Source organism: Methylobacterium sp. J-043 (genome assembly GCF_022829505.1).
GTDB lineage: Bacteria > Pseudomonadota > Alphaproteobacteria > Rhizobiales > Beijerinckiaceae > Methylobacterium > Methylobacterium extorquens_A.
Map to the genome: position 1 here is coordinate 1 of NZ_JAKSYB010000081.1, position 41209 is coordinate 41209.

Sequence of the window (41209 nt, forward strand, 5' to 3'; positions counted from 1 at the left end):
TCGGCTATCAGTCGCCTGCGCCCGAGGTCGTCATCTGGCCAACCGAACCGAGCGGCTCAGGGCCGCTCGCTCACCCCGCCATCGTCACGCGACCGACGATGCACTAACTTCGAACCTGGGCCACCGAATGGGGGCAGGCCACCTTGCCTCGGGTGTCTGTCGGCAGGTGCGGAGCGATCTTTGCAAACTGCTCCTCCGTCAACCAAAGTTCGGCCATCGGCTCCTCTTTCATCTGGGGGGAATCTCAGGTACGCCCGCCAAGCCAAACTTATGGATCCCGAGTCCAGATATCGTCGCTGATCACCTCATCGCGGTGCGAGCGTTGACCGTGGAGTACGGGCGTGACGTCGATGCTGCGATCGATCCCGCCCTCCACGCGCTCGGTAAGGCACTCAGGCGGGAGAAGTCGGAAACAGGATCATTGGACATCAATCAGTGATCGGCGTGGCTTCCGATTCCTTACACCACATAGCATAGGCACGCTCGCGCACCTCGAACGCAGTACGCAGCAGCGTGTCCGGCTCGCCGCGAGCCTCCGGCAGCAGGACAAGCCCGGAGTCATTCGGCTTGCAATCAAGAACTTTACCAGCCTCACACCGCCACGTGGCGTCAGCAGCAACGAAGAGGAGCTCCGACCCGGACATATTCATTTGGCTCACCAAGGCCTTCCGTAGAAATCAGGCGATACATGACGTGCGCTCTACAATTGCGCGCAACCGTTCCAGGAGCGCCACATCGCGCACCCGGTCAGGCTTGTCGAGTGGCAAAGCTACGTAGCGCCCCCGCTCACGGCATTTTGAATTCAGTACTTAAAGTAGTATTTCTAAGAGCATATTGTATTAGGGTGGTGGTGCGTTTTTTGATATCAAAATTTAGCAAAAGCTTGCGCTTGATCGCGTCAATGCGCGTAACATCCAGTTGAGCGTCGCGAAGCAATACTTACTATGAATACCGTTTTTCTAATGAGATTTCGGTATGCAGAAAGTAGCCCCGATAAAACTACCCAGAAACAGCTAAAAACGAATTATGTAGACTGTTTATTGAAATAAATTTTATTTTCTAAATCTCAAATCTTCCTTAGAGGTTGAAACTTCGCTATTATATCATATTCGACATCTTAGTACAATTACAAAATGAGTCATGTGCGGACTATTGGAAGGACCTCTTATAGTGCGAGGAGGGGACAGGAGGCTGAACGGACAGAATTGCCCTGCCCCCATTCGGTGGCCCTGGTTTGAAGTTAGTGCATCGTCAGCCGTGTGAGGAAGGCCTCACGTACGATATCCCATCGCGGGCCACGCCGCAGCATGGATACGACATGGCAGTCGAAGTCCTCGAAGCTCTCGCCTCTGTAGGCCCAGCAGGCGCCGATGACACTGCCGCTCGATACGGTGGACAGGACCTTGACCTTGTCGAGGATGCCGCGATCATGAAGCGCCCTCATGCAGCCGAGATGGAAGACCATCCCCCCGTGCGCCGCCGCCGGACAGGGCCAATCCGATAAAGGGTTCGCGATCAGGACCCGGCATAATCAACTCGTTCGTAGAGGCCGGCCGAGATCAGGGGCTTGGCAGGAGTGCCACCGAGGATGAGCATTATGACGTTGCGCCCCATGTAGGCGCCACCCGTGCGCAGAAGCTCTCGCATGGCCCTTAGGTCCGTGGAGCTCGGGATCGGCAATCCTTTGGGATGGGTGTGCCACCTGCCGATGAACGCGACCGAGTTGGAGCGGACGTGTCGTGCGGTCGCGGCAGGGCCGCGAGCGTCGCCGCATACTTGTCCCGCTCGTACGGGCTCGTGGCGAAGCGCCAGGGATCGGCCTCGGTGGCATACATGCCCCTGAAGTATTCGGTATCGAGGCTCTTCGTTCGACGGCCTGTCGGAGCGTTGGCGGGTTTGTCGGAGTTTGCCTCCACCCCTGCGGCTCCTTCGATCCCGCACATGATGCTGGCGGCAGCGACACCTCCGGACTGGAGCAGAAGTCGGCGCGACATGGGCATGCGGTCACGCACGATAACCTCGGAGTGCAAGGAGCTGTAGGAGTGGGAAGCCAAGGCTGTTCGCAGCTGTACCGAGCCGCTGAGGCGACGGATAGGCGAACCTCAGGTCGCGATGGCGTGATGCTCGGTTGACTGTTCCCGCGCCGAATGGCCCGTCATTCCGATGCGAGCCAGCCCACCGCAGCCGTCATCGGATCGCTCGGGCCACCATCCGGGATCAGGACTCGTGTTTCGGTTCGCGCAAAACCTGCGCGTCGTAGATACAGATCGACAAGCTGCGCGTGACCCGTCGCATCGAGAGCCGTCCAAATCGCGACGGCCTTGGTCGGGAAACAGCGGTTCGAGAAGCTGACGATGACCGGCGATCCTGGGCGGAGCACGCGCGCAACCTCGGACAGCACCGTCACCGGCTGCTGGAGGTACTGCACCGACACGCAGATCAGCGCTGCGTCGACGCTCGCGCTCTCGATGGGGAGATGCGGGTCTGCATTCAGATCCTGCACGAAGCGCAGTGTCAGCCGTGGGTTGGCGTCGAGTTCACGCTGGTTCAAGCCATGGCCGATCACCGCAGCGAAGGCTTTCTCCGGGGGAAGGTGACTGACCCAACTCGACATCATGTCGAGGATGATGCCGCCCGAGGGGAGGAGTTCGGCGTACAGGCGCGTCACCTCGGCGATGGCCGGCTCATCGATATGCGTGACGAAGCGCGGATCCCTGTAGAAGCGGGAATCGGGCGAGGGGTCGTGCTTCGCGAACGCCTCGGCCGGCAGCTCGGGCAGTTCGAGCGAGGAAATCCGGGTTGCAGACACGCTCAGAACTTACCGTTGGAGCTGCCGATGATGGTGCACCAACAGATGCGTGGCCGACTTGGTTCGCGGTGGCACGCAGAGCCTGATGCCGCAGCTTCGATGCCGACCCGGTGAAGCCGCGAAGGCCGACCCGCACGTATACGGTCGACGCCATCAAGGGCGGGCAGCCGCCGGATCGCGGGCGCCATCGTGTCGCGTGTCGTCACCGCCCCGGAGTGCGTGGCAATCCCGTACGAGACGTGTTCGTTGTCCTTCGACACAGCAGGGAACGCCCCAGCGGCGCGCAGTGCGTTTGTTTCCATCAGCCACCGCCCGGCTTCGTAGCGCTGCCGCGGCACGGATCGGTCCGTTCCGGCACCTCCCGGCCCTGTTCCGCCTCGCCTGGGCGACGAGCCGCACCCTGACGCTCGCCAGTATCGGTTTGCGCCTTGCCCGCGCGGCCATTCCTGCCCTGATGCTCTATGTCGCCAAGCTCGTCGTTGACACGGTCGTGGCCGGGCAAGCCGGTGCCGCCGGGCCGGCGAGCGCCTCGGACTGGTTCGCCCATCCGCTCCTGCGGCACGTCGGCCTGCTGATCGGGGCCGAACTCGCGCTGGCACTCGCCTCCGACCTGCTCGGGCGCGCGACGAGCCTCATCGACGGGGTGCTGGCCGAGATGACCGGCAATGCCACCACGCTCCGGCTGATGGCACACGCCGCTACCCTCGATCTCGCCCAGTTCGAGGACCCCGCCGTGCAGGACGGGCTGGAGCGTGCCCGGCGTCAGGTCGCGTGGCGTGCCAACCCGATGGGCCAGCTCCTCGGCCAACTTCAGGATGGGCTTACAGCCCTCTCACTGGCTCTGGCCGTGGTCGCGTTCCTGCCCTGGCTCGTCGTCCTGCTCGTCCTCGCCCTGATCCCGGCCTTCCTCAACGAACTCCACTTCAACCGCCAGGGCTATCGCCTCGCCTACCAGCGCTCGCCGGATCGGCGCGAGGGCGACTACATGCGCCAGCTCGGGGCCGGTGCCGAGAGCGCCAAGGAGATCAAGCTGTTCGGCCTCAGTGGCTACCTGGCCGAGCGCTTCCGTCTGCTCGCCGACCGGGCGCTGCGCGAGAACACCCATCTCGCCCGGCGCCGGGCCATCGCAGGCGGGCTGTTCGCGAGCCTCGGCACGCTCGCCTACTACCTCGCCTACCTCGTGATCGCGCTGCGGACGGCCACCGGCACGCTCACCCTCGGCGACCTCACCTTCCTGTCCGGCGCTTTCCTACGCCTGCGCAGCCTCGTCGAGGGCTTACTTCTCGGCCTTTCCCAACTCTCGGGCCAAGCGCAGTACCTCGACGACCTGTTCGGGTTCCTCGCACTCGCGCCCCGGCTCAACGCGCCGGAGTATCCCGCCCCGTTCCCGACGCCGATCCGCGACGGCTTCGTGTTCGAGGCGGTGGGCTACCGTTATCCCGGCGCGGAGCGCTGGGCAGTGCGCGATCTCTCGCTCACGATTCGGGCCGGCGAGGTGTTGGCGCTGGTGGGCGAGAACGGCAGCGGCAAGACGACGATCGTCAAGCTGCTGGCGCGGCTCTACGACCCGACCGAGGGGCGCATCCTGCTCGATGGCCGCGACCTGCGCGACTACGACCCCGACGTCTTGCGCACGCGCATCGGCGTGATCTTCCAGGACTTCGTCCGCTTCGATCTTACGGCGGGCGAGAACATCGCGGTCGGGCGCATCGCGGCGCGGACGGATACGGCCCGCATCGAGGGCGCGGCGGGCCGCGCGCTGGCCGACACCATGGTGGGGCGGCTGCCCGCGGGCTACGACCAGCGGCTGGGGCGGCGCTTCGAGGACGGGGTCGATCTGTCCGGGGGCGAGTGGCAGAAGCTCGCAATCGCCCGCGCCTACATGCGCGAGTCCGAGGTGCTGGTCCTGGACGAGCCGACCGCGGCGCTCGACGCCCGCGCGGAGGCCGAGGTGTTCGCCCGCCTCCGCGCTCTCGCGCTCGGACGTACCGCGCTCCTGATCTCGCATCGCTTCTCGAGCGTGCGCCACGCCGACTGTATCGTCGTGCTTGGGAACGGCCGGGTTCAGGAGGCCGGTACGCACGAGGAGCTGGTCTGCAACGGCGGTCGCTACGCTGAACTGTTCGAGCTGCAGGCAGCAGCATACCGATAGGCGGCAGCCTGCTACAGCCACTTCGCTGTTGACAGAAAACCGCTCGCTGCCGGTCAGAGCACAGGAATTGGAGATTTGCCTCCGTACCCCGTTCGATTCTGCGACGACACCGGAAGATAACTTGCCTGCCAGTCATTGTCCGGCTCCAGGCGATGCGTTTAAGTCCGCTTACGGCGCATCTGAGACGTCTCGTTAGGCGCCGGTCGAAGTCTTCTTTAGGAGTACCGCCGCCGTAGTTGTATTCGGTACGAAGCTGACTGACCGTTTCGGCGCTGTGCCAAGAATGCAGTTCTTACCAGCACATCTCAACGTATGATTTTTGCATCATCGGACTGCGGCTGACGCTTCAGCTCGGGTTGCACCGTTTAGAGGTGAGCCCAGTTCCGGTTTGATGAGTGCTACGAAACGTTGCTGCGAAGGTTCGAACTGGAGCGAGCAAAAGTCTCTTATCGGCAACGGGCTAAGGCGCTCGGCGGCGAATCCCCCCTCTCCGTCATTCAAGTTTCTCTTACGATCAACGACTTAACGACCAGATTGAGCAACGCCTCGTAGCAGCGTTGCGGTAAGGGCGGCGGTCTCATAGTCCTGTATGCTCCTGTCTCAGGGCATGGGGAAATGCGTTCATGACCGAACACCACAAGGACGCCTCGTTGGGTGTCGCGAGGGCCGTCTTCGAGAGTCTGGATCCGGAACAGCGCGCGGCAGTCGAGAAAGAGGCGAACGAGAAGGGCGTCGAGCCGATCGAGATCGTCCGTCGGTCGCTCGACGTATTGATCTCGGAAACTGGGCAGGCGGATGGGAAGTCGGTGTTCGTTCGGCGCTCAGGAAGCTGATTCAACGGAGGAGGGCTCCGGCGGGATGTGCCGGAGCCTTTCTCCGTTCCGGTCTGGCGATGTGCGTCAGACGCGATCCAATTCCGCCAGCGTGTCGGCGAACTCCTGAAAATCCGCATCGTCGGTTGGGAAGAATTGGTTGTCCCTCTCCCGGATACGATTCACGAGCCGTCGCGCAGTCACCTTGAAGGGCACCTCCTTGTCCCAGGCGCCGTCGGTGCTGAAATCGTGTCCTTCGACATATCGTACCGGCCTCCGACCAGCTTCTCGTCGAGATGCGGGTGCAGCCCCAAGACATCGACGATGTGCGGTTCGGACAGAAGGCGGTGCTGCGCTTCCCGGCCTTCGACACGCGCACCACACCGGAGATCGACGGCGAGGTGACCTGGGTCTCGGCGGACGTGACCCATGCCCCCAAGACCGGGCAGAGCTACGACACCGCGCGCAACCGCATCCGCGAGGATCGGAAGGAGTGCCTGAAGGGCTTGCGTCTCGTTCTGGACATGCGGGGGGAATCCTTGACCCAGATCGGCGAGTGCTTCCGTTCTTTCCTATCTCACGCGCCCTCTGTCCGATCAGATCGCAAACTAAGCGGCTGGACGCCCCGAGCCTTCGCCAACCAGACTGTCATGGCCCGAACATTTGCATAGGCCGTGGACGACACACAGGGGGCGGATCGAGGCCAGCCGACCACTTCTCGTAATGAGAGGTGGGTAAAATGCAGTAAAACCACAGATTGGAAGTCCGGAAATCTTGCACATTCTCGTTCCAGGCCGGACATGTGGCACCTGTGCGGAGTGCTGCCGAGTTCTTGAGGTCAAGGCGCTCGCCAAGCCTGCCGGAACCACATGCGTGCATCAGACAGGTGGGGCATGTAGCATCTACCGGAAGCGTCCGGATGCCTGCGCCAAGTGGCATTGCCTATGGCGCAAGATCGGCGCTCTCCCGGATGAGTTGCAACCGGACCGTTCCGGGGTGATGTTCTCGCTGGAAACGGCTCCCACGGCTGACGACCCTTTCCTCCGTGCCCGCATTGTCTGCCGGGCCGTGCAGGGGCCTGACGCCTTTGAGCGGTGGGAGGCTGTCGAGGCGATCGACATGTTCGTTCGAGAGGGCTCGCTGCCGGTCTGGACGGCCTTCGACTCCGTGGTGTCTCTGGTCTATCCAGAGCCTGCCGATGCGGATCGGCTGAGGCACGCCATCCGGCATCCGCACCCCGAGATGAACCCAGATTGCGCGGAAGAGGCTGCAACCTGGAGGTTGAGGCTCGGGTACGGTGATGGGCATCAAGAAGCCGACGGTTTGGAACAAAAGCCGCTCGGCGCGTTAAAGCCTCTGTTCGCCACAGGAGGAGCACACATGGCAACCGGTACGGTAAAGTGGTTCAACGAGACGAAGGGCTATGGATTCATCCAGCCCGACAACGGCGGCAAAGACGTGTTCGTGCACATCTCGGCGGTCGAGCGCGCTGGCCTGCGCGATCTCGCTGAAGGGCAGAAGGTGTCCTACGAGGTTGAGATCGACCGGAAGAGTGGCAAAGAATCGGCCGGACAGCTTCAGGTTGCCTGATCGTCGGGCGGCCCTGCGTCGCCAGTAAGAAAGCGGTGGGCTGGCTTCGCGTCAGCCTACCGCCTGGTGGCCGTTCGCCCTGTTCGGTTCCCCGATCCGATGAGCTCGTGAAACGTCCGGCCCTGCGACCAACTCCCCAGCTTGGGATCATCCGCCGATGAAACGCGGTTGCCACCTCGCGTTCACATGGGCCGGAGCTTTTGCTTGTCCAATCCCTTCCTGACTTCCCTTCTGCTCGCGTACGAGGCGCAGCGGGTTATCGAACTCCGCTTGGTACGGCTCGCCTGGGGCGGTCAGGAAGGGTGGGCCGAGTTGAACGCGATGGTGTTCGAGAAGATCGCGGCGACCACCGAGGCGACTACGACGTTGCTGACCGGCGGTTCACATGAGGATGTGGTTGCCCGCTATCGGGAACATGTGGCTGCGAACGCGGAGCGTCTGAGGGCGTAGCGTCTGCCCCGACAAATCGGGAGATACGCTGTCTTGGCCAGACTGGACGTACAGCACTCCCCTGCGTGACGGTGCTGTACCCGACGCCGCAGTGAACTCGTCTGCCGTTTATGGCAGGATCTTCAGGGTACGATCTCGGCTGGTGAAGCCCGTTTCTTATCGCGGCGGTCGAGACATGGGCCTATGCCCGCGAAAGCCGTTCTCGCCCGCTGGTGCGACCGGCGCATTCCCCCTTTCGCCTATCGGCCTTCGAGGCGGCAAGAGAGGGCTGTCTCGACGGGGCAGGAGGCGGGTGGCTCTCGATAGATCCGCACTCGAGGCGGGTCATCGCCGTTTTCCAGCGCAATGCGACGCTCCTCCTCGGCGTAGTCCCAACTCCACTCGTCGGAGTGCTCCCCATCGAGGACGACGCCGGCCCGGCAGCCCCAGCCATGCCGGCGTGCGACTTGAGCCTGCTCGTAGGTGACGGTGAAATAGCCGTATTCGTGAAGCTCTCGATCGCGGCAGAGGATCTGACCGTCAGCCGTCACGATATCGCCCGGCTTCGCACCATCCGGCATTGTCGATGTCATGATTGGTTCCTACGCGACGCGCTTCAGCACGATTATACCGATCGATAGGGTACGTGGAACAGGTGGCAGAGCGTATTCCTGCAAAATAGTGGCGATCGGCATCGCCGCCGATGCGCTGCTCCCTGCTCGAGCCTTGGGCCGTAGTTACTGCGCCAGCCACCGAGAGAATGCCTCGGCGCGCTCGAGCTCTCATCCTGCCATCGAACGCGTGGTTCGAATCGATGAGCGTAAAAAGCCATCGCGCGGAGCCAACACAAAGAGAAAACGAGGCGCATCCCAGCATTCCTCTCGACGTCCTTCCCTTGACATGCTTGCTGAGAATACCGGCCAGCACGAGCCGGACAGGGAGCAAACATGCGCAGCGGTTGGGTTGTGTTCGGCGCACTTGGCTGCGCCCTCGGCGCCGCGCCGGCTCAGTCGGGCATCACCGGCATCGACATCGCCAGCGTCGAGCCTTTCGCGGACGGCGCCGAGTTCGGCGCAGCGGGCCCCTACGAGCGAGTCGTCGGCACGGCCCGCGGTGAACTCGACCCCGCCGATCCCGCGAATGCCGGCATCGTCGATATCGCTCTGGCGCCCCGCAACGCCCGCGGCATGGTCGAGTACAAGACCGACCTGTACATCCTGAGGCCCAAGGATCCGGCCCGCGGCAGCGGCACGCTCCTGTTCGAGGTGCTCAACCGGGGCCGCAAGTTCCACTTCAACTGGGTCCTCGATGCACCGGCTCAGGCCGTGCAGGCCGTCAACGATCCGAAGACCGCCACCGATGCCGGGACCGGGCTCGTCCTGCGCCGGGGCTACACCCTCGTCTGGTCGGGCTGGGAAGCGGATGCACTGCGCCAGCAGGGCGGTATGGCGATCGACGTGCCGGTGGCCACGCGCGGCGGCACGCCGATCGTCGAGGTAGTTCGCGACGAACTCGTCAGCGCGACCCGCGGTCCGCCTGAGGCGCCTTTCTACCTGACCTTCAAGACGGCCAGCCAGGACAAGGCCGACGCGCGCCTCACCGTTCGGCGCCGGGAGGCCGACCCGCCGCGGCCGGTGCCGCCGGATGCCTGGCACTACGCCACCCCGCGTCAGATCGAGCTTCTGCCGAAGGGCACCAAGCCGCTACCCGGCTCGCTCTACGAATTCACGTACCAAGCCACCGAGCCGAAGGTGCTCGGGATCGGTTTTGCCGCCACGCGGGACGTGGTGGCCTATCTCCGCAGCGAAGGCGGCGCGGCCAATCCGGCGGGTGGCGCCATCCGGCACACTCTCGCACTCGGCATCTCGCAGAGCGGGCGCTATTTGCGTGACTTCATCCAACAGGGCTTCAACCGGGACGAAACCGGCAAGCGGGTGTTCGACGGCGTCCTGTCTCACATCGCGGGCGTGGGCGGGGTGTTCCTCAACGCCCGCTTCGCTCAGCCCTCGCGAACCAACACGCAGCACGAAGACCATCTCTACCCGGAGAACACCTTCCCGTTCTCGGCCGCCACCCAGCACGATCCCGTCACCGGTCGGACGGGCAAGCTGCTGCGGGATGATGGATTCGACCCTCTGTTGATCGAGGCTAATACCGGCACCGAGTATTGGCAGAAGGGCGCCTCTCTCCTCACGACCGATCCGGCGGGCCGCACCGATGTGCCGCTGCCCGACACCGCGCGCGCCTATTTGGTCTCGAGCGGCTTCCACTATGGGCGTGCCGGCTTGGCCTCGACCAAGGGACCCTGCTCCAACCCACGCAGCAGCCTGAACCCGGCCCCGGCCGTCCGGGCGCTGCTGGTCGCGCTTGAGGAGTGGGTGAAGGACGGCAAGGCACCACCGGAGAGCCGTGTGCCGCGCCTATCCGATCACACCCTCGTCGAAGCGGCCGATATCGGTTTCCCATTCATGGTCGGCGTCCCCGTTCCGACGGCGCCGAATGCGATCGCGCGCTTCAGCACCTACGTCGATCCACGCCCGGAAAGCGGGACGCAATATCGCCCCCTGGTCCCGCGCGTCGATGCCGACGGCAACGAGGTGGCCGGCATTCGCCTGCCGGCGGTTGCAGCCCCGCGTGCGACCTTCACCGGTTGGAACCTGTATGCCGATCCGTTCCCCGCCGGTGCGCTGTGCGATCGCGAGGGCAGCCAGATCCCGTTCGCGCGCACCCGTGCCGAACGGGACACGGCCGGCGACCCCCGTCTATCCCTCGAGGAGCGATATCAGGATGCGGGTGCCTACGTCGCGGCCGTGACGAAATCCGTCGATGCGCTCGTGTCCGGTCGCCTGCTGCTGCAGGAGGACGGAGATCGCATGATCGCAGCTGCGCGACAGGAGATGCCGTAGCGGGTGGCAATTTAGCTGATGGAAAGCCCATAGCACCAAAGCAAAATCTCGAATCGAATTATAGAAAATGTCGGAGGGGATGGCCCGTTATACTGTCTGACACGCCAGAATAGGGCTCGCGATAATGGAAATTACAAAAAATGCTGATCGGCGAGTAAGCAGTATTCCAATTCCGCATATGGTGCAGGGTTGGCCTCCTCCCGACGGAAAGCTTGGCCGACGGAGCTGGTCGGGGAAGCTCGACCAGCCAAGCGAACGAGGCCGGCACGAGCACCTCCGGCGCCGGCGCTCGATCGCTGAGCAAGGCATGCGGGTAAACCCGCGGCCGCCATCGTCACACGTTACGAGAAGGCCGCCGGCAGCTTTTCAGACGTCCCGTGCCTCGCCGCGATCGCTGTTTGGAGCAGGTGACCCGTGGAACGCCCGAAGAAGCGAGAGCGAAACCGGATCAGTTCCGCAGAACCTTACCCGGATTGAGCAGGCCGTCTGGGTCGAGCGCCCGCTTCAGACGGTGCGCCAAAGCCATCTCTTCGGGCCGGCGCCGCCGGGCCAACTCGTCGACGCGGTATTGGCCGATGCCGTGCTCGGCGGAAATGCTGCCCGCGAACCGATCGACCACGTCGTGCACGAGACGGTTGATCGCGGTGCTATCGTGCTCGGGCCCAATCAGCACGTTGTAGTGCAGGTTGCCGTCGCCCATGTGGCCGAACACGTTCGGGACGGTGCCGGGCGCGCCCTCCGCTAAGGCTCGGTCGGCGGCCTCCAGGAAGGCCGGGATCGCCGGGATCGGCACCGAGACGTCGTGCTTGACCGATTTTCCCTGGTGCGCCTCGCACTCCGTGATGCGTTCGCGCAGGCCCCAGAGGCCGGCGGCCTGCGCCTTCGACTCGGCGAGCACGCCGTCCAGGGCGTCGCCCCGCTCCAGAACCTCGCCCAGCGTGCCTTCGACCGCGTCCCGGAGACCCGAGAGGCTCGATCCCGCCTCGAGCAGGATGCACCAGGGGGAGGCGGGCAGCGGGCTCGGCAGGCCAGCATAGCGCTCCAACAGATCGAACGAGCAGCGCGAGATCAGCTCGAAGGCTTGGATCGTGTCGCCAAGGCCATCCTGCGCGGCGGCCAGCACCCGGAGCGCCGCTTCCGGGTCGGGCACCGCCAGCAGGGCGGTCTCGGTGTGGCGCGGCCGGGGCACGAGGCGCAGGACCGCCGCGGTGACGATGCCGAGCGTCCCCTCGCTACCGATGAAAAGCTGCTTCCAGTCGTAGCCGGCGTTGTCCTTGCGCAGCGAGCGCAGGCCATCGACGACGCTGCCGTCGGCGAGGACGACTTCGAGACCGAGCACGAGGCTGCGCGTCATGCCGTAGCGCAGCACGTTGATGCCGCCGGAATTGGTGGCGATCATGCCGCCGACCATGGCCGAGCCCTCCGCGGCGTAGCTCACCGGGAACAGCCGCCCGGCGGCCTCCGCCGCCTCTTGCGCTGCCTGGACGACGCAGCCCGCTTCGACCTCCATCGTGAGGCCCACCGGATCGACCGCGCGGACCGCGTTCATCCGTGCCAGCGAGAGCACGATCTGGCGTCCTGAAGCGTCGGGAGTGGCTCCGCCCGCGAGCCCGGTATGGCCGCCCTGGGGCACCAGCGCGATGCCGGCCTCGCGGCACAGGCCGACGACCGACGCGACTTGCGCCGTGCTCGACGGCCGGGCGATTGCGGCGGGCCGGCCCGGGAACAGGCGGCGCCAGTCGATGGCGAAGGGCGCGCAATCGGCTTCATCCGTCAGCAGGCCGCCCGGTCCCAGCAGGCCGTCGAGGCGGGCGAGGAGATCGGGGGGGAGACCGGTCGCGCTCATGGCTCGCAAAGGATTCCTCAGGCGATCCGGGCCTGGATCAGGCGGGTTCGCACCGTGCCGTCGATGGCGTCAAGCTCGGCCAGGATGCCGGCGCGATCGACGGGCGCGGCGTCGGCCTCCACCACGACGTAGCCCAACTCGCCCTCGGTCTGAAGGTACTGGGACGTGATGTTGACGCCGCGGCGGGCGAAGGCTTGGTTGACGTGGCCGAGCACGCCGGGGACGTTCCGGTGCACGTGCAGGAAGCGCACGCCGCCGATGCGCGGCGGGATCTGCACCTGCGGGAAGTTGACGGCACCCAGCGTCGAGCCGGTCTCGACGTAGTCGACGAGCTTGCGCGCGACCTCCGATCCGATGCGGTCCTGCGCCTCCTCGGTCGAGCCGCCGATATGGGGCGTGAGGATCACGTTCGGGATGCCCTGGAGCGGCGAGACGAAGCGCTCGTCGTTGGAGCGCGGCTCGACGGGGAAGACGTCGACCGCCGCGCCCCGCAGGCGGCCTTCCTTGAGTGCGGCGGCGAGCGCGTCGAGATCGACCACGGTGCCGCGGCTGTTGTTGATGAGGTAGGCGCCGGGCTTCATCCGGCCGATGCGCTCGGCGCTCATGAGCCCGTGGGTGAGCGGCGTCTCCGGCACGTGCAGGCTGACCACGTCGCTGGCGGCGAGCAGGGCGTCGAGGCTGTCGGCCGGCTCGGTGTTGCCGTGGCGCAGCCGGTCGGTGAGATCGAAGAAAATCACCCGCATGCCCATCGCCTCGGCGAGGTTCGAGAGCTGCGCGCCGATGTTGCCGTAGCCGACGATGCCGAGCGTCTTGCCACGGACCTCGTAGGAATTCTCAGCCGACTTGTCCCAGCCGCCTTCATGCGCCGAAGCGGAGCGGGGCGTGATGCGGCGCAGCAGCATCACGATCTCGCCGATCGTCAGTTCGGCCACGCTGCGGGTGTTGGAGAAGGGCGCATTGAAGACCGGGATGCCGCGGGCTCGGGCGGCATCGAGATCGACTTGGTTGGTGCCGACGCTGAAGCAGCCGATTGCGACGAGGGCCGGAGCCGCATTGAGCAGGCCGGTCGTGACCTGCGTGCGCGAGCGGATGCCGAGGACGTGCGCTCCGGCGAGCACCTCGGCATCCGCCGAGCCGATCGCACGCGGCAGGCGCCGCACGTGGCGTAGGCTCGCCCGCGCGAGGACCTCGACCGCCGACGGCGCGATGTTCTCGGCCAGGACGATGTCGACCTGGTCCTGATGGGTGAAGCTGTCCGTGCCCGGCATGGTCTTGCCTGCGCCTCTCGTCATTGAGCGCCCGCCATACATCAATGTTGCGGTGCGGCAATCGCCGGCGGCTCACTGTGAGCGACGACCGGGACGATTCGTGACGCGTTTCTCCCGGAAAGCCGGCCGGACCATGGCGTCCCGCCTTTTCCTCGTTCTCGGCCGAGCCGGATGGGGCGCGAAGAACCGTCGTGTCATATCAAATCCGGTTGATCCCTTCGGGATGGCGGATTTGGGCTTCGCTCAGTCGCCGTGCGGGCTTGCTGAGACGGTCCCCCGTGCCGGGACGGGCCACCCGCCGCAGAGCCTGCGCCCATCGACGGAGGCGACGAGGCGGCAGGATGACGCCCGCGCCGCGCCGAAGAGACACGGCGTGCGCCGCCGGTCGTTCAGCCGGCAGGCCGTGGCGAAGAATCCTGGTTTGCATAGGCCGCGAGTTCCTCACCCAGATACGGTGCCGTGCGGCTTGCCCGGGCCCCGGCCACCGCCTCGGGACGGCCAGCCGCGACGATAGTGCCGCCCAGGTTTCCGGCGCCGGGCCCCACGTCGATGACGTGATCGGCCCCGGCGACGACGCGCATGTCGTGCTCGACCATGACGACGGCGTTGCCTGCCTCGACCAAGCCGTTGAGCTGGAGCATGAGGCGGTCCACGTCGGTCGGGTGCAACCCCGTCGTCGGCTCGTCGAGGACGTAGAGCGTGCCGCCGCGCTGGCCCCTCTGAAGCTCCGTGGCGAGCTTGATGCGCTGGGCCTCCCCGCCGGAGAGTTCGGTCGCCGGCTGGCCCAGGCGGAGGTAGCCGAGGCCGAGATCCCGCAGCACCGCCAGCGGCCGCAGCACGGACGGCTCGTCTGCGAAGGCTTCGCAGGCGCGCTCGACGGTGAGCCCGAGCACGTCCGCGATGGTCAGGCCGTTCCAGGTGACTTCCAGCGTGTCGGGCGCGTAGCGGGTGCCGTGGCAGGTCGGGCAGGGGGCGTAGACGCTCGGCATGAACAGGAGTTCGACGCTTACGAAGCCCTCGCCCTCGCAGGCCGGGCAGCGGCCCTTCGCGACGTTGAAGGAGAAGCAGCCGGCGTCGTAGCGGCGCTTGCGGGCCTCGGGGGTGGCCGCGAACAGCTTGCGGACGGCGTCGAACAGACCGGTATAGGTCGCGAGGTTCGAGCGGGGCGTGCGCCCGATCGGCTTCTGATCGACCTTCACCAGACGCCGGATTCCTTCCATGCCGCCGACGATGCGCCCCTCCGTCGGACCCGGCGCGTCGTCGAGCGGATCCTCCGGCTCGTCGTCGATCTCGACGGACTGTCCGAGGCGGTCGCCGACGAGTTCCAAAAGGGCTTGGCTCACGAGACTCGACTTGCCGGAGCCGGAGATGCCCGTCACGGCGGTGAGACAGCCCAGCGGGAAGGCGGCCGAGACCCCGCGCAGATTGTTCCGGACGATCCCCTCCAGGCGCAGCCACCCCGACGGTTCCCGCCGCGGGCGCTGCGGCGGCTCGGCCATGCCGAACAAATGGATGCGCGTGCGCGACGCTTCCACGTCGCGCAGGCCCTCCGGCGGGCCGCTGTACAGCACGGTGCCGCCGTGCTCGCCTGCGGCCGGACCGACATCGACGAGCCAATCGGCGCGGCGCATCGTGCCGATGTCGTGCTCGACGACGAACAGCGAATTGCCCGAGGCGAGCAGCCCGGCCAGCGCGTCGTGCATGGCATCGCCGTCGGCGGGGTGCAGCCCGGCCGTGGGCTCGTCGAGGACGTAGGCCACGCCGAAGAGCTGGGAGCGGAGCTGGGTGGCGAGGCGCAGGCGCTGCAACTCGCCCGACGACAGGGTCGTGGTCACCCGGTCCAGCGACAGGTAGCCGAGACCCAGCTCCGTCAGTGTTCCGATCCGGTCGATGAGGTCGGCGGCGAGGCGCTGGGCGGCCAGCCGTTTCTCGACCGAGAGGTTCGGCGTCGCGCGCACGTCCGGTGCGCTCGCATGGGCCGAGGCTCCGGACGCGACACGCCGGTCGCGATCCCGCCGGCCCGTGTCGCGGTCGAGGGTGTCCGATACCGTGCCGTCAGCCTCGTCGTCGGGCAGCCGGTCCTCGGCGGCCGGCTGCATCGCCGCGGCCAAGTCGGTGAGCGGCATGCGCGACAGGTCGCCGATATCCAGCCCCGCAAAGGTCACCGTGAGCGCCTCGGGCTTGAGTCGTTTGCCCTGGCAGATCGGGCAATCCTCGCTCACGAGGTAGCGCGCCGCCCGCCGACGCATGAGGGCGCTCTGCGAGTTGGTGAAGGTGCCGAGCACGTAACGGCGGGCGCTCGTGAACGTGCCCATATAGCTCGGCTCAAAGCGGCGCTGCCGGGCGAGCCGTGTCTGCTCCGGAGAGAGCCCGGCATAGACCGGCTCCTGCGGCTGGTCGTCCGTGAACAGGATCCAATCCCGCAGCGCCCGCGGCAGGTCCTGCCACGGCGTGTCGACATCGACGCCCCGGCTCACCAGGATATCCCGCAGGTTCTGCCCGCCCCAGGCTAGCGGCCAGGCCGCGACGGTGCGCTCGCGGATCGTCAGCGAGGGATCGGGCACCATCGACGCTTCGGTCGCCTGATAAACTCGTCCGAGCCCGCCGCAGGACGGGCAGGCGCCCTGGGGCGTGTTGGGGGAGAAGTCCTCCGCGTAGAGCATTGGCTGGCCCGGCGGGTAGGTGCCGGCGCGCGAGTACATCATCCGCACGAGGCTCGACAGGGTCGTGACGCTGCCGACCGAGGAGCGGGCGCTGGGCGTGCCGCGCTGCTGCTGGAGGGCGACGGCCGGGGGAAGGCCCTCGATGGAATCGACATCGGGTACCCCGACCTGATCGATCATCCGGCGCGCGTAGGGCGCGACCGACTCGAAGTAGCGCCGCTGCGCCTCCGCGTAGAGCGTGCCGAAGGCGAGCGAGGACTTGCCGGAGCCCGAGACGCCCGTGAACACCACGAGGGCGTCGCGCGGCACCTCGACGTCGACGTCGCGCAGGTTGTGCTCCCGGGCCCCCTTCACTGTGACATAGCCCGGCCGTCCCGCGCCCGCCCGGGCGATCCTGACTCGTTCCTTGGGCTTCGCTTGGTCCACCGGCATCCCTCTCGGCGCCTCCCTCTCGCGGGGCGCCGGACGCCCCTGCGCCGACTAGAGGTTCGGGCGCGCTGACGCTACCCGTGTGGGGTCACGGTGATCAGCAACGCGGCGTGGATAAACGCTGGTATCACCCTCACGCGTGAACCGCATGTGCAAGAAACCGGAGGCCCGCCATCTATCAGGACTTGGCGATCTCACGAAGCAACATCGGCACGCGCGCCCACGGTTCCGTTGCATGCTGGTTGTGCAGCCGGCTGAGCGCGTCGTTCTGTCCGCCGACAATCAGGATATCCGGCCACCGCGCGCAGAAGGCTTCGACGCAGTCGGGATCGAAATGCCGTCCGCTCTCGGCCCGAATGCAGTCCAGGGCATCTTCGAACGGCATGGCGCCCTTGTAGGGACGCTGCGTCGTGAGGGCGTCGAACACGTCCGCCACGGCCACGATGCGGGCTGAGAGCGGGATGTCGGTCCCCGCGAGCCCGCGCGGATAGCCGCTGCCGTCCCACTTCTCGTGGTGCGACTCCGCGATTTCGGCAGCGAGGCTGATCAGTTCGGATGAACTGTCCCCGAGAATACGCTTACCGATCGCGGCATGGGTCCTGATGAGGGCGAATTCCTCCGGATCGAGCCGACCCGGTTTCAGAAGCACGCCGTCTGGAATCGCGACCTTGCCGACGTCGTGCAGGGGTGCCGCGAGATACAGGTTCCGGCAGAAATCCGGTGCAAGATCGAGGGCCTCGGCCACGATCTGGCTGTAGCGTGCCACGCGCCATGTGTGATCACCGGTGTCGTTGTCGCGATACTCGACGGCAAGCGACAGGCGGAAGATGATTTCCTCCTCACGCTCGCGCAGATGACGTAGCGCCATCTCCACCTCGCCGTCGAGCCAAGTGGCTTGTTCAGCCAGTTTCCGGACGGCTTGAGCCAAGCGGATGAGGTTACGCAGCCGGACGGTGAGTTCGATGCCGCGCATTGACTTGTCGATGAAGTCGGTTGCGCCGGCATCGAGCGCGGCAAGGCGCACCGAGTCGGAGACATCACTGGTCACCATGACGATCGGGACCAGGTTGTAATGAGGGACCCTCCGCAGGCTTTGGATGAATTCAATCCCATCCATGGCCGGCATGTGATAATCGACCACGACGAGATCGAAGGCGCGCATGCTCGCTTCGAGCAGCCCTGCCGCCGGGTCGGCATGGTCCGTCACCGTCACATCCGGCTCAGCCTCCAGAAGGCCGCGGAGGCGCAGGCGCATGGTCGCGCTGTCATCGACCAGAAGTGCGTCCATCCTCGGGTCTCCTTATTGGGATGCGCGATGACAGACCGTGGGTGCCGAGCATCACGCACTGTTTTCAAATCGGCAGGCACGCATGGGCCAACGCATAGCCATCAAATGGTAAAAAATTTCAACGATTCCACCTAGAGGCCGTTCTGCGGCAACGTGTGCTCCCTGTAGTTGTTGCCAAAGTTTTTGAAGTTGTCACTCGCTCGCCTTCCAGCGCTGATACTGAATTTTAACGGAACTCAACGATCATAAAATGTAAAAATATTATTTTACTCGGGTAAATCAGTGTGATGCCGTAAATTTTGCCCGGAAGCGCCGCGTCCGGCTCTATACGAACGTTGCGCCGGCAGGATGCGGACTCCCTGGATTCTCGCCCCCTTCGCACTCCGTGCCGTGGACTGCCCGACTTCGTGGTGACGAGACCCGGCTGGCTCCGAGATGAACCGCGGGCGATCCTGAGATGCCCGGCAGCCGTGTCCGGAATAACGATCTCGCTCTGCGGCGGCGTGAAGCGCCGGGCACGGATCAACGCCCGGCCGAACCCGGGCCTGACGGCCAAGGCCGCGATCGGCATCGAGTTCGCGGCGCATCGAGGCGTGGCCGGACGTCGTTCCGCCGGTTGTGAGGCCGCGTCGCATAACGCCGTTTCGGGGTGAGCGGCGAAGCTGGCCGATGTCGAGTGGGTCTAACCCAGCTTGATGAACTTGGCTTTGCCTTGGAACGACCAGGGCCCTTTCACGCCGAACTCGGCGCAGAGGGTGTCCACGGCACGCGTAACACCCGGAAAGCTGCCTCCGAGACGGTCGTAATCGTCGGCGATGAAAAGGCCGCCGGGTCGCAACACCGGCCACCACGCGCGGAGGTCGGCGGCGACCGATGCTTCTTCGTGGCCGGCGTCGAGATGGATCACGTCGGCGGTCACACCGCGAAGGCGCATCAGCTCGGCGGCATTTACCGAGTCGAGCGGCAGCGGCACCACCCGGTCGGCGAGCCCTTCGTGCAGAACATTGGCCAGGAAGGTGCGGTAGAGGCTGGGAAAGCCGTGCTCGGTGGCGAGTTCGAGGAAAAGGCTCTCATCCATCCAGTGATCGACGGCACCGAGCCAGGTATCGACCGCGACGACGGTGCCGTCGATCCCGTGCTCGGCCATCGTATGCGCGAGGTAGAGCGCGCTCGCTCCCTTCCACGTGCCGATCTCGACGACCACGCCGGGGCGGTGCTGGATCACCGCCTCCTCCAGATACGGGTGAACGCTGCGCCAGCCCTGAAGGTCGAGGGGCCTCAGGGTGTCCGGCGGATCAACGAAGGGATCGCGGCCATGCCAGAGGGCGGCGATGATGTCCTGTCGGGTCATGTCTTCGGCTCGTAGAGGAGGCGGGGATCAACAGGACGCGGCGTCAGCCGGCACGGGCCGCTGCGTAGAGGGCCTCGCAGCGGTCGAGCCAACGATCGCGGGTGAACAGGCGGTGGACGCGCGCATGCGGCACGGTGCGTGGGATCGTCAACGCCGTGCCGAGCGCCCGTGACAGGGCAGCGTCGTCCCCGGGCGAAACGAGACAGCCGGCCTCGCCGACGACCTCCTCTGCGGCGCCTGTCGCGAAACCGGCCACCGGCAGGCCGCAGGCCATCGCCTCGACCGCCACCAGACCAAACGGTTCGTCCCAGCACGGCGTGAACAGGAAGACGGAGGCGCGGCCGATCTCCCGTGCCAGTTCCGGGCTGCCGAGATGGCCACCGTAACGGATCGTGCCTCCGATCAACGGAGCGACCTGCGTCTCCCAGTATTGCGGCTCCTCGATCGGGCCGAACAGGGTGAGGGGTAGACCGGCCTGCCGCGCGGCGCGAACCGCGAGATGAGTGCCCTTGATCGGCGCGATGCGCCCGCACCAGACGGCACTGCCGTCGCCGTGCGCCTGAAAGGGCCACAACGCCGGATCGATCCCGTTATGCAGCACCGAGACCTCGGGCGGCGCCCCGTCCGGCCACCAAGCCTGGGCCTGCGCCCGCGAAGTGACGGTGATCCGGTGACCGGGGGTGACGCTGTCGTGCACGCACCAGCGCAGGGCGTCGTAAGGCGGCACGTGCAGCGAGGTCACCGTCGGCAAGGCGGCCGTGCGGCGGCGCTCGAGGGGCAGGCGGCTCAGGCTGTTGTTGTGCAGCACATCGAAGCCGCCGGCCGCGATCCGGTCGCAGGCGGCGGCGTAGCCCGCGTCGACATGAGCCTTCAGCCCCGGATCGCCCCGATGCTCCAGCCCTGGAAAGCTCCGCTCGTGATGGACCGGGATCACCGGGTCGATCGAAAAGCGCGGGTCGCTGTCGCCGGCGGCGAACAGCACGACCTCGTGGCCGCGCGACAGCAGCCCCTCGGCGAGATGCCAGGTATAGGCTTCCAGCCCGCCAGCGAAGGGCGGGGCGATCGGGTGGCGCAGATGGGCGAGGAGCGCGATCCTCACGCCGTCACCGGCACGGAGGCCGGTTGCATGTCCCGTTCGCGGGCGCGCGCCTCCAAGTGCCGGATGACGGAAGCCGAGTTGGTGTAGGGCTGGTGGCTCTGCTGCCCGGTGAGCGCGAGATCCTCGGCGTCGGGCCGGCGCAGGATGCGGATCGGCTGCTCGGGCGTATCGTCGATCAGGCCCATCACCTTGAAGGCGTAGAGCCAGTGACCCATGGTGCGGTAGCCCCACTTGGCCTCGAACAGCTCCGCGTTGCGCACCACGCTGTCGAGGTGATGGATCGGCGGCATGTGGTGCGGGTGGTACTGGTGATAGGCCAGCGCGCCCTTCATCCAGGCGATGGGCAGGCCGCACTGGTCCAGGATCTTGCCGAAATCGGTGTCCTCGCCGCCATAGCCGGTGTAGCGCTCGTCGAAGCCGCCGACAGCCTCGAACGTCGCCCGCCGGATCGCGAAGTTGAGCGACCAGAAGCAGCGGTAATCGTTACAGATCTCGATGCCTGCGGCCGGTGGACCGCGGCGGTCGGAATGCTTTTCCGCCACCATGGCGAGGTCGTCGTAGCGCCAGTCACCCGCGGTGGCGTGCTCGGGCAGGTGCAGCACCTCGCCCATCAGCAGACCGTCAAGTTCAGACAACGCCCGGGCGTAGTCGGCCACGAGGCCGGGCGCCGGGATGCAATCGACGTCGAGAAAGACGATGTTCTCCCCGCTCGCCGCCGCCACGCCCCGGTTGCGCGCGGCCGCCAGCGGCAGTTCCGAGCCCGATACCAGGATCTGGCGGACCGGGAACGCGACCTCGGGCAGGTCGTAGGGCGCGTCCTGCATGACGGCGATGATGAATTCGGCCGGCGGCCGCGTCTGGCGTTCCAGCCCGAGGAGGACGTTGCGCAGATGGGCGGGCCGTCCTTTGGCCAGGGTGACGACGGAAACGGTGGACATGCGGGGGGACAGGCTCCGGCAATCGGGAAAGTGGATCGAGGCGGCTCGCTCAGCCGGCGGCGGCGACGGCGCGTAGCGGGACGGCGTCCGGTTCGTGGCCGGACGATCCGTCCTGCCAGAGCGCGTCGGTCAGCCCTTCGAGCCATCCGGCCGCCCGCGTGGCCGCGTCCGGTGCGTAGAGGCTGCGCAGGATGGTCCCGTCGAGGCTGCGGGCGCGGTCGAGAAGATCGCGCCATCCGTGGAAGTCGCCGGGCCAGTGGGGTGCTTGCACGGCGGCGCCAAGTTGGACCAGCGCCTCGGCCTTGCGGGTCTGCTCGCCGAAGTAACGCCATTCCGGCATCACGATGAGGCGCCCCGCAACGCGCGCGACTTCGTGCACCGTGTTGTCACCCGCCGAGGCGACCACGATGTCGGCCGCGGCGAGATAGTCGGTGACCGACGGCACCCAGCCGAGTTCGCGCAGGTTGGCGAAGTCGGTCTCGTGGCCCTCGCGATGGGTTGGCCCCAGCGTCAGCCAGAGTGCATCGGGCGCGGCGCGGGCGGCGACCGTCAGCGGCGCATAGGGCGTGCCGCTTCCCCCGCCGCCGGTGACCGCGACGACGATCTCGCGCCGTGGGTCGAGGCCGAGCCGAGCCCGCGCCTCGGCGCGATCCGGCACGCGATCGATGCTGGTGCAGAGGCCGCCGCTGTAGAAGGTTTTGTCGCGCAGATGCGCCGGGTAGTCGTCCTGCTCCAGCCGCTCGTCGAAGGGGGCGAGCATCCCGACGCAGGCCTCGTAGGCGCCGATATGGGCGATGTCGTTGCGGTCGCCGTGCATGCGGATCTGGACGGCGGGGACGCTGGCGATGCGCGCGAGCATCGCGATCTCCGCCGACACATCGACCACGAACAGACCGACCGCGCGCTCGTCGAGATGGTCGAGGATCTGGCGCATGGTCCGGCGCATCTCGGCGAGGCCCAGCGGCACGCAGTGCATCACCGGCGGCGTCGGCTCCGCGTAGAGGCGCGGGGTGGGAACGGCCGCGCCGATCATGTCGGGGAGCGCCACGATCTCGATGTCGCGGGAAAATCCGTCGAACAGGTGCGGGCCGGCGGTCAGCACCGAGACCGGACGGTCGTGGGCGAACTCGGCGGCCACCGCCATGGTGCGATTGGCATGGCCCCGGCCCTGATGATGAACAAAGAACGCGATGGGTTTCTTCATGAGGCGGGGTTTCGAGACTCGGATCGGAAGGAGATCGGGAAGGCGTCGGGACTAGGAGAAGAGGGCCTGCGGCCGCAGGGCGGCGGCGATCTCGGGCGCACTCGGCCGGCGCAGGACGCGGATCGCCGGCGCATCGGCATCCCACGCGATCAATCCGGCCGCGCAGAACTGTTCGAGCCAGTAGGTCATGCACCAGCGTCCGTGCCGCGCGTGAAAGCGTGTCGCGTTGGCGAGGATCGGCGCGAAATGCTGGAGGGGTGGCACGTGAACGGGGTGGTGCTGGTGGTAGGCCCGCGCACCCGCGACCCAGAAGGTCGGCAGCCCCGACTCCGCGAGGCGGGCGGCGAGATCCGTCTCCTCGCCGCCATAGCCGACGTAACGCTCGTCCATGCCGCCGACTGCGCGCCACGCCTCGGCAGGCAGGGCGAAGGACAGGCCCCAGAGCTGCCCGGCATCGGGCTCTCGCCGCAGTCCGGACTCGGGCAGGAGAGGCCGGGCCGGGTGGGCACGGCCAAGCCGGTCGAGCACGGCGGAATCGGGAGCCGTGCCGCCCGTGATCGCGTCCGGCGGCAGGTAGAGCACCTCGCCGAGGAACAGGCCCCGCTCGGTGGCGGCGGCGTCCGTATAGGCGGACACCAGGGTCGGACCCGGGATGCAATCCACGTCGAGGAAGACGAGGAGGTCTCCCGAGGCCGCCGCGGCCGCCCGGTTGCGTGCGGCGGCGAGCGGCATCGGCTCGCCCGGCACATGGAGGTGGCGCACCGGGCAGCCCGGATCGGGCAGGTCGGGCTCCGGTTCCGGTTGCATCCAGGCGATCACCAGTTCGCGCGGACGCACGGTCTGGCGGGCGAGCCCACGCATCAGGTTGCGCAGACGGTCGGCCCGGCCGCGGACCAGGGTCAGCACGCTCGGCGGAGGAGGGGGGCCCGCGTTGCCAGTCACGTGGATGCGCCGAGGCGGAGCTTACGACGCATAGGCCAGGGCCCGGCGGAAATGCAGGACGCCCTCGATGATGCCGCGGGCATGCGAGCTACGAGCGACGTAGGAGTGCTTGAGCGCGGCGTTGGTGGCGAGCCCGTCGGAGTAGTTGGCGACGATGATCGCCTGCGTCCGGGCACGCAGCATCTCGACGTCGTTGCCGGAATCACCGGCTACGAACACGGCTTGCTCGGGCAGGCCGTAAAGCGCGCGGACGTGATCGACCGCCGTCCCCTTCGAAGCCGATGCAGGCAGGACATCGAGGTAGCGGCCGTGGCTGTGGATCACGTTGGCCGGGAGGCCCGCCTGCACAAGGCCATCGCGCACGCGGTGCGCCGTCGCCTCGTCGCCGAAGAAGCTCAGCTTGTGCGCGCGCTGCTCGAGGGGGCCCTGCGGCACCAGCCCGTCGAGACGGCTCAGCGCCGCGCCGACCGCTCCCCGGTCCCAGGCGTCCGATACGACCTCGCGCCACGTCGCGTCGGCCGTGTAGGTCACGCCGTTGGCATCGAGATGATAGATCTCCGAGCCGACCGAGGTGATCATCACCTGCGGTCGCGGGCTCTCCTGCTGCTCCAGCACCGCCATCGCGCTGTGGAAGGAGCGACCGGTGGCGACGCCAAAGGCCAGTCCGGTCTGGCGGCTTCGCCAGCGCCGGAACGTCGCCAGCGCGGATTCGCATCCGACAAGCGTGTTGTCGATATCGCAGATCAGGAGCTGGCGCGGGGTCCGTAGAGGCGGGTTGCGCGCGATCAGCGCGCCGAGGAGGTCGTGATAGCGTGCGGCGTGCCGATCCCAGTCATAGGCCGCCGCCGCGCGGGCGCCGCCCGCGACGCAGCGGGCGCGGAAGGGGGCATCCGTGAGGATGTGAAGGCAGGCGGCGGCGATCGCCGCAGGTGCCCGCGGATCGACGAGCAGCCCGTTGCCGCAGGTCTCGACGATGTCGTTGGGTCCGCCGCTGTCGGTGGCCACCAGCGGCAAGCCGGCGGCGGACGCTTCCAGAAGGGTCAAGCCGAACGGCTCGTTGAGGGCCGGATTAACGAAGACGCCGCCGCGCTCCCGCGCATAGGCGTAGATCGCCGGCACGTCCTCCGGGCGGTGCGTCTTGGGATAGGCGACGCGGCCGTAGAGATCGTAGCGGTCGATGAGCACGAGCAGGTCGCGCATGGTCGCGGCCATGTCGCCGTCGAGCCGGTCGATGTCGTCGCGGGTGCCGGCGACGATCACGAGGTTGGCCCGTGCCTGGAGGTCCGGGCTCTCGCCGTAGGCCGCCACCAGGGCCGCCAGATTCTTGCGCGCCACCGGCCGAGCCAGCGCCAGCACCGCCGGCTTGCCCGGATCGTGCAGGAACCGGCCGATCGCCGCATCGATCCGGGCATGCGGACGGCTCTGCGCGAAGCGGGCGAGATCGCTGCCCGGAGGCAGGACGCGGGCGCGGCCGGGGTCGTAGGCGGTGTAGCCCGCATACTGAACCTCGGCCTCGTCGCGCGAGGAGGCGATGACGAGGCTCGCGCGCGCCAGGGCCGCCTCCTCGGTGGCGATCCGGCGCAAGAGTTCGGGGGAGCCGTCGGCATCGCCGCCGACCATCGCCGCCTTCACCCGCCCGAGCGAATGGGCCGTGAACACGAAGGGGATGCCGAGCCGGTCCTCGACGATTCCCGCGACCGCGGCGGCATCCGCGTAATGCGCGTGGACGATGTCGGGCGCGCGGGGCTGCCGGCCGATCCAGGCGATGAGATTCTCGGCGTAACTCTCGACCTCGCCGTGCATCGCCTCCTTCGAGCGGTAGCCCGGCGACGCGCTCGCGAGCCGCACGAGCTCGACCTTGTCGGAGACCCGCTCTTCGGGCAGGGCGTAGTCGGGGCCGGGCGGGCCCTCGAACCGACGCGTCGCCATGACAATCCGCGCGATCCGGGCGTCCTGCGCCGAGGCACCGACGAGATCGAGCAGGTATCGGATATGCCCGCCGGTGTCGGAAGTGAGGCCGTAGACGACATCACGGCCGCGAAGGCAACCCTGTAGAGCAATGTGCAGAACGAACATCAAGCGTTCGTCGTGCCGAGACGACCCACGCCGATTGTATTGAGTAAGGTGCAACACGTGATCCGCGTCGCCCAAGTCGCCCCGAACATTTTCCCCGTTCCCCCCGAACACCATGGCGGCACCGAGAGGATCGTGAACGATCTGTCCGTGGCGCTGCGAAGCTTAGGCATAGACGTAACGCTGTTCGCCTCATCGGACAGTGCGACAGACTTGCCGCGCGTCGGCGATCACCCGAGCCTTGCGGCTTTGGAACGTCGGAACCGGCAGGTGCCCCCCGGGGTTCCGGCGGTTCTCGATGCGTTGCAACTGGAAGCGCTACGTCTGCGGCTCGACAGGTTCGACATCGTGCATTGCCACGGCGAGTTCGCCCACGCGGCGCTGTTGGGCCCGCGTCGGCGCCGGAGCCTGACGACGGTGCATTGGCGCGTAGACGAACTCGACCGGGCGCTGTTCTTCGCCGGCTTCCCCGATCTGCCGGTGGCGGCGATCTCGGCGGCACAGGAGGCCGGCATTCCAGCCTCGAATCGGGCGGGCGTCGTGCATCACGGGATCGCCCGGGACCGCTACACGTTCCGGCCCGAGCCCGGCGCGCACGTCGCCTTCGTCGGCCGGATGACCGACCAGAAGCGCCCGGACACCGCGATCCGCGTCGCCCGCGCCGCCGGCCTGCCGATCCGGCTTGGTGGTACGATCGACGTCGGCAACCCGGACTATTTCGACCAAAGCGTGCGCCCCTTGCTCGGGCCGGATGCCACCTATCTCGGGCCCATCGACGACCGGGCGAAAGGCGAACTGCTCGGTGGCGCGCGGGCGCTGCTGTTCCCGATCGATTGGCCCGAGCCCTTCGGCCTCGTGATGATCGAGGCCATGGCCTGCGGCACGCCGGTGATCGCCTGGAATCGCGGCTCGGTGCCCGAGATCGTCGAGGACGGGGTGACGGGTTTCGTCGTCGCCTCGGAGGCCGAAGCGGTCGCGGCGCTGGCCCGGATCGGAGGGCTCGACCGCGTGGTGGTGCGCCGCCGCTTCGAGGAGCGGTTCACCGCCGAGCGCATGGCACGCGACTACATCGCGCTCTACCGCCGTCTGCTCGCCGCCTGATGCGCACCGCGCTTCTGGCCTGGGACTACCCGCCGGCACCGAGTGGCCTCTCGACGGCGGCGCGCGAGATCGCCGAAAGCCTCGCCGCGGCCGGCGCCGAGGTCACCGTCTTCACCCTCGACCGCACCGGCCGCGAGCAGGTCGGCGGCGTCACGGTCGAAGGGCTCGCCCTGCCGTCCGGCGGTCGCCTTGCGCGGCTGCGCCTTTGGGGCTCGGCCGGGCACTTGGCCGCTCCGCTCGCGTTCCGGCGGGCGGTTCTGGCCGCCCATGCCAGGGCGCCCTTCGACGTGATCGAGGCGACGAACTGGTACGCGCCCGCCGTGCTGCTCGCCCGCCGTGGCGACCTGCCCCTGGTGACGCGCAGTTCGACCCCGGCCGCGTTCACGCGCGGGGCCGGCGCCGGGCTGCGCGACCGTCTCGACGGATGCACGGCCGATGCGCTGGAGCGTGCCCAGGCACGGGGCAGCGCCGGCGTCATCGCCAACACGGCCGAGCACGGGGCGGTGATCGCGCGGGCCTATCGCCTTTCGGGACACCAACCCTCCGCCGTGATCGGCCTCAGCCTGCCGCCGGACATCCTGAGAAGCGCCCGCACCGCCGCCTATCCGGAGACGGATGCCCCGCTGCGCCTGCTCTTCGTCGGGCGGGCGGAGGCGCGCAAAGGGTTCGACGCGCTCCTCGGCGCGATCGTGATCCTCGCAGCCGAGCAGGCAGCGGGCACCCTGCCGCCGTTCCGGCTCGACCTCGTCGGGGTGCCGCCGGACGACATGCCGGCGGATCTGCCTGACGCGGCGCGGCCCTATGTCCGCGCCCGCGGCCGGATCGATGCGGCGGCGCTGGCCCAGGCCTATGCGGATGCCCATGCGGTGCTTGCGCCGTCCCGCTACGAGAGCTTCGGCCTCGTCTATCAGGAGGCCATGGCCTATGGCCGTCCGGTGGTGGCCTGCGCGGAGGATGCGAGCGCCCGCGCCTTCGTCGGCGCGTCCGGGGCAGGCCCTCTCGCGCGGGCCGCCACCGGGCCGGCGCTCGCGGATGCCCTGCGCCCGCTTCTCCTCGATCCCGACCTGCGCCGCGCCTACCGCATACGGGCTCTCGCCGCGACTGGACGCTTCGACAGGGCGAGTCTCGGGCGCGAGACTCTGGCGCTCTACGAGGCTGCGATCAGAGCGGCGCGGCAGAAGTGATCGGCTTTGCCGAACCTCCAGGGCTTTGCCCTGGACCCACCAAAGGTCTCGACCTCCGGAATCCAAACTCAGTCGCGGTAGGGGCGAAGCAGGGCTTCCGCTTCCTCCAGGCGGCCACGGCCGGGATCCAGGGCTTCGTAGCGGCGCGAGCGGGCCGCGACATGGGCGCGGTTCAGGCGATGCTCGATCCCGCCGTGGAGGGTGATGAAGCTCTCGGGCCAGCCGCCGGCGAGTTGCGGCCGCTCGTGCACCCGGCCGGCGTAGCGGAGATCGGTGCGGTTCAACCGGTACTGCACGTCCGGGTAGACATCCGAGAGAATGCCATCGACGCGATTGAAGCGCGTCAGCCCGATCGAGCGGACGGCGCCGGCCTCGGCCAGGGCGACGATCGCGGGCAGGAGGCGGCCGGTTGCCGGATCGAGCGTCTCGTCGGCGTCGAGTTGCAGCATCCAGGCATGGCGAGCCAGAGCCTGGAGCGCATTGCGCTGCGCGGCGAAGTCGCCGGCCAGCGGCCGGGCGGCCACGCGCACCGCCCCCGCCGAAAATCCGGCGACCGCCACAGCGCCGGGCGGCGTGATGTCTGTATCGAGCAGGATCGTGACGTCGTCGGTCCAGTCCGCTTTCGCCGGCAGGCTCGCGAGCACCGCATCGATCTCGGACGGACGGCAGAGCAGGCCGAGCGAGACAGGGCATGTGTCGGAGGCATCAAGGGCGTAGAGGGCGGCACGAGCGGCGCGCTCGTCATGGGGATGGAGCAAGGCAGCCCAGCCCTCGGCGTCGAGCGGGCGGGTGCCGCGTCCGAACCGGGTGGCGGCGGTGCGGAGCGTGTAAAGGTCGAGACCGTAGGGCGCGTCCGGATCGGAGACGAAAGCGGATTTCGTGACAGCATCGGCCAGATGCGCGCGGCAGCCGGATGCGTCCGCCTCGCGTTCGAGCAGGACCCCGCAGGAGGCGCAGGCGAGCGGAAACAGCCGCCGACGCCCATCCGGGTAGATCAGGTGCCGCTCGCTCGGCACGAGCATGTCGGCCGTGCAGACGAAGCATCGGCGCATGGTCGTCACTCCGGCATCCTCGATTTCCGGCAAAGGTCTGGTTGCGCCGAACCGGCGCCTTACCTCCGTTGCTCCGCAACCTTCAAACCCCGAGTCCCTGCCGCAAGTGCCCGCCGACGTCGATCTTCCCGAGTCAAACCGCTTCGCTTTGCCCCCCGCCGCGTCCCTGGCGGTCGTCGGCAATGCGCCGGAAATCGACGGCGTGGCGCGGGCGATCGATGCAGGGGATTGCGTGGTGCGCTTCAACAACGCGGCAGGCTTCGGTGGCCGCACCGGCTCGCGGGTCACCCATCTCGCCCTAGTGAATCGCGGCGGGCAGATGCGGGAATGGCTGGCAGACCCTCAATTTCTCGAGCGCCCGGTGGTGCGGGCGGCTCAGGCCTTTATCCTGCCCTTTCCGATGCTGCCGGCGGAGAAGAATGGCCCTGAGCCGATCTGCTGGACCCGCGAGGCCTTGGCGCTGCTGCGCCCCACGGGCCGGCCGATCCACATCTTGACTGAAGATCTCCACGAGCGCGCACGTCGCTTGCTGGCGCCCCGGACGGACGGGCGCCCGAACCCGAGCACCGGCTTCCTCGTGACGCTTGCGCTCCTGAACGATCGCCCCCGCGATGCCGCTCCGGCGCAGGCCTATGGCTTCGGGTTCGCGGGCTGGCCTGGACATCCCTGGGCCGCCGAGCGCGCGTGGTTCGCTGAAGCCCAGGCGGCCGGGCGCCTGTGCCTGCACCCTCTCGCAAAGTGATCCGCTCATCATGTCCACGCTGATCACGGTGCTGAAGAGCGGCGGCCGCTACGACGCGATCTGGGTCGAGCGGCTGGCCCGCGGTGTGCGCCGCCACGCGCCGGCCTTCACGCGGATCCTCTGCCTCACCGATCTGCCGCTCGACGTCGAGGGCGTCGAGCGTGTGCCCTTGCGCCATGACTGGCCGGCCTGGTGGGCGAAGATGGAGGCGTTCCGCCCCGGTCTCACTCAGGGCACGACGCTGCTCTGCGACCTCGACACCGTCTTCACCGGCGCCGCCGATGCGCTGGCCGAGCCCGGCCTCGCGGCAATGGAGGACTACTTTCACAAGGGCCGCCTTTCCAGCGCTCTGCTGCGCTGGTCCGGAGACGAACTTGCCGGGCTCTACGAGCGCTTCGCGGCTGCGCCCGACCGCTGGATGAAAGCGGGGTCCTGCGGCCCGGTCCCCAACGCCGTGCACGGCGATCAGGTCGTCATCGACCATCTGTTGCGCGAGCAGGGCGTACGTCCGCCCTTCTTCCAAGACATCGCACCGGACCTGCTCGACTTCTACGATCCCCGACGCGCCGCCCACGGCCCGGTCGTGATCTTCATCGGGGAATCCAAGCCCGACACCGTTCGCGGACCGGTCCACGAGGCCTGGGCCGACGCTTGAGGCGCAGGGAAGCGCGACACGTCCCGCCCGAGGGGAAGGACGTGATGTCATGGCCTGAAACTCATCCAGATCCAGTGAAAGGGCAGGGGAGGCCTACGATACTTGCCGAACGGCGGCGGCGTTGCAGAGCACCTCGATCCGCCGGCCGCGGGGCGGCGACGGGGGCGTAAATCTGCCTTTCGGTGTTCGTCATCTGCGGCCTCGTGCACGCACCCTGATTTTCGGATGATCCCTTCCGCCGCGCGGGCGTTGATCGGTTCGTGTGATGCGGCGGGAGGAAACCAGCCATGACGAAGCTTTTCATCGCGCGGGTGCGCGGCGCTGGCGGTGAGCGCTCCCTCGTGACCGTCCGGGCCGCAGCCGAGGGCGAGGCGCGTCTGTTCGTCGAGGCGGCCTACCCCGAGGACGAGATCGTCGAGATCGCCGAACCCGGCGAATGGGTGAGCGACGGCGACACGGGGACGAAGAACGGCGACGTGCGTGAACATCCGGGTACCGCGTGGCAGGCGCCGACGAGCCGAGCGTAGCCCGCGGTCATGTCCTGCCTGCCGGAGGATGTGCGCGCCCTTGCGCTGATGCTGCCGGAGGCGGTCGAGGGCGCGCATCAGGGCCATCCCGATTACCGGGTCGGCGGGCGGATCTTCGCCACGCTCTGGACCGATGAGGCGCGGGTGGTCATCCGGCTGACGCCCGAGGCGCAAGCGCAGTTGATGGAGGACGAGCCGGACGCGTTCGAGCCCGTGCCGGGCGCCTGGGGCGCACGCGGCTGGACGAGCCTCGAACTCGACCTTGTCGAAGAGGAGACCTTGCGCGGCGCGCTGCTGACCGCTTGGCGGATCGTCGCGCCGGCCGGTCTCGTTGCCCGCTATGAGGGTCTCGCCCTCGACCCTTGAGTGCGGGTCAGCTTCTCAGCCCCGGCGCTTCCTGACCGGTGCTCGCCACGTATTCCGAGTAGCCCCCGCCATACTGGCGGATGCCTTCCCCGGTGACTTCGAGCACCCGGTTCGACAGGGCGGCCAGGAAGTGCCGGTCGTGGCTGACGAACAGCATCGTACCCTCGAAGCCCGCCAGCGCGTTGATCAGCATCTCCTTGGTGGCGATGTCGAGGTGGTTGGTCGGCTCGTCGAGGACGAGGAAATTCGGCGGGTCGTAGAGCATCTTGGCCATCACCAGCCGCGCCTTCTCGCCGCCGGACAGCACCCGGCAGGGCTTCTCGACGTCGTCGCCGGAGAAGCCGAAGCAGCCGGCGAGCGCCCGCAGCGAGCCCTGTCCGGCCTGCGGAAAGGTGCTCTCCAGATCCTCGAACACGGTCAGGTCGCCGTCGAGCAGATCCATGGCGTGCTGGGCGAAGTAGCCGAGCTTGACGCTGCCGCCGACGGCCACCGTGCCGGCATCGGGCTGCGCCGTGCCGGTGATGAGCTTCAGCAGCGTCGATTTCCCGGCGCCGTTGATGCCCATCACGCACCAGCGCTCCCTGCGCCGGATCGAGAAGTCGAGTCCCTCGTAGATGATGCGGCTGCCGTAGCTTTTGTGCACGCCCTTGAGCATCGCGACATCGTCGCCGGAGCGCGGCGCCGGCTGGAACTCGAAGGCGACGGTCTGGCGACGGCGCGGCGGCTCCACCCGCTCGATCTTGTCGAGCTTCTTCACCCGGCTCTGGACCTGCGCGGCGTGGCTGGCGCGGGCCTTGAAGCGCTCGATGAACTTGATTTCCTTGGCCAGCATCGCCTGCTGGCGCTCGAACTGCGCCTGCTGATGCTGCTCGTTCAGCGCCCGCTGCTGCTCGTAGAAGCCGTAATCACCGGAATAGGTGGTGAGCGTGCCGCCATCGATCTCGATGACCTTGGAGACGATGCGGTTCATGAACTCGCGGTCGTGCGAGGTCATCAGCAGCGCGCCTTCATAGCCCTTGAGGAAGGCTTCGAGCCAGATCAGGCTTTCGAGGTCGAGGTGGTTGCTCGGCTCGTCGAGCAGCATCACGTCGGGGCGCATCAGCAGGATGCGGGCGAGCGCGACGCGCATCTTCCAGCCGCCCGAAAGCCGGCCGACATCGCCGTCCATCATCTCCTGCGAGAAGCCGAGCCCGGCCAGAACCTCGTAGGCGCGGCCTTCGAGCGCGTAACCGTCGAGCTCCTCGAAGCGGGCCTGAACCTCGCCGTAGCGCTCGATCAGCGTCTCCATCTCGTCGGCCCGGTCGGGATCGGCGAGACCGGCTTCCAGTTCCTTCAACTCGGCCGCCACAACGCTGACCGGGCCGGCGCCGTCCATCACCTCGGCGACGACGGTGCGACCGGTCATCTCGCCGACATCCTGGCTGAAATAGCCGATGGTGATGCCGCGCTCCGAGGAGACCTGCCCCTCATCGGGCTGCTCCTGGCCGGTCATCATCCGGAAGAGCGTGGTCTTGCCGGCACCGTTCGGGCCGACGAGGCCGGCCTTCTCGCCCTTCTGGAGGGCGGCGGACGCCTCGATGAAGACGATCTGACGACCGTTCTGCTTGCCGATCTTGTCGAGGCGAATCATGCGTCCGCGAGGCCTGGTTGATGGTCTGGGGGCGGTGTGCCGGGAGGGAGCGCCTGCGCCTTACGCCAAGGTCGCCGCGAGCGGAAGCGGAGCGGCTTCAGGGCAGGCCCGCATCGGACGTGCGAAGCGTACTCGGTCGTCTGCGCCCGCCAGAACGGGGCAGGCAAAAACGCGAGCGAACTTCTTCGCCGTCAAGCAAATTCTGTTCGGTCGGTGGCTATCGAAACGTCAAAGTCATGATAACATATGTTGTCGCTGATATTCATTCAAAATCCATCTCCCAAGTTGCTTCTTATTAACTGTGGCCCCCTCACCATATTGTGATCCGCGGCGACAGGGGACGCGTGCGGATGCCTTTTACGGTCCCTGTGACGCGGACAGATGCGCTGGTTCACGAATCTCAGGCTTATCGGAAAACTCGCTATTCCGGTGGCGTTGGTTGCGCTGGTCGCGGCCGGCATCGTCGGTCTGGCGCGTGACGCGCTCGGGCAGTTGCAGCGTGGTACGCAAGAGGTTGTCGACGTGCGCGCGGCGCGGGTGATCACCGCGTTGCAGACCGCCCTCGCCATCGACGAGGCGGTGATCAGCGAAAAGAACATCATCCTTGAGACCGACGCGTCGATCCTATCGGCGCAGCGCGAGCGATTCGAGGAAGCGCGGACGCGGGCGTTTGCCGAAGCAGACCACCTGATCGCCCTGGCAGATACGGACGCGCGCCGGACAATGCTGATCGCGGTCAGAGCGACGATCTCCGATTTCTTTACGACGGTCGAGCGCTCGATCGCCTTCGGCCTGAAGAATCAGAAGGAGGTGGCAGCCAAGGTCTCTTCGGAAGAAGTGCGCCCGGTCCGGACAAAGGCGATCGAGGCGATCCGGAAGCGCATCGCGGCCAACATCAGCGATCTCGAAGATGCCAAGCGGAAAGCCGCCGACGTCGGCACATCCGCGGCCCTGGCGCTGACGGTCATCGCGGTCGCCGGGCTGCTGCTGGCCTTCGGGCTGCTCGGGGTGATCATGATCGTCGGAGTCGTGCGCCCCATCGGCCGCCTCGTGCGCGTACTTCAGCGGATGGCCGGAGGCGAGATCGAGACCGAGATCGCCGAGGCACGCCGTGGCGACGAGATCGGCGCCGTCGCCCGTGCCGTCGAAGCCATCAAGGCGCTCGTCGCGCGCAAGGCGGCCGAGCAGGCGGAACTGAAGCGCGTGGCGGATGAAGCCGCCGCGATCGAGCGCCGCCGCACCATGATCGAGTTGGCAGACGGTTTCGAGCGCGCCGTCGGCGGTGTCGTCGGAATGGTGTCGTCCTCCGCCACCGAGTTGCAGGCGACCGCTCAGCAGATGACCGCGACCGCGACCGAGACCGCCAGCCAATCGACCACCGTCGCGGCTGCGGCGGAGGAAGCGGCCTCCAATGTCGGAACCGTGGCCGCCGCCGCGGAGGAACTCGGTGCGTCCGTCCACGAGATCGGCCGGCAGGTCGGCACATCGGCGGAGATGGCGAATCGCGCCGTCGGTGAGGCGGACCATAGCGCCGTCCTCATCCACGACTTGAGCCAAGCCGCCGCGCGGATCGGCGATGTGGTGAACCTCATTGCCAGCATCGCCAGCCAGACCAACCTGCTCGCGCTCAACGCCACCATCGAGGCGGCGCGGGCGGGGGAGGCCGGACGCGGCTTTGCCGTCGTCGCAAGCGAGGTGAAGGAACTCGCCGCGCAGACCTCGCGGGCGACGGAGGAGATTTCCGGGCAGATCGCGCAGATCCAGGGCGCCACCGGTCAGGCGGTGACGGCGATCGGCGGCATCACCGGGCGCATCCGCGAGATCAACGCGGTGGCGGCGACCATCGCTGCGGCCGTGGAAGAGCAGGGGGCCGCGACCCAGGAGATCGTGCGCAACGTCTCCCAGGCGGCCGTGGGCGCGGGGGAAGTGACGAGCAACATCGCGGGCGTGGCGCAGGCGTCGGAGGAAACCGGAGCCGCCGCCACGCAGGTTCTGGCCTCGGCCTCGGAGCTGTCGCGGCAATCCGAGCACCTGCGGGCGGAGGTCGCGCACTTCCTCGCGACGGTGCGCGCAGCCTGAACCGGGCCTCGTGCGAATTAAAAAGGGGACGCCTCCACGGCGTCCCCTTTTTTTGGTCGAGCGGGTTTCGAATGCGGGCGCCAAAGGCCGGCAACCGCGATCGGGAGTGCGCCTCAGCCCGGTACCTTCTTATGGGACACGGCGGCGGCGACGTCGTCGGGCCGGACCTCGTCGCCGGTCACAGCACCGGAAAGCGCCGCGGCGTGAAGGGCCAGTACGGGCACGAAGACCAGCGCCATCATCAGCGCCACCACGAGCACCACGCTGCCGCTACCGCCGGATTTCGCCGCACGAAAGCGCGCACGGCGGGAAATGACATTGGAGTCAATCATGGCTCACCTCTTGTCGGACCAGCCGCCAGGGCCGGTCGCGGGTGAGCCGGATCAGACGATCAGGCGCGGAACACGCGGGTGGCCGAAGGCGGCGTGGTCGATCGACTACTGTCGTCGGGCATTGGGGTCGGAAGTTCCTGTGGAGCCGCGCATCGCGCACACGGCGACGATAAGCAGACAACGCGCGCTTGCAGGATCAGTTCGATCCCGTCAAGTCCGAACGTCGTTGCGCGCTGTGAAGGGCCGCCGTCGTCGCGTTTCGACATCATCAGCGATCGGCGGCGGACCCGCGCGAACGCGTGCGGTGCCGCTCGCAATGGGACACCATGTCGAACGATACGATCATCTGGACACAGGGCGGGATCGCCGAGGTGCCCCTCCAGCGCTTCACCGGCCGCGTCGGCGCGATCGAGGTCGCCACCGTCGAGTATGACGGGTCGAACCGCCTCTGGACGTGGTGGAGCCCGCTTGCCGAGGACATCTGGGGCCATGCGCAGGAGCCGGACGGAGCCAAACAGGCCGCCGAACTCTGGCTGCGCGACTGGCTCGAGAATTTCCGGCCCTTCTTCGAGGCGGGCCGCTGACCGCATCAGGCGGCGACCGGCGCCGCGTCCCGGCTGCGCCACATGTAGCGGGCGAGGATCGAGCGATACGGCGCGAACTGCGCGGCCACAGCGACCGTATCGTCATCCCCCGCAAGCCGCCGCAGGACGCCGACCGCGGCCACGTCGCCGACGGGCCAGATATCCGGGTCGAGAAAATGGAAGATGCCGGCCATGTCGGCGGTCCACGGCCCGACCCCGCGGATGCGGCACAAAACCGCCGAGCGCGCGGCATGCGGTAGGGTTGTGAGTTCCGGGCCGAGCCGGCCGGCCTCCTCGGCCTCGCGGATGGCGTGGAGCGCCCGCACCTTGTTCGCCGAGACGCCGCAGCCGCGCAGCAAGGCCTCGGTGCCCGGAACGAACAGATCGCGCGGCGTGCCATCCTGTACCGTGGCAGCCGCCTCGATCCGCGTCCAGATCGAGAGGGCGGCCTTGGTCGAGAGCTGCTGGTTGACGACCTCGACGAACAGACGCTCGGCCAGGCTGGCATGCGCGGGCGGCGCGATCTCGATCGGACCGATTGCCGCGATCGCGGCCCGCAACGGCGCCGCGACCGTGGCGGCCGTTCCAAGCATTCTTTCGTAGATATCCGCGTCGAGCATCTTCTTCCCGGGGCGACGATGACCACCGCCGGAAAACGCCCGGCACCGTCCGCCGCTCCGCTTTGTCGAATCCGCGTTTGATCCGCAGCGGCCGCGCAGTTCCTTGTTCAGAAGCGCGTGGTGAGCGCCGTCAGCCAATCCGGTGAGGCATCGACCAGCGTGGTTTCGAGAGCCCGATCATAGCCCGCCAAAATCAGGGCGCCGGTGACGATCAGGATCACGCCCAGCGTGAGCTTGAGCCCCTTGCCGACGTCCATCATCCGCGCGCGCCAGCGAATCAGCACCTCGCGCGACAGCATCCCGAGGGCGACAAGGGGGAGGGCGGCCCCGAGGCCGAACACCAGCATGGTGACTGCGACGCCGCCGAGGTTGCGCCCCTGGGCGGCCAGCAGGGAGGCCGCGCCGAGGGTCGGGCCGACGCAGGGACTCCACACGGCGCCGAGAAGGAGGCCGACGGCGAACTGGCCTGCCAGCCCGGCGGTCGAAACCCCACCGAACTTCCCCTCGGCCCAATTGCTCAACGGCCCGGCCGCAACGGCGAACCGATTCTGCGCCGCCGGTACGATCAGGACGAGGCCGAGCAGCACCAGCAATACCGCCCCGATGGCGCGAAACCGGTCGCCGTCGAGGCCGATCGCGAAGCCGATCGTCGCGATGAACAGACCGATCGCGACGAACGAAAGTGCCAGACCGGCGGCGAGCGCCACGGCCCCGAGCCGGTGCTCCGCGACCGCCGCGCCCAGCACCAGCGGAAGCAGCGGCAACACGCAGGGCGACAGCACCGAGAGGAGGCCGGCAAGGAAGGCGAAGCCGAGATGACTGGCCATGGTGCGGCTCGAAACCCTTCGCCGAGACGTCCCCAGTCACACGCTGACCGGATCGCCTCGGCAGGGTGCCCTCGTCTCCCGGCTTTCTCTACAGCCGAACGCCGTGCCCCGCATCGGCGTGCCGCGTTCCCTTGGTGCCGCATCTCAGGCGGCCCTCTGTCTTCGCCGCCGTGCCCAGCTCACCCGTGCCCGTGCGTCGGCATGGACGCGTTCCCCCGGATCAGCTCTCGGCCCGCATAGATGCCGCCGACGACCTGGAGGTCGAGGCGCTCCGCGTCGCGCCGACGGACCTCGGCCATGATCTCACCGGCCGCGTCCGGGTCGGCCCCGATCGTCACCAAGGCCTGCTCACCCAGCGCGAAGGCCGATTCGAGCGTCTCGCGCATCTGGTAGGCGACGCCCGCCTCGATCAGCTCCACCGCGTGCTCCCGGTCACGGGCGCGCGCCAGGACCGGAACCAGCGGAAACTCCGCCTTCGCCAGTTCCGCGATGCGCTTGGCCATGGCGCGGTCGTCGATGCAGATCAGGATCGCGCGCGCCGTCGCGGCGCCGGCCGCGCGCAGGATGTCGAGCCGGGCGCCATCGCCGTAATAGACCTTGAAACCGAACCCCTCGGCGAGGCGGATATTGTCGGCGTTGGTGTCGATGATCGAGACCGAGCAGCCGCGGGAGATCAGCGGCTGGCTGACGATCTGCCCGAACCGGCCGAACCCGACGATCAGGGCGCTGCCGACGAGATCCTCCGGCGCATCGACGCCGTCCGTGGATGCGGCGGCCTTCGGTCCGAGGCGATCGAAAGCGATGACGGTCAGCGGCGTGATCGCCATCGACAGGATGACGGTGGCCGTGAGGATCGCGTTGGTCGTGCCGTCGATGATCCCGGCACTCGCTGCCGCCGCGTAGAGCACGAAGGCGAACTCGCCGCCCTGCGCCATCAGGGCCGTCCGCTCCAGCGCCTCGGCGTGTTGGGTCCGCAGGGCGCGGGCGACTCCGTAGATGACGATGCTTTTGACCGCCATGTAGGCGGCCACGCTCATGAGGATCAGGCCCCAGTTCGCGGCGATCACCGCCAGATCGAGGGACATCCCGACGCCGAGGAAGAACAGGCCGAGCAGGATGCCGCGGAACGGCTCGACATCGGCCTCTAACTGGTGGCGGAAGCTCGATTTTGAGAGCAGCACGCCGGCGAGGAAAGCCCCCATCGCCATGGAGAGGCCGCCGAGCTGCATCGCCAGCGCCGAACCGAGCACGACGAGCAGCGCCGCTGCGGTCATGACCTCCCGCGCCTTGGCCGCCGCCAGCAGGCGGAACAGCGGGTTGAGCAGCCAGCGGCCCGCGGCCACGAGTGCGGCGACGGAAGCCAGGGCGATGGCGACGGCGATGGCGCGCTCGGTCCCGCTCGTCTCGGCGCCGCCGGGCGCGAGCAGCGCGACGGCGGCCAGCAACGGCACGATGGCGAGATCCTCGAGCAGCAGAATGGCGACGATCCGCTGGCCCTTCGGCGTCGAGAGCGAGCCGCGCTCTTCGAGGAGCTGCATGACGATGGCGGTCGAGGTGAGCACGAAGCCGGTGCCGGCCACGAAGGCCACGACGACCGGAAACCCCATGGTGACGCCGACGAGCGTGAGGGCGGCGATGCAGGCGTCGACCTGCGCGAGGCCGAGACCGAAGATCTCGCGGCGCATGCCCCAGAGCCGCGAGGGCTCCATCTCCAATCCGATGATGAAGAGGAACATCACGACGCCGAGTTCGGCCACGTGAAGGATCGCGTGGGCGTCGTTGAACAAGCCGACGCCGAACGGCCCGATGGCCAGCCCCGCCACGAGGTAGCCGAGGACGGAGCCGAGTCCGAGCCGCTTGAACAGGGGAACGGCGACGACGCCCGCGGCGAGGAGCGAGACGACCTGAACGAGTTCGCTCGCGGCCCCGGATGCTTCGATAGCCATGGCGTGATCGAACCTCTGGACGGGTTGTAAGGCGCTGGTCGGGCGCAGGCAGGACAAAGCGTGGGGACCGGGCGCGCGGCCCTCGGTGGGACCGGCGCGCTGTCGCTCACGGATAGCGGACGGGTGGGGGATCCTCGGGCAGGGGGATGAACTCGGCGTCGTTGGGCACCGTGTCGAAGCGGCCCTGGCGCCAATCCTCCTTGGCTTGGGCGATCCGCTCCGGCCGCGAGGAGACGAAGTTCCACCAGAGGTGCCGCGGCCCGTCCATCGGCTCGCCGCCCAGAACCATGAACCGCGCGGCCTCCGTCGCGCGCACGCTGATGCGGTCGCCGGGCCGGAACACCAGGAGTTGGCCGGGGCCGAAACCGACGCCGGCAATCTCGATCGCGCCCGCAACCGTGTAGATCGCCCGCTCGTCGTAGGTCGGGTCGAGCGGAAGGACGGCGCCTGCTTCCAGCATCACGTCGGCATAAACCATCGGGCTTGAGGTGCGCACCGGCGAACGCGCGCCGAAGGCTTCGCCCGCGATCAGCCGCACGGTCTTGCCCTCGCCGGTGAGGACCGGAAGCGCGGCGGCCTCGTAATGCTCGAAGGCCGGGGCGTTCTCCTCGTCGCGGGCCGACAGGGCGACCCAGCTCTGGATGCCGAACAGGCGAGAGCCGGTCTGGCGCAGAGTCCGAGCGGTGCGCTCCGAATGGGTGATGCCGCGCCCGGCCGTCATCCAATTCAGTTCGCCCGGCCGGATCGGCAGCTCGGTGCCCAGGCTGTCGCGATGCATGATCTCGCCGTCGAACAGGTACGTGACGGTCGAGAGGCCGATATGCGGGTGCGGACGGACGTCCATACCCTGGCCGAGCAGGAACTCGGACGGCCCCATCTGGTCGAAGAAGATGAACGGGCCGACCATCCGGCACTCGGTCGAGGGGAGGGCACGGCGCACGGCAAAAGAGCCGAGATCGCGCGAGCGCGGCACGATCAGGGTCCGGATCGCGTCGCAACTGAAATGATCGCCCGGGATCGGATCATCCGCACTGTGCCAGCTCACCGCTCTTCTCCCTCGTTGGCCCAGACCGACAGCCGCGCACGCGTCGGGAAGCGTGTCCGCCGTCGCGTCGCCCCACATCCTGTGACGGCGTGCCGCCAAAAGCATTATGGAATGAGTGAGAGGGAACGAAAATGGAAACCGGGGAAACGTATCGTTTCCAAAAGCACCGTTTGCGCTTGCGCAGCGGTATCGCGGAAGTGATCGGCCCCCACGGGGTGGCCCAAGTTCAAAATTGGTGCAGGGTCGGCCTCTGATCCACGGTTAGCTTGGCCGGCGGAGCCGGTCGGGTGAGGCGGGCACGAACACCTCCGAGGCTGGCGGCCGGTAGCCGAGTGAAGCGTGCGGACGCACGCCGTTGTCGTGTCGTCGCCAACTCTCGATCACGATCTGCGCCTCCTTGAGCGTGTAGAAGATCTCGCCGTTCAACAACTCGTCTCGTAGCCGTGCGTTAAAGCTTTCGACGTAACCGTTCTCCCATGGCGATCCGGGTGCGATGCAGGCGGTCTTCGCGCCGACGCCGGTGATCCAGGACTGTACCGACGTGTCCATGAACTCCGGACCGTTGTCCGAGCAGCTGTTGCCCGGCACACCGCGTAGGATGAGCAGGTCGGACAGCACGTCGATGACGTCCGCCGCCTTGAGTTTGCGCGCCACCCGGATCGCCAGGCACTCACGCGTGAACGCATCGACCACGTTGAGCATCCGGAACTTGCGCCCGTC

Annotated in this window: 36 protein-coding genes and 3 pseudogenes; 14 read left to right on the top strand and 25 right to left on the bottom strand. The window is 67.6% G+C overall.

Translation table 11 applies throughout. The features are described 5' to 3' along the window. Window positions 1–142 precede the first annotated feature (142 nt). From MKK50_RS24770 to MKK50_RS24790, 5 genes and pseudogenes are all read right to left on the bottom strand, one after another. Window positions 143–217 (bottom strand): annotated as a pseudogene (locus MKK50_RS24770) (IS5/IS1182 family transposase); the annotation flags it as partial. Between the two features lie 211 nt (window positions 218–428). Next, window positions 429–650, bottom strand: coding sequence for a hypothetical protein (locus MKK50_RS24775; protein ID WP_499025882.1), 222 nt, complete (start codon window positions 648–650; stop codon window positions 429–431). Window positions 651–1240: 590 nt separating this feature from the next. Further along, the gene (locus MKK50_RS24780; protein ID WP_499025849.1) at window positions 1241–1465 is read right to left on the bottom strand and encodes a hypothetical protein; all 225 of its coding nucleotides are present in this window, start codon (window positions 1463–1465) and stop codon (window positions 1241–1243) included. 50 nt (window positions 1466–1515) lie between these two features. Further along, window positions 1516–1941 (bottom strand): Mov34/MPN/PAD-1 family protein, encoded by a 426-nt coding sequence (locus tag MKK50_RS24785; RefSeq protein ID WP_499025850.1) that lies wholly within the window; start codon window positions 1939–1941, stop codon window positions 1516–1518. A 214-nt stretch (window positions 1942–2155) separates the two neighbouring features. Continuing rightward, window positions 2156–2809 carry a methyltransferase domain-containing protein gene (locus MKK50_RS24790; protein WP_499025851.1) on the bottom strand — a complete coding sequence of 218 codons (654 nt, stop codon included), beginning with the start codon at window positions 2807–2809 and terminating at the stop codon, window positions 2156–2158. Between the two features lie 286 nt (window positions 2810–3095). On the opposite strand from MKK50_RS24790, the gene MKK50_RS24795 reads away from it, so the two are divergent. Together MKK50_RS24795 and MKK50_RS24800 are read left to right on the top strand one after the other, a co-directional pair. After that, window positions 3096–4961 (top strand): ABC transporter ATP-binding protein, encoded by a 1866-nt coding sequence (locus MKK50_RS24795; RefSeq protein ID WP_499025852.1) that lies wholly within the window; start codon window positions 3096–3098, stop codon window positions 4959–4961. Between the two features lie 623 nt (window positions 4962–5584). Then, a complete protein-coding gene (locus MKK50_RS24800; RefSeq protein WP_499025853.1) occupies window positions 5585–5794 on the top strand; it encodes a hypothetical protein in 210 nt (69 codons plus the stop codon). Window positions 5795–5860: 66 nt separating this feature from the next. On the opposite strand, the gene MKK50_RS24805 is transcribed toward MKK50_RS24800, so the two are convergent. Next, on the bottom strand, window positions 5861–5989 hold the full coding sequence (locus MKK50_RS24805) for a hypothetical protein (RefSeq protein WP_499025855.1): 129 nt from the start codon (window positions 5987–5989) through the stop codon (window positions 5861–5863). A gap of 47 nt (window positions 5990–6036) precedes the next feature. On the opposite strand from MKK50_RS24805, the pseudogene MKK50_RS24810 reads away from it, so the two are divergent. The 3 genes and pseudogenes from MKK50_RS24810 to MKK50_RS24820 form a co-directional block, all read left to right on the top strand. Then, window positions 6037–6385: pseudogene (locus MKK50_RS24810) on the top strand (beta-barrel domain-containing protein); the annotation flags it as partial. A 768-nt stretch (window positions 6386–7153) separates the two neighbouring features. Next, entirely contained in the window at window positions 7154–7363 is a 210-nt protein-coding gene (locus MKK50_RS24815) for a cold-shock protein (RefSeq protein WP_253373950.1), read from the top strand. 204 nt (window positions 7364–7567) lie between these two features. Then, the gene (locus MKK50_RS24820; protein WP_253368049.1) at window positions 7568–7813 is read left to right on the top strand and encodes a hypothetical protein; all 246 of its coding nucleotides are present in this window, start codon (window positions 7568–7570) and stop codon (window positions 7811–7813) included. A gap of 239 nt (window positions 7814–8052) precedes the next feature. Here the strand turns inward: MKK50_RS24820 and MKK50_RS24825 are convergent, their stop codons facing one another. Beyond that, window positions 8053–8385 carry a hypothetical protein gene (locus MKK50_RS24825; protein WP_499025857.1) on the bottom strand — a complete coding sequence of 111 codons (333 nt, stop codon included), beginning with the start codon at window positions 8383–8385 and terminating at the stop codon, window positions 8053–8055. Between the two features lie 354 nt (window positions 8386–8739). On the opposite strand from MKK50_RS24825, the gene MKK50_RS24830 reads away from it, so the two are divergent. Next, on the top strand, window positions 8740–10698 hold the full coding sequence (locus MKK50_RS24830; RefSeq protein WP_499025858.1) for an alpha/beta hydrolase domain-containing protein: 1959 nt from the start codon (window positions 8740–8742) through the stop codon (window positions 10696–10698). A 448-nt stretch (window positions 10699–11146) separates the two neighbouring features. Here MKK50_RS24830 and MKK50_RS24835 read toward each other — a convergent pair whose 3' ends face one another. From MKK50_RS24835 to MKK50_RS24880, 10 genes are all read right to left on the bottom strand, one after another. Beyond that, entirely contained in the window at window positions 11147–12544 is a 1398-nt protein-coding gene (locus tag MKK50_RS24835; protein ID WP_253368055.1) for an FAD-binding oxidoreductase, read from the bottom strand. A gap of 17 nt (window positions 12545–12561) precedes the next feature. Continuing rightward, window positions 12562–13812: a phosphoglycerate dehydrogenase gene (serA, locus tag MKK50_RS24840; RefSeq protein WP_499025883.1), complete on the bottom strand. Its 1251-nt coding sequence runs from the start codon at window positions 13810–13812 to the stop codon at window positions 12562–12564. A gap of 389 nt (window positions 13813–14201) precedes the next feature. Continuing rightward, window positions 14202–16901: an excinuclease ABC subunit UvrA gene (locus MKK50_RS24845; protein WP_499025884.1), complete on the bottom strand. Its 2700-nt coding sequence runs from the start codon at window positions 16899–16901 to the stop codon at window positions 14202–14204. A 181-nt stretch (window positions 16902–17082) separates the two neighbouring features. Then, window positions 17083–18192, bottom strand: a complete 1110-nt coding sequence (locus tag MKK50_RS24850) for an HD domain-containing phosphohydrolase (protein WP_499025860.1) — start codon at window positions 18190–18192, stop codon at window positions 17083–17085. Window positions 18193–18874: 682 nt separating this feature from the next. Further along, the gene (locus tag MKK50_RS24855) at window positions 18875–19543 is read right to left on the bottom strand and encodes a class I SAM-dependent methyltransferase (RefSeq protein ID WP_499025862.1); all 669 of its coding nucleotides are present in this window, start codon (window positions 19541–19543) and stop codon (window positions 18875–18877) included. A 43-nt stretch (window positions 19544–19586) separates the two neighbouring features. Beyond that, window positions 19587–20642, bottom strand: a complete 1056-nt coding sequence (locus MKK50_RS24860) for a glycosyltransferase family 4 protein (protein ID WP_499025863.1) — start codon at window positions 20640–20642, stop codon at window positions 19587–19589. Next, window positions 20639–21580, bottom strand: a complete 942-nt coding sequence (locus tag MKK50_RS24865; protein ID WP_253368060.1) for a glycosyltransferase family 2 protein — start codon at window positions 21578–21580, stop codon at window positions 20639–20641. The genes MKK50_RS24860 and MKK50_RS24865 overlap by 4 nt, the downstream gene beginning before the upstream one ends. A 49-nt stretch (window positions 21581–21629) precedes the next feature. Continuing rightward, window positions 21630–22784, bottom strand: coding sequence for a glycosyltransferase (locus tag MKK50_RS24870; RefSeq protein WP_499025864.1), 1155 nt, complete (start codon window positions 22782–22784; stop codon window positions 21630–21632). Between the two features lie 51 nt (window positions 22785–22835). Then, on the bottom strand, window positions 22836–23726 hold the full coding sequence (locus MKK50_RS24875) for a glycosyltransferase family 2 protein (protein ID WP_499025865.1): 891 nt from the start codon (window positions 23724–23726) through the stop codon (window positions 22836–22838). Window positions 23727–23747: 21 nt separating this feature from the next. Continuing rightward, a complete protein-coding gene (locus MKK50_RS24880) occupies window positions 23748–25802 on the bottom strand; it encodes an HAD-IIB family hydrolase (protein WP_499025867.1) in 2055 nt (684 codons plus the stop codon). Window positions 25803–25859: 57 nt separating this feature from the next. Here MKK50_RS24880 and MKK50_RS24885 point away from each other — a divergent pair, with 57 nt between their 5' ends. Both MKK50_RS24885 and MKK50_RS24890 read left to right on the top strand, forming a co-directional pair. Continuing rightward, window positions 25860–26900, top strand: coding sequence for a glycosyltransferase family 4 protein (locus MKK50_RS24885; protein ID WP_499025868.1), 1041 nt, complete (start codon window positions 25860–25862; stop codon window positions 26898–26900). Next, complete coding sequence (locus MKK50_RS24890) at window positions 26900–28084, top strand: glycosyltransferase family 4 protein (RefSeq protein WP_499025869.1); 1185 nt, start codon at window positions 26900–26902, stop codon at window positions 28082–28084. The genes MKK50_RS24885 and MKK50_RS24890 overlap by 1 nt, the downstream gene beginning before the upstream one ends. A gap of 68 nt (window positions 28085–28152) precedes the next feature. On the opposite strand, the gene MKK50_RS24895 is transcribed toward MKK50_RS24890, so the two are convergent. Then, complete coding sequence (locus tag MKK50_RS24895) at window positions 28153–29136, bottom strand: glycosyltransferase family protein (protein ID WP_499025870.1); 984 nt, start codon at window positions 29134–29136, stop codon at window positions 28153–28155. Window positions 29137–29242: 106 nt separating this feature from the next. Here MKK50_RS24895 and MKK50_RS24900 point away from each other — a divergent pair, with 106 nt between their 5' ends. The 4 genes from MKK50_RS24900 (at window position 29243) to MKK50_RS24915 (ending at window position 31426) form a co-directional block, all read left to right on the top strand. Then, on the top strand, window positions 29243–29878 hold the full coding sequence (locus MKK50_RS24900) for a glycosyltransferase family 29 protein (RefSeq protein ID WP_499025885.1): 636 nt from the start codon (window positions 29243–29245) through the stop codon (window positions 29876–29878). A 10-nt stretch (window positions 29879–29888) separates the two neighbouring features. Further along, complete coding sequence (locus tag MKK50_RS24905; RefSeq protein ID WP_499025871.1) at window positions 29889–30533, top strand: hypothetical protein; 645 nt, start codon at window positions 29889–29891, stop codon at window positions 30531–30533. A 287-nt stretch (window positions 30534–30820) separates the two neighbouring features. Continuing rightward, window positions 30821–31060 carry a hypothetical protein gene (locus tag MKK50_RS24910; RefSeq protein ID WP_499025872.1) on the top strand — a complete coding sequence of 80 codons (240 nt, stop codon included), beginning with the start codon at window positions 30821–30823 and terminating at the stop codon, window positions 31058–31060. 9 nt (window positions 31061–31069) lie between these two features. Then, window positions 31070–31426, top strand: a complete 357-nt coding sequence (locus MKK50_RS24915) for an MmcQ/YjbR family DNA-binding protein (RefSeq protein WP_499025874.1) — start codon at window positions 31070–31072, stop codon at window positions 31424–31426. Window positions 31427–31433: 7 nt separating this feature from the next. Here the strand turns inward: MKK50_RS24915 and MKK50_RS24920 are convergent, their stop codons facing one another. After that, window positions 31434–33056, bottom strand: coding sequence for an ABC-F family ATP-binding cassette domain-containing protein (locus MKK50_RS24920; protein WP_499025875.1), 1623 nt, complete (start codon window positions 33054–33056; stop codon window positions 31434–31436). Between the two features lie 381 nt (window positions 33057–33437). Between MKK50_RS24920 and MKK50_RS24925 the strand changes: the two genes are divergently transcribed. Further along, window positions 33438–35135: a methyl-accepting chemotaxis protein gene (locus MKK50_RS24925; protein WP_499025876.1), complete on the top strand. Its 1698-nt coding sequence runs from the start codon at window positions 33438–33440 to the stop codon at window positions 35133–35135. A 113-nt stretch (window positions 35136–35248) separates the two neighbouring features. Here MKK50_RS24925 and MKK50_RS24930 read toward each other — a convergent pair whose 3' ends face one another. Beyond that, the gene (locus MKK50_RS24930; protein WP_499025877.1) at window positions 35249–35467 is read right to left on the bottom strand and encodes a hypothetical protein; all 219 of its coding nucleotides are present in this window, start codon (window positions 35465–35467) and stop codon (window positions 35249–35251) included. Between the two features lie 326 nt (window positions 35468–35793). Between MKK50_RS24930 and MKK50_RS24935 the strand changes: the two genes are divergently transcribed. After that, a complete protein-coding gene (locus tag MKK50_RS24935) occupies window positions 35794–36051 on the top strand; it encodes a hypothetical protein (protein ID WP_499025878.1) in 258 nt (85 codons plus the stop codon). Between the two features lie 5 nt (window positions 36052–36056). Here the strand turns inward: MKK50_RS24935 and MKK50_RS24940 are convergent, their stop codons facing one another. The 5 genes and pseudogenes from MKK50_RS24940 to MKK50_RS24960 all read right to left on the bottom strand — a co-directional run. Beyond that, window positions 36057–36671 carry a DNA-3-methyladenine glycosylase family protein gene (locus tag MKK50_RS24940; protein ID WP_499025879.1) on the bottom strand — a complete coding sequence of 205 codons (615 nt, stop codon included), beginning with the start codon at window positions 36669–36671 and terminating at the stop codon, window positions 36057–36059. Between the two features lie 107 nt (window positions 36672–36778). Next, window positions 36779–37498 (bottom strand): cytochrome c biogenesis CcdA family protein, encoded by a 720-nt coding sequence (locus tag MKK50_RS24945; protein ID WP_253368086.1) that lies wholly within the window; start codon window positions 37496–37498, stop codon window positions 36779–36781. A 179-nt stretch (window positions 37499–37677) separates the two neighbouring features. Further along, complete coding sequence (locus tag MKK50_RS24950) at window positions 37678–39444, bottom strand: monovalent cation:proton antiporter-2 (CPA2) family protein (RefSeq protein ID WP_499025880.1); 1767 nt, start codon at window positions 39442–39444, stop codon at window positions 37678–37680. A gap of 106 nt (window positions 39445–39550) precedes the next feature. Continuing rightward, window positions 39551–40489 (bottom strand): pirin family protein, encoded by a 939-nt coding sequence (locus MKK50_RS24955; RefSeq protein WP_499025881.1) that lies wholly within the window; start codon window positions 40487–40489, stop codon window positions 39551–39553. Window positions 40490–40715: 226 nt separating this feature from the next. Continuing rightward, window positions 40716–41209 (bottom strand): annotated as a pseudogene (locus tag MKK50_RS24960) (integrase core domain-containing protein); the annotation flags it as partial.

Bases quoted from the DNA above. Each gene is read 5' to 3' on its own strand.
- MKK50_RS24855 (WP_499025862.1), bottom strand. From the start codon at position 19,543: ATGACCCGACAGGACATCATCGCCGCCCTCTGGCATGGCCGCGATCCC.
- MKK50_RS24800 (WP_499025853.1), top strand. From the start codon at position 5,585: ATGACCGAACACCACAAGGACGCCTCGTTGGGTGTCGCGAGGGCCGTC.
- MKK50_RS24815 (WP_253373950.1), top strand. From the start codon at position 7,154: ATGGCAACCGGTACGGTAAAGTGGTTCAACGAGACGAAGGGCTATGGA.
- MKK50_RS24780 (WP_499025849.1), bottom strand. From the start codon at position 1,465: ATGGTCTTCCATCTCGGCTGCATGAGGGCGCTTCATGATCGCGGCATC.
- MKK50_RS24835 (WP_253368055.1), bottom strand. From the start codon at position 12,544: ATGAGCGCGACCGGTCTCCCCCCCGATCTCCTCGCCCGCCTCGACGGC.
- serA (WP_499025883.1), bottom strand. From the start codon at position 13,812: ATGCCGGGCACGGACAGCTTCACCCATCAGGACCAGGTCGACATCGTC.
- MKK50_RS24935 (WP_499025878.1), top strand. From the start codon at position 35,794: ATGTCGAACGATACGATCATCTGGACACAGGGCGGGATCGCCGAGGTG.
- MKK50_RS24850 (WP_499025860.1), bottom strand. From the start codon at position 18,192: ATGGACGCACTTCTGGTCGATGACAGCGCGACCATGCGCCTGCGCCTC.
- MKK50_RS24940 (WP_499025879.1), bottom strand. From the start codon at position 36,671: ATGCTCGACGCGGATATCTACGAAAGAATGCTTGGAACGGCCGCCACG.
- MKK50_RS24890 (WP_499025869.1), top strand. From the start codon at position 26,900: ATGCGCACCGCGCTTCTGGCCTGGGACTACCCGCCGGCACCGAGTGGC.
- MKK50_RS24865 (WP_253368060.1), bottom strand. From the start codon at position 21,580: ATGTCCACCGTTTCCGTCGTCACCCTGGCCAAAGGACGGCCCGCCCAT.
- MKK50_RS24830 (WP_499025858.1), top strand. From the start codon at position 8,740: ATGCGCAGCGGTTGGGTTGTGTTCGGCGCACTTGGCTGCGCCCTCGGC.
- MKK50_RS24905 (WP_499025871.1), top strand. From the start codon at position 29,889: ATGTCCACGCTGATCACGGTGCTGAAGAGCGGCGGCCGCTACGACGCG.
- MKK50_RS24775 (WP_499025882.1), bottom strand. From the start codon at position 650: ATGAATATGTCCGGGTCGGAGCTCCTCTTCGTTGCTGCTGACGCCACG.
- MKK50_RS24870 (WP_499025864.1), bottom strand. From the start codon at position 22,784: ATGAAGAAACCCATCGCGTTCTTTGTTCATCATCAGGGCCGGGGCCAT.
- MKK50_RS24945 (WP_253368086.1), bottom strand. From the start codon at position 37,498: ATGGCCAGTCATCTCGGCTTCGCCTTCCTTGCCGGCCTCCTCTCGGTG.
- MKK50_RS24920 (WP_499025875.1), bottom strand. From the start codon at position 33,056: ATGATTCGCCTCGACAAGATCGGCAAGCAGAACGGTCGTCAGATCGTC.
- MKK50_RS24880 (WP_499025867.1), bottom strand. From the start codon at position 25,802: ATGTTCGTTCTGCACATTGCTCTACAGGGTTGCCTTCGCGGCCGTGAT.
- MKK50_RS24950 (WP_499025880.1), bottom strand. From the start codon at position 39,444: ATGGCTATCGAAGCATCCGGGGCCGCGAGCGAACTCGTTCAGGTCGTC.
- MKK50_RS24895 (WP_499025870.1), bottom strand. From the start codon at position 29,136: ATGCGCCGATGCTTCGTCTGCACGGCCGACATGCTCGTGCCGAGCGAG.
- MKK50_RS24925 (WP_499025876.1), top strand. From the start codon at position 33,438: ATGCGCTGGTTCACGAATCTCAGGCTTATCGGAAAACTCGCTATTCCG.
- MKK50_RS24825 (WP_499025857.1), bottom strand. From the start codon at position 8,385: ATGACATCGACAATGCCGGATGGTGCGAAGCCGGGCGATATCGTGACG.
- MKK50_RS24910 (WP_499025872.1), top strand. From the start codon at position 30,821: ATGACGAAGCTTTTCATCGCGCGGGTGCGCGGCGCTGGCGGTGAGCGC.
- MKK50_RS24915 (WP_499025874.1), top strand. From the start codon at position 31,070: ATGTCCTGCCTGCCGGAGGATGTGCGCGCCCTTGCGCTGATGCTGCCG.
- MKK50_RS24930 (WP_499025877.1), bottom strand. From the start codon at position 35,467: ATGATTGACTCCAATGTCATTTCCCGCCGTGCGCGCTTTCGTGCGGCG.